43 protein-coding genes and 5 pseudogenes (2 of these 48 cut by a window edge) are annotated in these 57,671 nt (G+C 63.1%); 21 read left to right on the top strand and 27 right to left on the bottom strand.

Translation table 11 applies throughout. The features are described from left to right. The 4 genes from DIE15_RS03955 to DIE15_RS03940 all read right to left on the bottom strand — a co-directional run. A protein-coding gene (locus DIE15_RS03955) for a fumarylacetoacetate hydrolase family protein (RefSeq protein ID WP_124832443.1) crosses the window boundary here: on the bottom strand, positions 1-755 show its 5' portion. 106 nt of this gene lie to the left of the window's left edge; only the first 755 of its 861 coding nucleotides appear in the window; the start codon lies at positions 753-755; the stop codon falls past the left edge of the window. A gap of 114 nt (positions 756-869) precedes the next feature. Beyond that, positions 870-2,258: a cytochrome c gene (locus DIE15_RS03950; RefSeq protein ID WP_057923998.1), complete on the bottom strand. Its 1,389-nt coding sequence runs from the start codon at positions 2,256-2,258 to the stop codon at positions 870-872. Between the two features lie 8 nt (positions 2,259-2,266). Beyond that, positions 2,267-4,045, bottom strand: a complete 1,779-nt coding sequence (locus tag DIE15_RS03945) for a GMC family oxidoreductase (RefSeq protein WP_185734363.1) — start codon at positions 4,043-4,045, stop codon at positions 2,267-2,269. A gap of 7 nt (positions 4,046-4,052) precedes the next feature. Next, positions 4,053-4,616 (bottom strand): gluconate 2-dehydrogenase subunit 3 family protein, encoded by a 564-nt coding sequence (locus tag DIE15_RS03940; protein ID WP_242431730.1) that lies wholly within the window; start codon positions 4,614-4,616, stop codon positions 4,053-4,055. Between the two features lie 838 nt (positions 4,617-5,454). On the opposite strand from DIE15_RS03940, the gene DIE15_RS03935 reads away from it, so the two are divergent. Both DIE15_RS03935 and DIE15_RS03930 read left to right on the top strand, forming a co-directional pair. Continuing rightward, the gene (locus DIE15_RS03935; protein WP_124832441.1) at positions 5,455-6,420 is read left to right on the top strand and encodes an enoyl-CoA hydratase/isomerase family protein; all 966 of its coding nucleotides are present in this window, start codon (positions 5,455-5,457) and stop codon (positions 6,418-6,420) included. 78 nt (positions 6,421-6,498) lie between these two features. Next, positions 6,499-6,714, top strand: a complete 216-nt coding sequence (locus DIE15_RS03930; RefSeq protein ID WP_260428181.1) for an SRPBCC family protein — start codon at positions 6,499-6,501, stop codon at positions 6,712-6,714. 106 nt (positions 6,715-6,820) lie between these two features. Here DIE15_RS03930 and DIE15_RS03925 read toward each other — a convergent pair whose 3' ends face one another. After that, positions 6,821-7,768 carry a LysR family transcriptional regulator gene (locus tag DIE15_RS03925; protein WP_057923994.1) on the bottom strand — a complete coding sequence of 316 codons (948 nt, stop codon included), beginning with the start codon at positions 7,766-7,768 and terminating at the stop codon, positions 6,821-6,823. A gap of 229 nt (positions 7,769-7,997) precedes the next feature. Between DIE15_RS03925 and DIE15_RS03920 the strand changes: the two are divergent. Further along, positions 7,998-8,787: pseudogene (locus tag DIE15_RS03920) on the top strand (SDR family oxidoreductase). Between the two features lie 65 nt (positions 8,788-8,852). Here the strand turns inward: DIE15_RS03920 and DIE15_RS03915 are convergent. Further along, complete coding sequence (locus DIE15_RS03915) at positions 8,853-9,821, bottom strand: cyclase family protein (RefSeq protein WP_124832440.1); 969 nt, start codon at positions 9,819-9,821, stop codon at positions 8,853-8,855. A 307-nt stretch (positions 9,822-10,128) separates the two neighbouring features. On the opposite strand from DIE15_RS03915, the gene DIE15_RS03910 reads away from it, so the two are divergent. Then, positions 10,129-11,712 (top strand): aldehyde dehydrogenase (NADP(+)), encoded by a 1,584-nt coding sequence (locus tag DIE15_RS03910; protein WP_124832439.1) that lies wholly within the window; start codon positions 10,129-10,131, stop codon positions 11,710-11,712. A 251-nt stretch (positions 11,713-11,963) separates the two neighbouring features. Here DIE15_RS03910 and DIE15_RS03905 read toward each other — a convergent pair whose 3' ends face one another. Further along, positions 11,964-13,280, bottom strand: a complete 1,317-nt coding sequence (locus DIE15_RS03905; protein ID WP_057923991.1) for an MFS transporter — start codon at positions 13,278-13,280, stop codon at positions 11,964-11,966. A gap of 226 nt (positions 13,281-13,506) precedes the next feature. Here DIE15_RS03905 and DIE15_RS03900 point away from each other — a divergent pair, with 226 nt between their 5' ends. Together DIE15_RS03900 and DIE15_RS03895 are read left to right on the top strand one after the other, a co-directional pair. Continuing rightward, positions 13,507-14,670 carry an iron-containing alcohol dehydrogenase gene (locus DIE15_RS03900; protein WP_057923990.1) on the top strand — a complete coding sequence of 388 codons (1,164 nt, stop codon included), beginning with the start codon at positions 13,507-13,509 and terminating at the stop codon, positions 14,668-14,670. Positions 14,671-14,717: 47 nt separating this feature from the next. Continuing rightward, positions 14,718-15,032 carry an NIPSNAP family protein gene (locus DIE15_RS03895; protein ID WP_057923989.1) on the top strand — a complete coding sequence of 105 codons (315 nt, stop codon included), beginning with the start codon at positions 14,718-14,720 and terminating at the stop codon, positions 15,030-15,032. On the opposite strand, the gene DIE15_RS03890 is transcribed toward DIE15_RS03895, so the two are convergent. Further along, positions 15,025-15,966 (bottom strand): LysR family transcriptional regulator, encoded by a 942-nt coding sequence (locus tag DIE15_RS03890; protein WP_057923988.1) that lies wholly within the window; start codon positions 15,964-15,966, stop codon positions 15,025-15,027. The genes DIE15_RS03895 and DIE15_RS03890 overlap by 8 nt on opposite strands. A 667-nt stretch (positions 15,967-16,633) precedes the next feature. Between DIE15_RS03890 and DIE15_RS03885 the strand changes: the two genes are divergently transcribed. From DIE15_RS03885 to DIE15_RS03870, 4 genes are all read left to right on the top strand, one after another. Then, positions 16,634-17,014, top strand: coding sequence for a BON domain-containing protein (locus DIE15_RS03885; protein ID WP_082664541.1), 381 nt, complete (start codon positions 16,634-16,636; stop codon positions 17,012-17,014). A gap of 294 nt (positions 17,015-17,308) precedes the next feature. Further along, a complete protein-coding gene (locus tag DIE15_RS03880) occupies positions 17,309-17,803 on the top strand; it encodes a (2Fe-2S)-binding protein (protein ID WP_124832438.1) in 495 nt (164 codons plus the stop codon). Then, positions 17,755-20,058: a xanthine dehydrogenase family protein molybdopterin-binding subunit gene (locus tag DIE15_RS03875; protein ID WP_260428179.1), complete on the top strand. Its 2,304-nt coding sequence runs from the start codon at positions 17,755-17,757 to the stop codon at positions 20,056-20,058. Before DIE15_RS03880 ends, DIE15_RS03875 begins: the two co-directional genes overlap by 49 nt. Further along, positions 20,055-21,356 carry a cytochrome c gene (locus DIE15_RS03870; protein WP_260428178.1) on the top strand — a complete coding sequence of 434 codons (1,302 nt, stop codon included), beginning with the start codon at positions 20,055-20,057 and terminating at the stop codon, positions 21,354-21,356. The genes DIE15_RS03875 and DIE15_RS03870 overlap by 4 nt, the downstream gene beginning before the upstream one ends. 149 nt (positions 21,357-21,505) lie before the next feature. On the opposite strand, the gene DIE15_RS03865 is transcribed toward DIE15_RS03870, so the two are convergent. Both DIE15_RS03865 and DIE15_RS03860 read right to left on the bottom strand, forming a co-directional pair. Next, positions 21,506-22,648, bottom strand: a complete 1,143-nt coding sequence (locus DIE15_RS03865; protein ID WP_124832437.1) for an FAD binding domain-containing protein — start codon at positions 22,646-22,648, stop codon at positions 21,506-21,508. Between the two features lie 79 nt (positions 22,649-22,727). Beyond that, positions 22,728-23,603, bottom strand: a complete 876-nt coding sequence (locus DIE15_RS03860) for an alpha/beta fold hydrolase (RefSeq protein WP_057924152.1) — start codon at positions 23,601-23,603, stop codon at positions 22,728-22,730. A gap of 336 nt (positions 23,604-23,939) precedes the next feature. Between DIE15_RS03860 and DIE15_RS03855 the strand changes: the two genes are divergently transcribed. After that, entirely contained in the window at positions 23,940-24,794 is an 855-nt protein-coding gene (locus tag DIE15_RS03855) for a fumarylacetoacetate hydrolase family protein (protein WP_057924151.1), read from the top strand. A gap of 148 nt (positions 24,795-24,942) precedes the next feature. Here DIE15_RS03855 and DIE15_RS03850 read toward each other — a convergent pair whose 3' ends face one another. Beyond that, positions 24,943-25,848: a LysR family transcriptional regulator gene (locus DIE15_RS03850; RefSeq protein ID WP_124832436.1), complete on the bottom strand. Its 906-nt coding sequence runs from the start codon at positions 25,846-25,848 to the stop codon at positions 24,943-24,945. A 105-nt stretch (positions 25,849-25,953) separates the two neighbouring features. Between DIE15_RS03850 and DIE15_RS03845 the strand changes: the two genes are divergently transcribed. Together DIE15_RS03845 and DIE15_RS03840 are read left to right on the top strand one after the other, a co-directional pair. After that, the gene (locus tag DIE15_RS03845) at positions 25,954-26,586 is read left to right on the top strand and encodes a DsbA family oxidoreductase (RefSeq protein ID WP_124832435.1); all 633 of its coding nucleotides are present in this window, start codon (positions 25,954-25,956) and stop codon (positions 26,584-26,586) included. Positions 26,587-26,799: 213 nt separating this feature from the next. Continuing rightward, the gene (locus tag DIE15_RS03840; protein ID WP_124832434.1) at positions 26,800-27,786 is read left to right on the top strand and encodes an MBL fold metallo-hydrolase; all 987 of its coding nucleotides are present in this window, start codon (positions 26,800-26,802) and stop codon (positions 27,784-27,786) included. Here DIE15_RS03840 and DIE15_RS37470 read toward each other — a convergent pair. Further along, a pseudogene (locus tag DIE15_RS37470) lies at positions 27,783-27,959 on the bottom strand (helix-turn-helix transcriptional regulator); the annotation flags it as partial. The gene DIE15_RS03840 and the pseudogene DIE15_RS37470 sit on opposite strands and share 4 nt — an antisense overlap. Positions 27,960-28,467: 508 nt before the next feature. Here DIE15_RS37470 and DIE15_RS03830 point away from each other — a divergent pair. Next, positions 28,468-29,154: pseudogene (locus DIE15_RS03830) on the top strand (winged helix-turn-helix domain-containing protein); the annotation flags it as partial. Positions 29,155-29,628: 474 nt separating this feature from the next. Here the strand turns inward: DIE15_RS03830 and DIE15_RS03825 are convergent. Next, positions 29,629-30,729: an alkene reductase gene (locus DIE15_RS03825; RefSeq protein WP_124832433.1), complete on the bottom strand. Its 1,101-nt coding sequence runs from the start codon at positions 30,727-30,729 to the stop codon at positions 29,629-29,631. A gap of 134 nt (positions 30,730-30,863) precedes the next feature. Beyond that, the gene (locus tag DIE15_RS03820; RefSeq protein WP_124832432.1) at positions 30,864-32,081 is read right to left on the bottom strand and encodes an MFS transporter; all 1,218 of its coding nucleotides are present in this window, start codon (positions 32,079-32,081) and stop codon (positions 30,864-30,866) included. Positions 32,082-32,580: 499 nt separating this feature from the next. Here DIE15_RS03820 and DIE15_RS03815 point away from each other — a divergent pair, with 499 nt between their 5' ends. Next, entirely contained in the window at positions 32,581-32,994 is a 414-nt protein-coding gene (locus DIE15_RS03815; protein WP_124832548.1) for a PRC-barrel domain-containing protein, read from the top strand. A 154-nt stretch (positions 32,995-33,148) separates the two neighbouring features. Here the strand turns inward: DIE15_RS03815 and DIE15_RS03810 are convergent, their stop codons facing one another. From DIE15_RS03810 to DIE15_RS03800, 3 genes are all read right to left on the bottom strand, one after another. Beyond that, positions 33,149-34,141: a LysR family transcriptional regulator gene (locus tag DIE15_RS03810; protein WP_124832431.1), complete on the bottom strand. Its 993-nt coding sequence runs from the start codon at positions 34,139-34,141 to the stop codon at positions 33,149-33,151. Positions 34,142-34,330: 189 nt separating this feature from the next. After that, complete coding sequence (locus DIE15_RS03805) at positions 34,331-35,746, bottom strand: efflux transporter outer membrane subunit (protein ID WP_124832430.1); 1,416 nt, start codon at positions 35,744-35,746, stop codon at positions 34,331-34,333. Next, positions 35,743-36,762: an HlyD family secretion protein gene (locus DIE15_RS03800; protein ID WP_057923976.1), complete on the bottom strand. Its 1,020-nt coding sequence runs from the start codon at positions 36,760-36,762 to the stop codon at positions 35,743-35,745. Before DIE15_RS03800 ends, DIE15_RS03805 begins: the two co-directional genes overlap by 4 nt. Before the next feature lie 83 nt (positions 36,763-36,845). Here DIE15_RS03800 and DIE15_RS03795 point away from each other — a divergent pair, with 83 nt between their 5' ends. Together DIE15_RS03795 and DIE15_RS03790 are read left to right on the top strand one after the other, a co-directional pair. Beyond that, positions 36,846-38,408, top strand: a complete 1,563-nt coding sequence (locus DIE15_RS03795) for an MFS transporter (protein ID WP_124832429.1) — start codon at positions 36,846-36,848, stop codon at positions 38,406-38,408. A 988-nt stretch (positions 38,409-39,396) separates the two neighbouring features. Further along, on the top strand, positions 39,397-41,220 hold the full coding sequence (locus DIE15_RS03790; protein ID WP_124832547.1) for a winged helix-turn-helix domain-containing protein: 1,824 nt from the start codon (positions 39,397-39,399) through the stop codon (positions 41,218-41,220). Between the two features lie 342 nt (positions 41,221-41,562). Here DIE15_RS03790 and DIE15_RS03785 read toward each other — a convergent pair whose 3' ends face one another. Together DIE15_RS03785 and DIE15_RS03775 are read right to left on the bottom strand one after the other, a co-directional pair. Then, positions 41,563-42,468, bottom strand: coding sequence for a LysR family transcriptional regulator (locus tag DIE15_RS03785; RefSeq protein WP_124832428.1), 906 nt, complete (start codon positions 42,466-42,468; stop codon positions 41,563-41,565). Positions 42,469-43,147: 679 nt separating this feature from the next. Further along, entirely contained in the window at positions 43,148-44,056 is a 909-nt protein-coding gene (locus tag DIE15_RS03775; protein ID WP_124832426.1) for a LysR family transcriptional regulator, read from the bottom strand. A gap of 208 nt (positions 44,057-44,264) precedes the next feature. Between DIE15_RS03775 and DIE15_RS03770 the strand changes: the two genes are divergently transcribed. Further along, positions 44,265-45,578 (top strand): MFS transporter, encoded by a 1,314-nt coding sequence (locus DIE15_RS03770; protein ID WP_260428176.1) that lies wholly within the window; start codon positions 44,265-44,267, stop codon positions 45,576-45,578. Between the two features lie 126 nt (positions 45,579-45,704). Here the strand turns inward: DIE15_RS03770 and DIE15_RS03765 are convergent, their stop codons facing one another. From DIE15_RS03765 to DIE15_RS03755, 3 genes are all read right to left on the bottom strand, one after another. Beyond that, positions 45,705-46,952: an alpha-hydroxy acid oxidase gene (locus DIE15_RS03765; RefSeq protein WP_124832424.1), complete on the bottom strand. Its 1,248-nt coding sequence runs from the start codon at positions 46,950-46,952 to the stop codon at positions 45,705-45,707. 65 nt (positions 46,953-47,017) lie between these two features. Beyond that, entirely contained in the window at positions 47,018-48,511 is a 1,494-nt protein-coding gene (locus DIE15_RS03760; RefSeq protein WP_124832423.1) for an aldehyde dehydrogenase family protein, read from the bottom strand. Between the two features lie 75 nt (positions 48,512-48,586). Then, positions 48,587-50,320, bottom strand: coding sequence for an alpha-keto acid decarboxylase family protein (locus DIE15_RS03755; RefSeq protein WP_124832422.1), 1,734 nt, complete (start codon positions 50,318-50,320; stop codon positions 48,587-48,589). 172 nt (positions 50,321-50,492) lie between these two features. On the opposite strand from DIE15_RS03755, the gene DIE15_RS03750 reads away from it, so the two are divergent. Beyond that, a complete protein-coding gene (locus DIE15_RS03750) occupies positions 50,493-50,951 on the top strand; it encodes an Lrp/AsnC family transcriptional regulator (protein ID WP_124832421.1) in 459 nt (152 codons plus the stop codon). A 537-nt stretch (positions 50,952-51,488) separates the two neighbouring features. Beyond that, positions 51,489-53,039 (top strand): phospholipase D family protein, encoded by a 1,551-nt coding sequence (locus tag DIE15_RS03745; RefSeq protein ID WP_124832420.1) that lies wholly within the window; start codon positions 51,489-51,491, stop codon positions 53,037-53,039. Positions 53,040-53,051: 12 nt separating this feature from the next. Here the strand turns inward: DIE15_RS03745 and DIE15_RS38115 are convergent. The 3 genes and pseudogenes from DIE15_RS38115 to DIE15_RS37465 form a co-directional block, all read right to left on the bottom strand. Then, positions 53,052-53,220, bottom strand: a pseudogene (locus tag DIE15_RS38115) (protease pro-enzyme activation domain-containing protein); the annotation flags it as partial. 66 nt (positions 53,221-53,286) lie between these two features. Further along, entirely contained in the window at positions 53,287-53,472 is a 186-nt protein-coding gene (locus tag DIE15_RS03740) for a hypothetical protein (protein WP_124832419.1), read from the bottom strand. 13 nt (positions 53,473-53,485) lie between these two features. Then, positions 53,486-53,611 carry a hypothetical protein gene (locus DIE15_RS37465; protein ID WP_260428185.1) on the bottom strand — a complete coding sequence of 42 codons (126 nt, stop codon included), beginning with the start codon at positions 53,609-53,611 and terminating at the stop codon, positions 53,486-53,488. Between DIE15_RS37465 and DIE15_RS03735 the strand changes: the two are divergent. Then, positions 53,592-53,930: pseudogene (locus tag DIE15_RS03735) on the top strand (CerR family C-terminal domain-containing protein); the annotation flags it as partial. The gene DIE15_RS37465 and the pseudogene DIE15_RS03735 overlap by 20 nt on opposite strands. 7 nt (positions 53,931-53,937) lie before the next feature. On the opposite strand, the gene DIE15_RS03730 reads toward DIE15_RS03735, so the two are convergent. Together DIE15_RS03730 and DIE15_RS03725 are read right to left on the bottom strand one after the other, a co-directional pair. Next, entirely contained in the window at positions 53,938-56,418 is a 2,481-nt protein-coding gene (locus DIE15_RS03730; protein ID WP_124832546.1) for a mechanosensitive ion channel domain-containing protein, read from the bottom strand. A gap of 356 nt (positions 56,419-56,774) precedes the next feature. After that, on the bottom strand, positions 56,775-57,671 hold the 3' portion of the coding sequence (locus DIE15_RS03725) for an LLM class oxidoreductase (protein ID WP_124832418.1). The gene runs 63 nt beyond the window's last position; 897 of the gene's 960 nt are visible here — the last part of the coding sequence; the start codon falls outside the window, past its right edge — the gene reads right to left on this strand; the stop codon is at positions 56,775-56,777.

Here is a 57,671-nt window from a genome sequence, read left to right as displayed (position 1 = left end):
CCCGACGGCGTGCCGGTCGCGATGACGTCGCCGGGCTCGAGCGTCATGACTTCGCTGATGGTGACGATCAGCGTGGCGATGTCGAAGATCATGTCGTTCGTATTGGCTTCCTGCACGACGACACCGTTGAGCCGGGTCTGCAGCTTGAGGCCGGCCGCGCCCGCCGGTAGTTCGTCGACGGTCACCAGTTCGGGGCCCAGTGCGCCCGTTTCGTCGAAATTCTTTCCGACCGTCCATTGCGGCGTCTTGAACTGATAGTCCCGCAGGGTCGCGTCGTTGAAGACCGTATAGCCGGCCACATGGTTCAACGCATCGCTTCGCCCGATGCGTCGGCCGCCGCGGCCGATGATCACCGCCAGCTCGCCTTCGTAATCGAGCTGATCCGATTCTGTCGGCTTGCGTATCGCAGCACCGTGCGCGGTCAGGCTGCTGCGAAAGCGCGCGAACAGCGTCGGATACGACGGAACCTCGTATCCCGCTTCTTGCGAGTGTTCGGCATAGTTGAGCCCGACGCAGATGATCTTCGTCGGCCGCGTCACGGGCGGGAGCAGGGTGCAGTCGGCCAGGTCGAGCGGCCGGCCGGCCAACTGCAGGCGTTGGCTCGCTTGCGCCAGCGCGGAAGGACCGCCGGAGACGAGGGTGTCGAGATCGCCGGGATAGTCGGGATCGGTACGCGTCAGTCCGAGATAACGGCCGTCGCCGGACCGGATGGCGAGGCCGGTGGTACCGTCGCGTACGAAGCTGATGAATCGCATGATGGTTTTCCGATAATCAAGTCAAACAAGCCGGAAGGCGTGCGGTCGCGCCGCGCAGCCCTTCGATCGTGTGCGGGATGGTGGGTCCCGCGTGATGCGGGCGGCGGCCCGATGTCATTTGCCGGTCGAACCGGGCGCGCCGTCGTCAGTCACTTCGTTTGCGATGGCAGCCCGGATCCGCTTCAATTGCGCCGGATCGACCTGCCGCCGGACTTTCGCGACGTCGGATGCGCTCACCTTGCCGGCACGATTGCCCCAGCTGTCGCGTACGAACGTCGCGAGTTCGGCGATCTGCAGGTCCGATAGCCGCCAGCCGAATGCGGGCATGGCCAACGGCGCCGGATCGGATCGGGTCGACGGCATCCGCGAGCCGGTCAGAATCACGTGAATGACCGACGACGGATCGTCGGACGCGACCACCGCATTGCCGGCCAGCGCGGGAAACGCCTTCATCGCGCCGCTGCCGTCCGAGCGATGGCATGCATTGCAGTTGTTGAGGTACAGCAACGCGCCGCCTGTCGGTGTCACGCCCGAGCGCAACGCCGCGATCGCATCCGACTTGACGGGCAGGGCTGCCGACGTCTGCGGTGCGCGACCGGGGCCGAGGCTGCCGAGGTAATCGGCAACCGCGCCCAGGTCGGCGTCGCTGAAATACTGCGTGCTGTTCTCCACGACTTCGGACATGCCGCCGAACGTGGCGCTGCCGTGTGATCGTCCGGTTCGCAGAAGCTGAACGATGCTGTCACGTGTGAGCTTGCCCGCGCCGTTTCCGCTTCCGCTTCCGTATCCGGGGCGCAGCTCGGGGGCGTGCCAGCCCGCGAGCGTGTAACCGCTCAGGTACAGGTCCGTTCCGCGCGCGTCGAACGCTTTCTCCTGGCCCATCGGGCCGTGAGGCGTATGACATGCGCCGCAGTGCGCGAGCCCTTGAACGAGATAGGCGCCGCGATTCCACGCCGCGCTTTGTGCGGGATCGTCGCGATACGTGCCACTGGGGCGAAACAGAAGATTCCATCCCGTGAGCAGCACGCGCAGGTTGAACGGAAAGTGGAGCCGCGTCTGCGGATTCGGCTGGCCGATCGGGCGGACGCCATGCATGAAGTACGCATAGAGGGCACGGGTATCGGTGTCGCTGACCTTCGAGAAGGACGGGTACGGCATGGCGGGGTAGAGCAGGTGTCCGTCCTTCGCGACGCCTTTGCGCAGCGCGGCCGCGAAGTCGTCGTAGCTGTAGCTGCCGATCCCGTGCTTGATATCTGGCGTGATGTTCGTCGAATAGATCGTGCCGAACGGCGTTTCCATCGGCAGTCCGCCGGCGAACGGCTGGTCGCGGCGCGATGTATGGCATGCCACGCAATCACCGACGCGCGCCAGATAGGCGCCGCGCGCGATCTGGTCGGCATCCTGCGCGTTCGCGGCGGCCGGTTGCAACCATGCGGCCAGCGTGGCGCAGGCAAATAGCAGGCCGAATGAGATCGCGGCCGGTTTCGTGCGTTGCTCACCCATTGCAATTCCTATGCCGGTAGCAGTGGACCAGGATTCTTCAGGTATTGCTCGCGGATCGCGCGCGCCGCGAAATACGCTTGCGCGCCGACCATGCCGGTCGGGTTGTAGGCCCAGTTTTGCGGAAACGCGCATGCGCCCGTCACGAATACGTTGTGCACGTCCCACGATTGCAGGTACTTGTTGACGACGCTCGTGTCCGGGCGATCCCCGCAGACCGCGCCGCCGGTCGTATGCGTGGTCTGGTACGGCCGCATGTCGAAGTGATCGCCGATCTTTCCGGCATGGACCGACATTGATTTCGGCTTCATCACGCGCGCGACTTGCTCGGCCTTGTCGGTGACGAAACGCGTCATGCGCATCTCGTTGTCGTGCCAGTCGAATGTCATGCGCAGCAAAGGGAGGCCGTATGCGTCGCGATAGGTCGGATCAAGATCCAGGTAGTTCGTGCGGTATGACATGACCGAGCCTGCCGTACCGATGGAAAACGAATGCAGGTAGTTGTCCTTGAGCGCTTTCTTCCAGGCAGCCCCCCATTTGGGGGTGCCTTCCGGCAGCAGGGTCTGACCGATCGGGCGGCCGCCGGTGACCATCGCGCTGATATAGGCGCCGCCGACGAACCCCGCCGCGGAATGATCGAAGTGATCCGCATTGAAGTCGTCGAATGCCTGGCCCCCGGAGCCGGCGCCGATGAATGGATCGATGTGGACGTCTTTGTCGAAGAACAGCGAGACCGCGCTGTTCTTCTGGTAGGCGAAGTTTCTGCCGACGGTTCCCGTTCCCGTCACCGGATCGTACGGCGTTCCGATCCTGGACAGCAGCAGCAAGCGCACGTTGTGCATCTGGAATGCGCAAAGCACGACGATGCGCGCCGGTTGAAACACTTCCTGGCCCTGTGCATCGAGATAGGTCACGCCGGTGGCGCGCTGGCCGGACGAATCGAGTGCCACACGCGTCACATGCGATCGGTCGCGCAACTCGAAATTGGGTTTGGCCAGTAACGCGGGCAAGATGCAGGCTTGCGGCGATGCCTTCGCATACATGTAGCAGCCGAAGCCTTCGCAATAGCCGCAGAAGTTGCACGGGCCGAGCTGCAGCCCGTATGGATTCTGATAGGCGATCGACGCATTGGACGCGGGAATCGGAAATGGATGGAAACCGGCTTCGCTCGCCGCATGCCTGAACAGTGTCGCCGGATAATTGTCGGCGAGCGGCGGACACGGATAGTCACGCCGGCGCATGGCCTCGAAGGGATTGCCGCCGTCGACAATCTGGCCGTGCAGATTGCCTGCCTTGCCCGACGTGCCCATCACGGCCTCGATACGCTCGAAGTACGGTTCGAGTTCGTCCAGCGTATAAGGCCAGTCCTGGATCGTCATGTCGCCGGGAATGAACCCGGCGCCATATCGCTGCACGTAGTGCGAGCGGATCTTGAGGTCGGCAGCATTGGCGCGCCAGGTCGTGCCGTTCCAGTGCACGCCCGCGCCGCCCACCCCGGTACCCAGCAGGAACGCGCCGAGCTGCCGGTAGGGCAATGCGTCCTCGTTCGGCGCATGCCGGATCGTGACCGTCTCGCGCGCAAGATTCTGCATCAGCTTGCGTCGCTGAATGTAAGCGAGCTCGTCGGCGATGGCAGGGTACGCGAACTCGGGGCTCGTATCGCGGTTTTCGCCGCGCTCCAGGCCAACTACGGTCAGGCCGGCCTCGGCCAGCTCCATACCCATGATCGCACCTGTCCAACCCATCCCGACGAGGACGGCGTCCACTTCCGGCTTCGTAATATGCGGCATATGCATCTCAACCCTGCTGACCTTCGATGCTGACCGGGCCGTACGGGTAGCGCTTGCCGGTCCCGACCCAGTCGAGGAAGTCCGCCCTGGCTCCCGGAAAGCCGATCATCTTCCAGCTGCCCATCTCCTTGTTGCCTCCGTGGATCGGGTCCGACAGATAGCCTTCACGGGTGTTCTCCAGCAGAAACGCGAAGAAATCCGTCGCGGAGATATCGTCGAATGCCATCGCGCCTGACTCCAGGCGTGCGAGCACGTCGGTCTGTTCCGCGACGGCGAGTTCGGCAAAACGCTTGCCTGCGAAGTCGCGCATGCATCGTGCGTTCGTTGCCTGGATGCCGGCCCGGTACAACTCGCGCGGCGTCAGCCGCGACTGATAGCCGAACAGCGGTGAGGCGGCACGAAACGGACCTTGCATGTACCAGTGCGCCGCGTAGCCGTAACCGGTTTCCAGTTGCCTGTCGATGAAGACGGGTACGTTCAGGTCCAGCGCGCCGGGCCCTTCATCGTCGTGCGGGATCAGGCGGTCCACTGCCGCGAGCACGAAATGCCATTCTTCGAGCGTGAAGAACACCGGACGATAGTTGTCGAGCCGGACGCCGCTGTCGGCGTTTTGCGTTGCCGTCGGTGATGGCGATGCGTCGTCTCCGGGATGGCACGCCCCCATCGCGACGGCGGCAGGAACGATGGCGACGCGTTTGAGGAATACGCGCCGGCCGGACGCCGGCTTCGGCGGCTTGTCTCCGCGTGACTGGGCTTTGCTCATAGACGGGTTTTCAGGCCATTTCGAGGTGTCGTCACATGCGCGCGGGCGCTGCCGCTACAGTCCGCTGACGATGCGGCGAGCGCGCGCCGGTACGCATTTCAATAGGCCTGAGTGGTGCGAATGCTCGTGAATGAGAGCGCGTGTCAGGCCATGCGTCGAAGGGTGTCGGTAGCAACAGTACCCACAGCCCCGTGCGATGGCAGCCCCCTGTTTGGGGAGGGGGCGCAGGATGGACGACCCGGGCAGTTATGCGGCCAGCAATCGGCCGCGAGAAGCCGTATCGCCGCGTTGCTGCATGGTCGACCGGATGGTGAAATTCTCGGGTATGCGTGACCTGCGTCGCTGCAGCGCATGCGCAAGACGATGCGCGCCGGAAGCGCAAGGTAGATCCGGATGCCCCCCACTTGGGGAGGATCCTTGCAAATGTCCCGACGGTCCGAGGATCATTGCGTTAGCGAGGTTTGCTTCTCAATGCTGACGAATTCCTCTCGACGCAGCCGAAATTGCTTGCGTAGTCGCTGTCATCCGCAGTACAGGGGGAAGACGCGGCGCCAGCGGATTGCAATCGCGATACTCGACTTCGCCGCGAATGGCGAGCCGAGCGTGGCTTTGCCGAGGCGAGATGAAACCAACCAAGGAGCCTGCCATGTCGACCTTCTCGAGACGTTCGTTCGTCCAGTCAATCGGTGCCGCAACATTTGCGCCAGGCGTGTTGCTCGCGTCGGAGGATGGGGTGGCTGCGCCCGGAAAGTCCGCGCCACCGCAGGGCGGCGGCGCGAACTATGCCGATTACAAGCATATCCGGGTCGCCCAGGACAGCGGGGTCGCCACGGTGACGTTGAACTACCCGCCGCTCAACCTGCTCGACGAGGTGTTGTCGGAGGAGTTCGATTCGCTGATCCGACAACTTGAACAGGATGCGAACGTACGTGTCGTTGTGCTGCAGAGCGCCGTGCCGAAGTTCTTCATTGCGCACTCGGGCCTGCATCGTGTCGGCTCCGCGCCGAAAACGACTTCGAACACACGCACGTTCCGCCTGACACAGATGCTCGGCGAGCGCCTGCGCAACATGCCCAAGGCAGTGATCGCCAAGGTCGAAGGCATCGCTCGCGGCGGTGGCTGCGAGATCGCGCTGGCCGCGGACATGTGTTTCGCCGCGATCGGCGAAGCCGTGTTCGGCCAACCGGAGGTTGTTTGCGGGCTTGTTCCGGGCGGTGGCAACACGCAGCGCCTGCCGAGGCGGATGGGGCGCGCCCGCGCCCTCGAGGTGCTGCTGACCGGAGAGGATTTCTCGGCGGAACTGGCCGACCATTACGGCTATATCAATCGCGCGCTGCCGGCCAAGGAACTGGGTCCGTTCGTGGACAAACTCGCACGCCGCATCGCGACCTTTCCGCCCACCACGATCGCCCACCTGAAAAGGTCCGTGGACATGGGGTCAGACGTCTCCTTCTCCGAAGGCTTGTTGGTGGAGGCGCACGAGGCCGATCTTTGCGTCGCCAATGAAGCGATACAGGCGCGCGTGAAAGCGATACTCGCGGCCGGTGCCGAGACCTACGAAGGTGAACTTCGCTTTCCCGACCTTTCCGCGAACCTGCCTCCTGCCGATTGAGTGGTTTTCTTGCCTCCGGAAGAGGGACTCGCAAGTACGGCCGTTATCGCGAGCGAGCTGGCCCGTGACTGAAGGGAAATCCCGAGGCGCGTATCGCCCTCGGGATTTCATGTTGACTATCGCTCCACGCTGCGCGTGCGCGCGAACGACCCGAACGGCCCGAACGGGTCGAAGGTCGAGTGGTCGGGCACGTTCACGCCGCACGGCGCGACCGACGACGATACCGTGCAGCTGTTCCGCGGGATCTACGAAGACGGCCTCGCGGAACTGGCGAAGCGGTTCGCGGCGGTCTGATGGCAGCGCTTCGCATCGTGTGTGACGGAGCCGGGTTGTCCGGCTCCCGCTGCGGATTCGCCGCGGGTTTCGGCCTGCCGCGAAGGCGTTGGCGTGTCCGCCCGGCTTATACCGTTGCGTCCGGCGCGCGGCCGCCGTCGGCATGCAGTTCGTCGATCAGTTGCCGCGCGCCGGGCGAGATCGGCGCGCCCTTGCGCGTGACGAGCTCGTAAGGCTCGCTGCGCGAACCGATCCGGAGCGGCAGGATGCGTGTCATGTCGTGCCGCGCGAAGAACTCGGCGACATCGATCGACACGAGCGCGACGAACGACGGATTGCCTTGCAGCAGCGCGAGCGTCGCGAACGCCGACGTCGTTTCGAGCAGATGCGGCGGAAAGCGGATGTCGGCTTCGAGGAATTCGCGTTCGAGCAGCAGACGCATCGGCATGTTCGCGCGATACACGACCCATCGGTACTCGGCGAGGTCGCGCAGCGCGAGCTTCTTCGCGGCCTTCAGCGGATGACGCACGTTCGCGACCACGGCAAGCGTCTCGTCCTGCAGCTTCACGCTGTCGTAGAGCTGTGGCGTGCGGCTGATGGTCGTGCGGCAGATCGCGAGGTCGAGCCGACCCGCGTCGATCTCGCTCAGCAGTGCCTCGCTGGTGTCCTCGACGATCTCGACGGACATTTCCGGATGGCGCGCAACGAGCGTCGAGATCGCGTCGGTCAGCCGCGGCACCGCGCCCATGATCACGCCAACGCTCACGCGACCGCCATGCCCGCGCAGGATGCCGACGATTTCCTCGCGCAGATGCGCGAGATCGGTGTGAATCAGCCGGGCGTAGCGGATCACGCAATCGCCGACCTCGGTTGGTTCGAGCCCACGATTGGTGCGATTGAACAGTGGCGTGCCGAAGGTCGTCTCGATCTCCTGCAGCGCCTTGCTCGCGCCCGGCTGCGTGAGTGCAACCTGTTGCGCGGCCTTCAGCAGCGAGCCCTGGTCGGCGAGCGCGATCAACAGGCGCAGCTGTTTCAGGTGAAGACGCGAAATGATCGAATGAAGCGGTGGCGTCATGGGAATGACAAAAAGTTATACCGGTATCACATCCGGTCAATTGCCGCGACGGGCGCGTCTCTTTATGCTGGCGCGTCGAACCTTGTTTTACGCACATTTTCGGGAGCGTGACCCGATGTGTCGCCGGAGCGCGGCGGAGCGGGTCGCACGCACTATAACTTGAACTTATTGTCGTGTCGATTGCGGTCGCGCCGGAACGGCACGCACCGGATGCCTGGAGCGAAGCAGAATGGATCTGAACATCGAAGGCCGCTGGGCGCTGGTCTGCGCGGCCAGCAAGGGACTGGGCAAGGGTTGCGCGCAGGCGCTCGTCGCCGAGGGCGTGAACGTCGTGATCACCGCGCGCGGCAGCGAAGCACTGGAGGCGACCGCACGCGAATTGCGCGCACTCAATCCGGCCGTCACGGTGGTGGCGGCGGCCGGTGACATCACGACCGGCGCGGGCCGTGCGGCAGGCGCTCGCGGCCGCGCCGCACATCGACATCCTCGTGAACAACGCGGGCGGCCCGCCGCCGGGCGATTTCCGCGAGTGGACGCGCGACGACTGGATCGCCGCGATCGACGCGAACATGCTGACGGCGATCGAGCTGATCAAGGCGACCGTCGACGGGATGACCGAGCGTGGTTTCGGGCGCATCGTCAACATCACGTCGAGCGCCGTGAAAGCGCCGATCGACGTGCTCGGCCTGTCGAACGGCGCACGTACGGGCCTGACCGGCTTTGTCGCGGGTATCGCGCGGCAGAAGCGCATCGCGGCGCGCAACGTGACGATCAACAATTTGCTGCCGGGGCTGTTCGACACCGACCGTCTGAAGAAGGCGACCGAAGCATCGGCGCAAGCAGAAGGGACGGACTACGAAGCGACGCGTGAAGCGAAGCGCCGGAACGTGCCGGCCGGGCGTTTCGGCACGGCCGACGAGTTCGGCGCAGCGTGCGCATTCCTGTGCAGCGCGCATGCGGGCTATCTGACGGGGCAGAACGTGTTGCTCGACGGCGGCGCGTATCCGGGAACCTTCTGACGGCCTGAGCGGCTGCAGTCGAATGCCCGGGCCGCGCGACGCGCCCGGGCATGGCCTTGCTCGCGTTACTTGATCACGAGCGGATTGACCGGCGCACCGGTGCCGCCGACGATTTTCAGCGGCGCGGCCGTATACAGGAATTGCCACTGGCCGTCGCGCGCGCAATCTTCCGCGAGCGCGTCGAGCAGCACGACCTCGGTGAACACGACACCGAGGTTGCGCATCAACGCGTTGTGCAGCGGGATCATCACGCCCGATGCAGGATCGACCGTGACTTCGTTGCCCATCGTGTCGGTGACGAGGTTCGGGATCTCCATCTCGCGGAACCATTCGACGAGCTCGCGGCTGAACGTGAGGCCCGGCTCGATGTAGTCGCGATAGAACTCGGCCTCGTCGCGCTCGTAGAACGACCCGATCCAGCCGGTGCGGATCATCAGGATGTCGCGCGGCTCGATCGTCACGTTCTGTGCGCGCGCCGCTTCGAGCAGATCGTGGTGATCGAACGTCTCGCCCTTGTCGAGCACGCGCTTGTCGCGATGGCGCGCGATGTCGATCAGCACCGCGCGGCCGACGATGCCGCGCTTGGCGATCGGCAGGATGCTCGCGCGATCGAGGCCGCCGACCGTGCTCAGCGCGTCATAGCCGTTCCACAGCGTGTCGTCGTACCACACGTGGCCGAGCGCATCGCACTGAGTCGAGCCCTGCACGTGCATGAAGATCACGTCGTCCGCGTATTCGACGTTGCCGTCGAAGTGCGCCTTGCCCGCGAGAAAGTGGCCCTTGTCGAGCACGTTCATCCGCATCGACGGGCGCCGCCCAGGAAACAGCGGTTCGCCTTTTGCATGGCCGATATCCACCTGCAGCGTGAAGGTCCGGCCCTGGCGCACGGCGCCGATGCCGCGCATCACCTGCTCGGCCTGCAGATAGTTCAACGCGCCGACTTCATCGTCGGGCCCCCACTTGCCCCAGTTGGTCGGCAGGCCGTCGAGCAGGCGCTTGACGTCCGGGCCGTCGGCCGGTTTCTGCACACACATGTTCGTCTCCATCGTTATGGTCGACGCGAGCCCGGGACGGTTTGTCCTTCGGGCATTCGACGTCGGACGGGCGCGCCGGGTATGGCGCGACGCAGGGCCAGTATGAAGAGCGCGCCGCGCATCCGGTATTGAGAGCGACTCATAGCGTTATAAAAATCTGTCATGCGCGAAGTGTTGACGCGGACCGGGCGGTTTTGAAACCATCGTGGTCACTCGCGTCGACGCCGCATGGGCATCGACGCCAACGCATTCATACGCATGCCGGAATATTGCGTGTGCAGTCGATTGACCCACACAGGAAACGGAAATGAATATCGCAGGCAACTTGCTGATCGGTCAGCACGCACGACGCGGCACTCACGGCGTCACGTACGCGATCGACGCGGCGAGCGGTGAACGCATGGAGCCGGCTTTCGGCGGTGCGACCGTCGTCGATCTCGATGAAGCGTGCGCGCTGGCCTGGGCGGCCTTCGACGCATATCGAGAAACCTCGCCCGAAGCGCGCGCGCGGTTTCTCGAAGCGATTGCGGCGAACATCCTCGCGCTCGGCGATGCGCTCGTCGAGCGCTGCGTTGCCGAATCGGGCCTGCCGCGTGCGCGCGTCGAAGGTGAACGCGGGCGCACGGTCGGCCAGTTGCGCATGTTCGCCGGCGTGGTGCGCGCGGGTGACTACGTCGAGGCTCGCATCGATCCGGCGCAACCGGAGCGCCAGCCTGCGCCGCGCCCCGATCTGCGCCTGCGCCATATCGGCATCGGGCCCGTCGCGGTATTCGGCGCGAGCAACTTCCCGCTCGCGTTCTCGGTCGCGGGCGGCGATACGGCATCGGCGCTCGCGGCCGGCTGCCCGGTGATCGTGAAGGCGCACTCGGCGCACCCCGGCACGTCGGAACTCGTCGGGATGGCCGTGCAGCAGGCCGTGAAGGACTGCGGGATGCCCGAAGGCACGTTCTCGCTGCTGTTCGGCAGCGGCCGCGAAATCGGCCAGGGCCTCGTGCGCGACCGCCGCGTCAAGGCAGTCGGTTTCACCGGCTCGCGCCATGCGGGAACCGAGCTGATCGCGATCGCCAATGCGCGGCCCGAACCGATCCCCGTCTATGCGGAGATGAGCAGCCTCAATCCGGTACTGCTGTTCCCGCATGCGCTGGAACGGCGCGGCGATGCGATCGCGCACGCGTTCGTGCAGTCGCTGACGCTCGGCGCCGGGCAGTTCTGCACGAACCCGGGGCTGATCTTCGCAGTGGAAGGGCCGGCGCTCGATCGCTTCATCGCGGCGGCGGCCGAGCGGCTCGCGCAGGCACCTGCTGCGACGATGCTCACGCCGGGCATTCATCAGGCATTCGCGCGCGCGGTGACTGCGTTCGCGCAGCATCCGCAGGTGCGGACCGTCGCACGTGCCAATGCGCCGACCGGTGCGAACCAGGGGCAGGGCGCGCTGTTTTCGACGAGTGCCGACGCGTTTCGCGAATCGAAGGCACTGCACGAGGAGATTTTCGGCGCAGCGTCGTTGATCGTCCGGTGTCCCGACCTGAAGACGATGCTCGCGCTGGTCGAGTCGCTGGAAGGGCAACTGACGACGGCGATCCATATCGACGAAGCCGATTACGCGGACGTGCGCCTGTTCCTGCCGGCGCTGGAGCGGCGCGCGGGCCGCGTGCTGGTCAACGGTTTCGGTACAGGCGTCGAGGTAGCGCATGCGATGGTGCACGGCGGCCCGTTTCCGTCCACCGCGGACGGGCGCTCGACGTCGGTCGGCAGTCTCGCGATCCGCCGATTCCTGCGGCCGGTCAGCTATCAAGACATGCCGGATGCGCTGCTGCCCGAAGCATTGCGAACGAGCAATCCGTGGGCGATCAATCGCCTGCTCGACGGGACGATGACGCTCGCGAACTAAGGCTCGCGCAGTAAGCAAGCGGGGCGCCGTGAAGCAACGGTGCCCCGCGTTTTCGCGGACATGTTCCTCTTCCCCGACATCGACGCGCGACTACGGCGAAATGAGCGGGATCTTCGCGCACGGCCGCTCGACGTGGCCGATGCGCCGCTGTCGATCGATCGTTGAGCCGCTGAAAACCGCTGACGATGCAACAAGGCCCGCTTGCGCGGGCCTCGTCGTGCCGGTGAAGGGGAGGGTCGGTCGCGTGGCGGTCAGCCGTGCGTGCGCGGCCGGTAGTCGATCATGCTGGAGAACACCGCGATCAGTACGGCCATCGCGACGAAGAACAGCAGCGCGAGGAAGTACGATCCCGACCACTGGACGATCAGGCCGATCAAGATCGGTACCACGACGCCGACCATGCTGCCGCAGAAGTTCATCGTGCCGCCGAGCACGCCGGCGCGCTCCGGGCCGCCGACGATTGCCGGCAGGCTCCAGTACATTCCGCAGAAGCGGATGAAGAACATCGCGATACTCAGCAGCAGCACGACTGCGTTGGCGTTGGCGATATAGGCCGCCGCGAGGATACACGCTGCCGCGATCAGTGACGAGCCGCCGAACATTGTGCGCATCACGAGGTTCGGCGATGCCCCCGACGCTTTCCAGCGATCGCCGATGGTGCCGCCGATCAGTTCGCCGACGAAGCCCGACATGAAGATGACGAAGGTCGCGCCGCCCGTCGTCGCGATGTTGAAGCCGTAGGTCTTGTGCAGGTAGCTTGGCATCCACGTCAGCAGCCCGTAGAACACCGCGAGGATGCAGCTGTAGCCGGCGAACATCGCGAGCACCGAGCGGTCCTTCACGAGTTCGCGCAGCGGCACGCGTTCGCCCGAAGCTTTCGCCGGCGAGTGCTCGCGCGTGATGTGTTCGAGCTCGGCCGCATTCACGCCCGGGTGCTCGGACGGATGATTGCGGATGTAGCGCCACACCAGCACGCCCACTAGCATCGTGCCGACACCCGCGATCACGAACGCGATGCGCCACGACCCGAACCACGCGATCAGCCCGGAGATCAGGATTGCGCCGAGCGCGCTGCCGAGCGGCGCGCCGCCGTCGACAAGCACTGCGCCGCGGCCGCGTTCATGCGGCGTCAGCCACGAGCCGATCAGCTTCGCGCCGGCCGGGAACACCGGCGATTCGGCGAAGCCGAGGCCCATGCGCGTGAGCATCAGCAGAATCCAGCTGTGCGACGCGGCGCCGAGCGCCTGGAACGCGCCCCACGCGAGCGTCGCGGTCGCGATGATGCCGCGCGTGTGATAGCGGTCGAGCATCACGCCGACCGGAATCTGCATCAGCGCATACGACCAGAAGAACGCGCTCAGCATTAGGCCTTCGAGTGCCGGCGACATGTTGAATTCCGGCGCGATCAGCGGCATCGCGACCGACAGTGACGCGCGATCGATGTAGTTGATCGCGACCAGCAGCAGCATGAGCAGGAAGATGCGCCAGCGGACGCTGGTCGGCCGTGCCGCCGCGTCGAGCGAGGCCGGCGATGCCGTCGGGACGGCGGGGGAATTCGAGGGGGGCATGCGTGTCTCCGTCGTTATGGTTGCGGGGCGATGCATCGTCCCGTGCAGCGACTGTAGGGGTACGGCCGCGTCTTGCCTAATGACGCTTCGTGATCGCGTGATAACCAAACGGCGCGGCGTGCGCGGGGAATAAGCGGGCGTTATCGGGCGATCCGTTTTTTTCATTACCGGCGGCGATCGGCCGCTTGTAGTGTTTGGTGCGGAGACTTCACACGGAGAAAGCATCATGAACCCATTCCAATATTTCTTTCCCACCACGCTGAAATTCGGCAACGGCCTCGCGCGCCAGGCCGGCGAACTGCTGAAGCCGCTGTTCAGCGGCAAGCTGCTGGTGGTGACCGACGAAGGCCTGATCAAGAGCGGCGTGCTCGAAGGGTTTTTCGCATCGCTGCGCGACGCGGACGTTGCATACGAGATCTTTTCGGGCGTCGAGGCGAACCCGAGCACGGCTGTGCTCGACAGCGCGCTGACGTTCCTGAAGGAACACCGCTGCACCGCCGTGATCGGCGTCGGCGGCGGCAGCAGCATCGATACCGCGAAGGGCGTGGCCGCGATGGCCACCAACGGCGGCACGATTCTCGATTACGAGGGCTACAACAAGATTCCGGACGAACCGCTGCCGATCTTCGCGATTCCGACCACGTCGGGCACCGGCAGCGAATGCACGGCATCGACGGTGTTCACGAACAAGGAAACGCTGTTCAAGACCGTGATCGTCAGCCACAAGCTGTTCCCGAAGCTCGCGATCCTCGATGCGGAACTCACGCTGAAGCTGCCGGCCGCGATCACCGCGGCCACCGGCATGGATGCGCTCACGCATGCGATCGAGTCGTACGTGTCGAAGCAGGCGAACCCGGTGAGCCAGTCGCTCGCGCTGGGCGCGATCCGCCTGATCGGGCGCAGCCTGTGCAACGCGTTCTACGTCGGCTCCGATCTTGCGGCACGCGAGGACATGCTGCTCGGCTCGTTCCTGGCCGGCGTCGCGTTTTCGCAGTCGAAGCTCGGCAACGTGCATGCGATCTCGCACACGATGGGCGGCGTGTTCAACATCGCGCACGGCATCGCGAACGCGGCGCTGCTGCCGTACGTGATCGACTTCAACCGGCCCGCATGCCCGGAGCTGTACCGCGATATCGCCCAGGCACTCGGCGGCGATGTGACCCACGGCGATGCGGAAACGGCCGCGCGTGCGCTGGTCGAGCAGATCGTCGAACTCAATCGCGCGCTCGAGATTCCGTCGAACATCCGCGAACTCGGCGTCGACCTCGCACACCTGCCGCAGATGGTGACCGACTCGATGCGCAGCGGCAACGTGCTCGTCAACCCGCGCCTGACCACTGCGCGCGATGTCGAAGGCATCATCCGCGCCGCGTACGCCGGCGAACTTTGATCGCGCGCAAGTACCGATTACCCGATTCGATTCAACCAGGAGCAGTCATGTATTACGAAATGCGGACCTACACGGTCCAGATCGGCAAGATGAACGAATACCTGCGGCACTTCGAGAAGGAAGGCCTGCCGGTGATCTCCCGCTATGCGACGCTTGTCGGCTGGTGGTACACGGAAATCGGCGAACTGAACCAGGTCGTCCATATCTGGGCGTACGAAAGCCTGGACGATCGCATCAAGCGCCGCACCGCGCTGTACGAGGATCCGGACTGGCTCGAGAAATTCGTGCCGAAGGCATTCCCGATGCTCGAGAAGATGGAATCGAAGCTGCTGCGTCCGGCCGCGTTCTCGCCGATCAAGTAAGCGGGGAACCCTGTAGCGTTTCGACGAGCAGGCGCGCACCTGGCGACAGGTGCGCGAAGGTACGTGCGACGACGCCGTACGGCTCGTCGAGCGCCGGAATCGCGACGGGCAGGCAGGCAACGAGGCCAAACCGCTCGCCGAACTCGGCGACCTCACGCGGGATCACGGCCACCAGTTCCGGGTTCGCCTGCAGCAGCGTGAGCGTCGCGAACGTCGACGCCGTTTCGATCGGATAGCGCGGCACGTCGATACCCGCATCGGCCAGCGCGCGTTCGAGCGCGAGTCGCATCGGCGTGTTGACAGGATACGCGACCCATTCAGCCTCGGTGAGGTCGCGCAGCGTCAGTGCCGAGCGCCCGGCCAACGCGTGCGTGCGTGCCGTCACGACCGCCAGCGGCTCGGCGTTCAGCGGCACGTAGTCGTACGCCTCCGGGCGCCGGCTGCCGCCGTTGCGGCAGATCGCAAGATCGATGCGGCCATCGTCGATCAGCGTGAGCAGGCTCGCGCTGGTGCCTTCGACGATCTCGACCGACAGGTGCGGCTGGCGGCGGCGCAGGTCGGTCAGCGCACGCGTGAGCAACGGCACTGCACCCATGATCACACCGACCGCAAGATGGCCGCCGTGGCCTTGCGTGAGCGCGAGGACTTCGGTATGCAGATGTTCGAGGTCGCTGTAGATGAGGCGCGCGTAGCGCGTGACGCAGCGGCCGAGGTCGTTTGCGACGAGGCCTTTCGGTTGCCGCTCGAACAGCGGCATGCCGAGGATGTCCTCGATCTCGCGCAGCACCTTGGTGGCGCCGGGCTGCGAGATTGCCATCTCTTCCGACGCCTTGTGCAGCGAGCCGTGGTTTTCCAGCGCGATCAGCAGCTTAAGTTGCTTCAGGCGAAGGCGTGACGCGATATTGGCAAGTGAGGGGACTGCCAGCGGCTTCATGATAAAGCGACCAAATTGGATTCTCGAATTGTAGCGCTGCCTTACATCCCGGCGAAAGCAGATTGGGCTTACGTCGGAACCTCTCGCCGAGCATCTGCAGCAGCTCGCGAATCTGCTCGAGCGCATCGGTCAACTCCGAAGCCGGAACCGCTTCCGAGCAGCGGTAGCAGGAAGCGATCGTATAGGCGCAATGCGAGCCATTGATTGCAATATCGGTACGGAGCAAGCGTGGAAACAGAACTGTCGCGTTGATCGTTGACGCCGGGGACTCGCGGTGCTAGCGGCTGACGGCAGAGCCCGCATATATTGACTTGCGTGCATCGAGTGATTCGGCTACGCGTTACCGGCAGGTGGGTGGTGGCACGAGCGGCCTGCTCGGCAAGCGCACTGACCTGCACTCGACGGCGGGGCTACACGCATGCGAGCGGCTCGGACGGGCGGGGCAATGGCCAGCCGACCCTAGACCACAAAACTGTCCCACCTGGAAGTGGAAAATGCCGGCATGACGTTGTCGTCAAGACCAGGAGGTCATGCCGTGACGATTAGATCCTAAAAATTAATACTATTTCAGGCCCGCTCTTAAGGACGGGTGATATTGAGCACGATACGATCAATGCGCATCACTCAGCTTTCCTTGTGAAGTTCACCGTAGATTTGAGGGGGCCATATGAAGTCAAGACTTCTATCATTTTTTGCTGCCATCATTATCGGGGCTCCGTCCGTTGCGCTCGCATCGGAGGCATATTCTCCCGCAAAACCGAACTCATCGGCAGTTGCCAGAAAGCATGGTGATCCTGTCGTTTCCGCCGCGCGCAAGCAAGCGCGAGCGACCGATCGTGCTCTTGCAAAGCGTGTGCGGAAGAGTATTGCAAAGGACCACGCCCTGGATCAGGCGCGCATCGTGGTATTTGCCAAAGGCGGCGCCGTGACGTTGACCGGCGAGGTAGCCGATGAGCCGCAAATCGCACTCGCGGAAAAACGTACGAGCGCTGTCCCTGGGGTGACATCGGTCAATAACCGGCTGACGCTTTCCGAAGGCGGTAGTTGAGGGCGGCCCAATGACTGATCCCGGTGAGATTGCAGAATCTCACCGATTTGATGAGACACCCGGATCGATAACCGATCCAGAACGCATGGTCGGATGGATTGGCCGCAAGCCGAGTGTGCGGTGCATTGAGCATTCCGGTTTTTGATTAAGGATTGTTTCAGGCGAATTCAGGGGCTTCCACATTGAATTTCGTATCCCGTCCATATCTACCTCGATCCTGAAAACGCGCGGTTTGAAGTTGTGAATGGAACCGGCACATGATGGATTGGATCAGCTGAACAAGGAAAATTGTCGATGGGAAGGACAGTGTCGATACCGAGCACGACGACAAGTTCGCCATGGCCGGCTACGTCGCTCGTGATAAACGGACAGCGGACAGAACTTCGCGTCCCCCCCGATATGCCGCTTCTGTGGGTATTGCGCGAGGTCGTAGGGTTGTGCGGCACGAAATTTGGCTGCGGCATTGGGCAGTGCGGGGCCTGTACGGTGCATCTGGATGGCAATCCGGTGCGTTCGTGCCTTCTTCCAGTGTCGGCGGTCAACGGGCCCATCACGACGATTGAAGCGATCGGCAACACCGATGTTGGCAAGCAGGTGCAGGCCGCTTGGCTCAAGCTCGAGGTGGTGCAGTGCGGTTACTGTCAGTCCGGGCAAATCATGTCGGCGACGGCTCTCCTGGCACGCAATCCACATCCCGACGATGCAGCCATCGATGCAGCAATGGCTGGAAATTTGTGTCGGTGCTGTACGTACCCGCGCATTCGCGCAGCAATCAAGGCCGCTACATGAAAACGTACGGACCCGTCGATGAGACGACGCTGGCGGATACCGCGCGTCGTCGCTTCCTGACCACCGGCGCGTTGCTGGTCGGATTTGCACTCGCAAAGCCCGCGCGCGCGTTTATGAAAGAGCCTGATCTTGCCGCGATCGGCGCTTTGGATGCGGCAGGCACGGGCTTCGACGGCTTCGTCCCGAGCGGCTTTATTCGCATAGGTGCGGACGGGCGTATCGTACTCGTGGTGCCGAGTGTCGAAATGGGGCAGGGTATTGCTACCGGCGAAGCGATGATGCTGGCCGAGGAGCTGGAGGTTGGGCTCGATCAGGTAGAGGTCGCGATGGCACCCCCCGATACTCAAGCCTATACGCAGTCGATCCTGAAGGCGCAGGCCACGGGCGGCTCGACGTCCGTCCGTGCCTATTTCACGCCGCTACGGAATGCCGGCGCCGCGGCGCGAATGATGCTCGTCAGTGCCGCCGCCGAGCGGTGGCATGTTCCTGTGACCGAATGTTCGGTGGCGCGGGCGATCATCACACACGATCGGACGGGGCGTACGCTGTCTTTCGGTGCCGTTGCGTCGGCTGCTCGTCGACAGCCGATGCCGACACACGTCACGCTAAAGCCATCTTCGCATTTCCGGCTGATCGGCAAGCCGATCCAGCGTGTGGACACGCCAGCCAAGATCAACGGAACCGCGACGTTCGGCATCGACGTGAACGTCAAGGACATGCGCGTGGCGGCTCTCGCGATGTGTCCGACCATTGGCGGCAAGGTCCGTCGTGTCGACGACCGGGCCGCGCGCGCCATGCCTGGCGTGATCGACGTGCTGCGCATTGACGATGCCGTCGCCGTGGTGGGTGAAAATTACTGGTTCGCGCGTCGCGCGTTGAGTCAATTGCAGGTCGAATGGGACGCGGGCCCCAACGCCACGTTGACGTCCGATGAACTGGCCGGCCGGCTTCGCGACGCGCGAGGTACACCCATTCTCGGCAAGCAGACAGGTGACCCGGAGCGCAGGCTGAGCGACGTCGGCGATCGTCGAATCGACGCCGTTTATACGTTGCCCTACCTGGCGCACGCGGCGCTCGAGCCGATCAACACGACGGTCCATGTGCGGCCTGATGGATGCGACATCTGGGTCGGCACACAGGTGCCTCAGATCGCGCGCATCGTTGCTGCCCAGCTTACCGGCCTTTCGCCTGACCAAGTGATAGTGCGTAACCACCTGATCGGTGGAGGCTTTGGACGCCGGCTGGCGGTCGACACGATCGAACAAGCCGTGCGGTTCGCGTGCCAGGTGAACTACCCGCTGAAAATGATCTGGACGCGGGAGCAGGACATCCAGCACGATCGCTTTCGTCCCGCGTATCACGATACTGTCGCGGCGGCGCTTGGGGCCGACGGTTCGCCAGTGGCATGGATGCACCGTACGAGATGCTCGACCGTACGCACATACTACGATCGCAAACCCTGGCCGGAGGGTCAGCTCGATCACGACGCAGTGGCCGGCGCAGCAGACCTGCCCTATGAAATTCCCGCAATGCGTTCGGATTGGGTGCGGCAGGATGGGCCGGTAGCGCTGAACTGGTGGCGGGGGGTAGGCGAGACCCATAACGTATTCGTCGTCGAATCTTTTATCGACGAGCTTGCGCACACAGCAAAACGCGATCCGGTCGAATACCGCCGGGCTCTCCTGCGTCAAAACCCTCGCTCGCTGGCCGTGCTCGATCGTGCCGCACAGGCTGCCGGTTGGGGGAAGTCGTTGCCGCCGCGTTGTGGCCGCGGTGTCTCGCTGCATGACAGCTTCGGCTCGCACGCCGCGCTCATTCTCGAAATTGAAGTGGATCAGCAGGGTGAAATCCGGTTGCGCCGCGCTACGGCGGCGATCGACTGCGGGATTGCCGTCAATCCTGACAGCGTCGTGGCGCAGATCCAGGGGGGCGTCTTGTTCGGGCTCTCAGCTGCACTTTATAACGCGATCACAATAGAGAAGGGCGTTGTGCAGCAGAGCAACTTCCACGATTATCGACAGATCCGCATCAACGAAGTGCCGCCGTTCGAGGTAATTGTCATGTCCAGCGAAGCATCGCCGGGCGGGCTCGGCGAAGTCGGCACGGTCTCGGCGGCACCCGCACTTGCCAACGCCATTTTCGCAGCAACCGGAGTGCGCCTGCGTGATCTGCCGATCGACAGGCAGGCATTGGCTGTCAAGGGGCAAGGCCACCGTCCGCCTTTGATATCGACGTTTGGCGGGAGGGGCGCATGATGCTCCGTGCAAAAAAATGGATAGCCGCAATTGCGGTGGGTGGTGCGTTGCTGATTGGAGCGGTGTCGGTATTCTTCTGGCCGCACCGACTGGAAAAGGTGGTCGCGTCGAGCGGGGCTCTGCCGCAGGGCGATGCGTTGATTGCGCGCGGTCGTTACCTTGTCACCGCCGCGGACTGCGCTGCGTGTCATACAGTGCCGGGCGGTCGGCCGTTCGCGGGCGGTGTCGGTTTCAAGCTTCCATTCGGTACGATCTTTGCACCCAATATCACGCCTGATCGGGATAACGGTATTGGCGCGTGGAGCAACGACGAATTCGTGCGGGCATTGCGCGAAGGGGTGGGGCGGCATGGCGAAGACCTCTATCCAGCGTTCCCGTATACGTCATATGCGAAGCTGTCCAACGATGACGTGTTGGCGATCCGGGCGTTTCTCGCAACAGTCGAACCGATTCATGCATCGACACCCTCGAACGATCTTGCATTTCCGTTCGACCAACGTCGATTGATGCGTGGCTGGAAGCTGCTTTTTTTCGACGGCAAGACGTTCGCTCCCGATCCTGCGCGCAGCGCTTCGTGGAATCGCGGCAACTATCTCGTCAATGGTCTCGCCCATTGCGGTGAATGCCACACGCCACGGAATTTTCTGTTCGCGTCGAAGACCACGGAGATGTTGTCGGGTGGTGTCGTCGATGGTTGGAAAGCCTGGAACATCACGCCGGACCCGGAAACCGGAATCGGTAGATGGAGCAATTCGGATCTCGTCGATTACCTGGCGAACGGGCATGCCGCGGGTCACGGCGCCGCGTCCGGCAGTATGCGAGAGGCGGTCGAATTGAGTCTTGGCCATCTGCCGCGGCGTGATATTGAGGATATCGTGACATATCTGCGCACCGTACCGTCTCGGCATGCCGATGCTGCGGCGGCCGTTTCGGTAACGTCATCATCGCTGTCGCAGTCAGCGCGTTGGACGCCAGGGCCGGGCGGTGATGGCATTGGCAAACGTGTATTCGAAGCAGCGTGCGCCAGCTGTCACGGATACGACGGAATCGGACAGCAATCCGAGCGTGCGAGCCTTGTTGGCGCCCACATGCTCAGCGACCCGGCAGGCGACAACCTCGTTCGTTTGCTGCTTGATGGATCACATAGCCGTGGTGATGTTCCTGCAACTGCAATGCCGGCATTCGGCGCTGCATACAGCGACGTCGAGATTGCCGCGGTTGCAAATTACGCAATTGCGCAATTTGGCGGAAAGTCAGGACAGGTTACGCCGGAGCGAGTGGCGGCTTCGCGACATTGAACCGCAACGTCTTCGGTTCCCGTCAATCGCGCGCGATTGCCAGCGGGCTTGCTCCTCGTCGATGTGATGTCGGGCGTCCGACTGACACGGAGCTATCTGAAACGCATGATGGCGCGAGACTGGGCGTGTGCAAGGCATTGCCAATGCGGTCACCTGGATCCCATGATGCGTGAGCCCAGTGAAATACCGAGCGTCGATAGCGACGCGTTGATCTTCTGCTGATCGAGTTCCCAACGCGACAGTGCGGCGTCGAACGCCGTGCCTTGCGCGAAAGCCTGCATCGCTTCGGCGAGTCCGACCGCGTTGTCGGCCGCCTTTGCTACGCCGGCGGCGGTATGCGGACGGACGAGGCAAGCCGCGTCGCCAAGCAGTACCGTGCGGCCGAACACCATTCGCTCGACGACAAGATCCTGAATCGCCTGTGCGAACGGCGCGTGCGTCGCGTCGACGAGTGCGGCGAGCGTCGGCGCGAGCAGGTTGCGGCCCGCGTCGACGAGTTCCGATCGATTGTCGTCGCGCATCGCACCGGGAGGCAGCGATCCGTCTCGCTGTGTGCCGTCCCGGGAAAGAAACAGTTCAGGCAGCTTGTCGTGCGAGTGACGCCGGTACCACACCCAGTTCACGCGTCGTTTGCCGGGCTCGACGGTGCCGTCGCGGCCAGGTACCAGGTAGGTCAGGAACAGATGTGCGTCACCCTGCTGAAACGTAAAGCGGTTATGCAGCACGCGAAGCACCTGATCGGGCAGGTCGTGCTCGTCGACGAGCCCGCGCCACGCGACATAACCCGCATAGGTGGGATGCGTATCGGGTAGCAGTTGCGCGCGCACGCCAGAGCGCCCGCCATCCGCGCCGACGAGCAGATCCCCGTGCTCTACCCGCCCGCTCGCGAAATGCGCGGTCACGCGAGCGCCATCGGAATCGAGCCGCTCGAACGCCTCGCCTGTGTGGACGACGTCCACTGGCAGTGCGCGCTTCAGCGCGGTGTAGATCACATTCCATGCAGTCTGGGTTTGCGGCATGTGCTGGTGCTGCACGATCCGGTCGCTCGCGTCGAGATAGATCCGGTCGATCGAATCCACGCCGGTATCGCGCGGCACCGGTACCCCGCCGAATGCGAACGCGCGGACGATCGGCGGTTGCAGGACGATGCCACCGCCGCGGCTGTCGAGCTCGCTTGGCGACTGTTCGAACACGCTGACGCGCCATCCCGCCGCGCGCAGTGCAGTCGCCGTGAAGAGGCCGCCCACCGATCCGCCGATTATGAGCGCTCGCGGCCTCGATACGTTATTCATGATGTGCTCCTGTTGGCCAGCGATCGCGCGCGTCGTGGCGTTCAATTTCCGGCATCCGCGATGCCGGAGCGCTGCGGATTCAACCTTCCCAGCTCTTCAGGAAATCGAGCAGCAGCGTGTTGACGCGTTCCGGCTGTTCTTCCTGCGGAAGGTGGCCGCATTGCGCGATGGGCTCGGCACGAAGATGTGTCGCCATGCTTTCCCAGACGGATTTCATGTCGAACATCTTGCCGACCGCGTAGAAATCCTCACCCCAGATCGCCATGGTTGGGCATGCGATCTTCACATCGGCGTCGGCGAGATCCTGTTTGACGTCTTCCGCGTTCGCGCGGTAGTCGGAGAGTGCGCCGCGTACGGCGCCGGGACGACGATAGGCCCGGACATACGTGTCGAACGCTTCGCCGGAAATGGCGTGCGGGTTGTAGCACCAGTCGGAGAAGAAGTGGCTTAGCCACTCGGCTTCCTTGCCCGCGATCAGTGCTTCGGGCAGGTCCGCTACCTGATGGAACAGGAAGAACCAGTACGCGCGTGCCGTCTGGGCCGTCATGTTCTGCGCGACGATGCGAGTCGGCACGTTGTCCATCACGACGAGGCGCTCGAGGCGCTCGGGGAAGTCCTTCGCGAAGCGTGTCGCGACGCGTGCGCCGCGATCGTGCCCGACCAGCGCGATGCGGCCGATGCCGAGCGTGTCGAGCAATGCGACGAGGTCGCGCGCCATGTTGCGTTTGTCATAGCCGGTGGCCGGCTTGTCGGTTTCGCCGTAGCCGCGCAGGTCGGGCACGATCACGCGGTAGCGCTGTGCCAGGACGGGAATCTGGAAGCGCCATGCGAAGCTGGTTTCCGGAAACCCGTGCAGCAGGACCACGACGGGCCCGCTGCCCGCGTCGATGAAATGTTGTCGAATTCCGTTCGCAGTGACGGTGTGGTGAACGATCGAAGGCGTGGTGGTGGACATGTGTCGGTTCCCATTGCGGTTCGGAAGACGCGCCATCGGAGCGAAGTGCGCGCGAGTGCTGTTCGAGCATAGGCGAAGCACCATGGACAGTCGCATGAATTGTTCTGAATCATCTTTCGGGTAGATGCGTTCCGGCAGGCGCGGGCCGCTTCATAACGATTAAGTTGTTCCTGGGATGGTGGCGACCTCTAATGCCCGATGTGAGCAGTGCGGCGAGTGGCGTCGGTGACGGATGTAGCGAAGGGTGGCGGCCGACCTGACCGGAAGCCGTTCGGCTCGGCGAGGACGTTGACGAAGCAACTGGCGTCCGCGCGGACGTCAGACAAGGAGCGTGCGATGCGTTTTGCAGCCTATGAAATCGATGGACGTCGCGGCCTGGCGGTCGAACGGAACGGAAGCTGGCACGGATTGATGGCTTGCGATGCCGGCTATCCGGGTGATCTGGACGCGTTGCTCGCGAGGGGCGCATCCTTTGCCGAGGTGGCCGACGGGCTCGCGCGCGGCAGCGCGGTCGATCTCGACGCCGCTCGCTTGTTGCCGCCGTTCGGGCGACCGAACAAGATCGTCTGCGTTGGGTTGAACTATCTCGACCATTCGGCCGAAACCGGCTTCGAGAAGCAGACCTATCCGACCGTATTCGCGCGCTTTGCGTCGAGCCTGATCGGTCATGGCGAAGCGATCGTGATGCCGCCGCAGTCGTCGCAACTCGATTACGAAGGTGAGCTGGCTGCGGTGATCGGCACGGGCGGCCGGAATATCCCGCGCGAGCGTGCGCTCGATCACGTGGCGGGCTACGCGCTATTCAACGACGCGACGCTGCGCGACTACCAGTTCCGTACGCCGCAATGGACGATGGGCAAGAATTTCGATGGAACCGGCGCATTCGGGCCGTGGTTCGTTACGGCCGACGCGTTGCCCCGAGGCTGCAAAGGGCGGTGCATCCAGACGCGCCTGAACGGCAAGGTCGTACAGGAGGCGTCGACTTCGGACATGATCTTCGACGTCGAGACGCTGATCGTACTGTTGAGCGAGGTGATGACGCTGCAGGCAGGCGACGTGATCGTCACGGGCACGCCGGCCGGCGTCGGCATGGCGCGCGAGCCTCAACTCTGGATGAAGCCGGGCGATGTCTGTGAAGTCGAGATCGAAGGGCTTGGCGTGCTGCGCAATCCGATCGCGAAGGCGGTCTGACCGGGCGGCCCCTGCGCTGCGGTCGACGTCGTGCAGGGCATGGCCAAGTCTCTATACGCTTGCGGCGCCCGCCATGGGCATCGGCCGCAAGCTGCTTCAGCGCTGCGGGCGTGCCATGTCGGGAATGGTTGTCGCGCGCCTGCTCTTGTCAGCCGGACAGGGTCGTGAGCGACGTGACGAAGTCGATGAATGCCGTCACGCGCTTCGAACCGCGCTGGTTCGGCAGGTAGAGCGCGGTGACGACAGAGCGCGCCGCGTCGGGCGTGACGTCGTAATGCTCGAACAGTTTCCGCAGGCGGCCCGCCTGGACGTCCTCATCGACGAGCCAGTCGGGTAGCAACGCAATGCCTGCGCCGTCAAGCACCGCGCCCCGCAGCACTTCGCTGTGGTTCGACTTCAGGCGTCCGGTGACGATGACTTTCATCGTGTCGCGCGCATCGGTGAACGTCCACACCTGTTGATCGCTGCCGAAATGAAAACGCAGGCACGCGTGATCGACCAGTTCGCCGGGCGTCGTCGGCGTGCCGTGTGCATCCAGATAGTCGTGACTTGCGACGACGTAGCGCCGGAACGTGGCGAGCGGCTTCGCGACGACGTCGGCCGACGGCGCCGCTTCGCCTAGCCGGATCGCGACGTCGATCCGGCCGTGCACGAGGTCGACACGCTCGTCGGTCAGTTGCAGATCGAGGTCGAGCTTTGGATAGCGAGCGAGAAAGGCCGATACGTGAGGCGCGATCCGACGCATGCCGTAGACAACCGGGACCGACACACGCAAGGGCCCGGACGGCTCGTCGCCGCGATCCGAAACGAGCGCGTCGGCATCGGCCAGATCCTCGAGCAGCCGCTTGGCGCGTGCGTAGTAGAGAGACCCTGCGTCCGATAGCGTCACTTGCCGGGTCGTGCGGTTCAGGAGGACCGTGCCGAGCGATGCTTCGAGCGCATCGACGGCACGGACCACGGACGAGGCCGCAAGACCGAGACGCCGCCCCGCGCTCGAGAAGCCGCCGGCTTCCGCCACTTCGACGAATGCACGCAGCGTGGAAAATCTGTCCATGGGGTCGCCTTTGTTCGAGTCGCAATATAGCTTTGCGTGCCGGTCGCATTCTGGCGTCGGGCCGCAGGCGCTATCTTGTCATATGAACATGCACAGGAGGTTGCGATGAATACGCTCGATGTGACGGTGATCTACGATCTCGTCTGCCCGTGGTGCTGGATTGCCGAGCGCAGGCTGGCCGAGGTCGTTGCCGAAGCGGATCAGGCCGATGCGATCAATGTCCGCTTCGTTCCTTTCGAACTGAATCCGACGATGCCGGTTGCCGGCATGGACCGCAAGGCCTACCGAAGCGCGAAATTCGGTAGCTGGGCACGTTCTCAGGCACTCGATGCGCAGGTCGCGGAAGCCGGTCGCGCCGCCGGCCTGACGTTCAACCATGCGAAGATCGCGCGCACGCCGAACACGCGGCTCGCGCATCGACTCGTGTGGTTCGCGCAGCAGCGGGGCAGTGCGGTTGCGCTTGTCGATGCGCTGTTCGCTGCGTATTTTCACGACGGGCGCGATATCGGAGACGCGGAGGTGCTTGTCGACGTTGCCGCCGGTACCGGCCTGGATGCCGAGGCGATTCGCGCGTTCCTCGTGTCGGACGCGGGCCTTGAGGCCGTGCTGGAACTTGAGGCGGATGCGGTTCGCAGCGGTGTCGCGTCGGTACCGGCGACCCGGATCGGTGCGATGTCTATCAGCGGAGCACAGCCGGCATCGGTATTTCGCGATGCGCTTGCCGCTGCGCAAGGATGATCGACCGGGTTGCGTGATCGGCAATGTCGTGAGAGATCCGGGCATTCAGAACGATTCATGTCCGGATCAGGACATTCGGGTTGCCCGCAAGCTACGCTCGTTGCCGTGCTGAAGCGTCGCTGCGCAAGGGCGAACCGCTTCGTCGACGGTAGCGCGTGCTGCTGCACCGAAGTGGTGACGCGTGCCGGATCCCATCTTCAAAGGAAACATGACATGCCAAACCAGAATTGGCGAACCATCGCGATACGTGCGTGCAGCGTCGTGCTTGTTGCATGGTCCATTGGCGTCACGCCGATCGGTGCATTTGCCGCCGGTCTTGGCGACGGCGCGCAAGCACCGGGCTTCTATCGCGAGAAGGTTGGCGCGTTCAAGGTGATAGCGCTGTCCGACGGGACGCACCCGTTTCCGATCGATACCGTGATCCGCGGCATCTCGACGGATGAGATCAAGCGCGACCTCGATCGCGAGTTCCTCGATCCGCCGGTACAAGGGTCGATCAACGCATTTCTGGTCGATACCGGAGCGAAGAGAATCCTGATCGACGCGGGGGCAGGCGTGCTGTACGGCGACTGCTGCGGCAAGCTGGTCGACAACCTGATCGCGGCTGGCTATGCACCGGAGAAGATCGATGAAGTGTGGCTCACGCACCTGCACAAGGATCATGTCGGCGGAATCGTTTCGCACGGGAAGATGACGTTCCCGAATGCCATCGTCAGGGTGAATGAGACCGAGGCTCGCTACTGGCTCGAGCCGGACAACAAGTCGAGCGCGCCCGCGTTTCTCGGTTCGTTCTTCGATGCGGCTGCCGCGTCGGTCGCCCCGTACATCGCGGCGGGCCGCTTCAAGACGTTCGCCGCGGACGCGACGCTTGCTCCCGGCATTCGAGCTGTGCCGACACCCGGCCATACGCCCGGGCATACGTCCTATCTGATCGAGAGCAATGGCTCGACGCTGCTTGTATGGGGCGATATCGTGCACGTCGCCGCGCTCCAGTTGACGCATCCGGACGTGTCCGTCGAATACGACAGCGATCCGGCTATCGCGCAACAGACGCGCCGCGATATGCTGAAGCGCGTGGCGAGTCAGCGCTATCTGGTCGGCGCGGCGCACATCGCGTTTCCAGGGCTTGGCCACTTGCGCCAGGATGGTGCGCGGTATGACTGGGTACCGGTCAATTACGACTCGACGCCGGTGCATTGATGCGGCGTGCGCCCGGTCGTTCGCGAGAATGCGCGAATGAAATAGCCGCGCGGCAAGCCGCATTCGTTGACCGCATCCGCTATCGACACGCCCAGGTTACCCTTTTCCATCCAGCGTTCTTTTGCGCGCGCGACCTTCGCCGGCGAAAGTACCCCCTTTCGCCACGGATCGCGCACGCATTTGCGAAAGAGTGTCAGGCCGCTCGCACTCCCTTCGGTATCCTTGATGAGCATGCCCGGCGCGCATCCGAGTGTGTCTTTCAACGGCGGTGCGGGCGGAGCGAGGCGTGATTGAGACACGACGCGAGTCCCTCGACAGCACATGAGTCGAAAAAATTTTCGACAAGCTTATACGCGGCAGGTGATGCTCCCAGGCTAATTTGGACGAATTTCCACACATCACGCGAGTGCGTTCATTCCGACCGGTCGTTCGCCGAATCACCTGTCAGGTGTGATCCCAGTCGTTCGAGAGGCGTTTTCTGTCGTGCGAAATGGATTCCTGCTTTGAGTGTCTAATGGGCATCGAGGGCATTTTCTTTCAAGACGCGCGTTTATGCGCTGTCTACACTCCGCCCGAATCTTGAGATCTCGTGTCCGGCAGGCACTTGGCCGGGCACTGGCTTTAAGCCATGTGAACGACTGCGCTCACTTGGCAGTCGTCAAGGCGCACCTGGGGGCAGCCATGATCCAGATCGGTAGTTTGTCGGTGGACTTCGATCAACGGGATATTCGCCGCGATGGCCAGTCGCTGTGCGTCGGGGCACGGGCACTCGACATTCTCGAGGTGCTGCATCGCGCGAGCGGCTCCATCGTATCGAAGGACGACATCATGGATGCCGTCTGGCCCGGGTCGATTGTCGGGGAGAACCGGATCCAGGTGCATATCGCTACGTTGCGCAAGGCACTCGGCGTGCATCGGGACCTGATCAAGACGGTTTCGGGCCGCGGCTACGTGCTGATCGGTGACATGCATGCTGGCGGTCAGCTATCCGAGCCGGCGGATGCGTCGACTGCCGTCGGTGGGCAGCGTTCGCAGGTGCCGCCGCTGATCGGCCGTGAGACCGAAATCGGCGGGGTCGTCGACATGCTCGACCGGACGCCGGTGGTCACGCTTGTCGGTGCCGGCGGGATCGGCAAGACCACGCTTGCTCTCCGGATCGCCCACGATCTCATGCACCAGACCGGAGAACAGGCGCATGTAGTCGAACTCGCTCAGGCAACGACACGCGATGATGTGCTGGGCACGCTCGCCGACGCGCTGGCGCTGCAAACGGATGACATGCCGTCGATCGACGAGATCGCCCGCGCCGTCACCGGAACGCGGTGCCTGCTGGTGCTCGATAATGCCGAACACGTGATCGACCTGATATTTACCCACGCAAACGCGAGGTACAGGTTATCCGAATCGACTCGCGCGTATGCGCTGGAAAAGCTGCACAACGAGGGTGAGTTCGAGTATGTCGTCGCGCGTCACATGCGCTACGAGCAAGAACAGACGAATGCGAGGACGACCACTGCCGCAGTCGAATAGATGGCGAATCGAGTGTCGCCGGAGATCGATTCGAAAAGATGCCCGGTCGCTGCGAAACTCGCGATGCAGGTGTCGTGCGCGAGGGCCGTTTGCGCGCGAATTGCTCGACCCGTTGTGCGGACGTACTCGGCCGGATCGATTCCGAACTGCGCCGGCTGAATTTCTGCGGACGGGCGCCTGGCTCCCGTCGGGACGATGCCTGGAGGCCAGGATTTGGCATGTCGCGTTTCATCTTGCCGGCCGGCAATGAATGATGCGCGGTAGGGCCCAGGACCGGTCGGGCGCCTAACCGCTAACCTAAATAGTCGATACTCAGGCGACTTCGTGACGACCGTAATCGACGTAGCCACTGCGGTCGCCGCCATACCAGCCGATGTTTTTCGGCGTCGCCAACGGAGCATTGGCTGCGATACGCTCGACGAGATCGGGGTTGGCGATGTACGCGCGTGCGAATGCGACGAGATCCGCATCGCCGGCCGCGATCAGTTGGTCTGCGGCATCGGGAGAAATGCCGCCGTTGACGATCAGCGTGCCGCGGAATGCTTCGCGTGCTTGCCTGATGATCCGGGGCAGATCTGGCTCGCCGCTCCAGCCGTTGGTGTCGGCTGCGTGCAGATAGGCGACGCCGGCTTCGTCCAGCATGCGGCCGACGTAGCCGTAGGTCGTGTCGGGGTCGGCATCCCGGACGTTGTTGTATTTCGCGTAGGGCGAGATGCGCACGCCGACTCGACTCGAGGGCATCACGGTACCGACAGCGGCGACGACTTCCTCAAGGAAGCGCGCACGGTTGGCGACGGAGCCGCCATAGCGATCGTCGCGACGATTCAGCGTCGAAGAAAGAAACTGATGTGGCAGGTAGCCGTTGGCCGCATGAATTTCGACACCGTCGAACCCGGCCGCGACCGCATGGGCGGCCGCGCGACGGAATTCGTCGACGGCTTCGACGACTTCGGCGGTCGTCATTGCGCGAGACGGCGTTGCATGGATCTTGGTGTAGTACCCGTTCTGCAGCTGGGCCCAGACCTGAAGTTGCTCCAGGTCGTCGTTCACACCCGACGGCGACAGCGGCGCCTGGCCTCCAAGCAGCGTCATCGAGCTGACCCGCCCGCCGTGCCAGAGTTGCGCGAAGATGCGGCCGCCATTTGCGTGGACGGCGTCCGTGACTTTCCGCCAGCCTGCGGCCTGCGCGTCGGTGATGAGACCCGGCGTGAGTTCGAATGAGGCGGAGGCCGGGCTGACGTTGGTCGCTTCTGTCACGATCAATCCGGCTGACGCTCGTTGCGCGTAGTACTCGGCCATGAGATCGGTGGGCAGGCCATGTTGCGGCGCGCGGGAGCGGGTCATTGGCCCCATTACGATGCGGTTTGAGAGCGAGAGGCCACGAAGATCGTAGTTGTTGAGCAAGGCGGACATGATGGCGATCCTTTCAGGTTAGGTAGACGCATGCGGCGATCCCCTGGACGTCATGCGACGGGGGGTCGTAAGTTCCGCGAGACGGTGCAAGGGCGGTGCCGGCATGCTTCGCACGAAGTGATGCCGGCTCGGGGTCAGGCCTGCGCGTGACGCTCCGCATGCGGCCGTCCGATTGCGAGGTAGTGGACGAGCGCGACGATCGGGAATACCGCTGCGACCGCGGCGACGAGCGGCCAGTGGCCACGTTCGTACAATGGGCTCGCGAGCGCCGAGCCGATCGCACCGCCAACGAAGATGCTCGTCATGTAGAGCGCATTGAGCCGGTTGCGGCTCGCTGCGTGAAGCGCGTAGATTTCGCGCTGACCGAGCACCATGCTCATCTGCACTGCGAAATCGAGCACGATGCCGGTGATGACGAGACCGTACAGACCCGCGCCGTGAATCAACCCCGTCGCATACGAGAGCGAGCCGGCGACAAGTGCGATCAGCGTCGCACGGACGGTATGGCCCGCGTCTGCGAGACGGCCGGCCACGGGTGCCGACGTCGCGCCGATCGCGCCGACGAGCGCGAACAGCCCGATAGCGGATTGCGAGAGTCCGAAGTGGCGCGTCAACTCGACGGGGACGGCGGTCCAGAACAGGCTGAACGACGCGAACATCAGGCCTTGATAGAGCGCGCGATGACGCAGCACCGGCATCGTGCGAACCAGATGCAGCAGCGAACCGATCAGTTCGAAATAGGTTGCTCGGTGCTCCGGTTGGCGGGACGGGATCGTCAGTGCGAGTACGGCCGTCACGAGCGCCATCAGCACGGCGGCGCCGGCAAATACGAATCGCCAGCCGAAGGCGTCGGCAACTACGCTGGAGATCGGACGTGCCAGCAGGATACCCAGCAGCAATCCGCTCATGATCGTGCCGACCACGCGGCCACGAGAATGATCCGGTGCCAGATGGGCGGCGAGCGGGATCAGGATCTGGACGGCGACCGAACTGAAGCCGATCAGCAGCGAAATCGCCAGGAACAGGCCCGGCGTCTGCACGAACGCTGCTGCCGCAAGGCTCGCAATCGAGACGATTGCCGTCGTGATCATCAGTTTGCGGTTCTCGAGCAAGTCGCCGAGCGGCACGATGAAGAACAGGCCGAATGCGTAGCCGATTTGCGTGAGCGAGACGATGAGACTCGCCGTTTCGCTGGACATGTGCAGGCGCGGGGCGATCAGTTCCGTGATCGGTTGCGCGTAATACAGGTTAGCGACGATCGCGCCGCAACTGAATGCGAAGAGCAGGATCAGCCCTTGCGTGAGTTTCGCGGTATGCCCGCTAGCCGGGAGCGTCGTTGAATCTGCTGACATGGTCGACTCCTTAAGTGATAGACGCCGAAGCGCCCGGACCTCGGTCGCATCGGCCGTTTCGATTGCTTTGCGGAGGACGTTGCTTCGCATGCCCACCGCGTTGCCGACAATCTTATTGATCGGTCGATGGCATCGGAATACCAGCACCGCGCAATCGAGCATTGCGCGTCATGCAAAAGGGGGGCACTACAACGTCGTATGTGGTGCAACGTGAAGGAAACGCGGACGTTTGACTCGACGATTCGATGCCGCGAACGCGGTGCCTGATGCATTCCAGTCTGTCTGGTGGCGGCTGAAATTTCCTACGCGAGGTCTTAATTTCTGTTATTTGCGAACTCGCGTTGCCCGAGAAGCCGGCGACAACGCGGTTCAGAACGATTCAGCGATGATTCAGCATGAGGGTTGATGTGATCGACTACGCTTTCGTCAGGCAAAGAACCAAATTTGATTCATCCACCGGGAGTTGATCATGAAGAGAAGAACACCTATTTTGACGGCGATGCTGACCGTCCTGGCGCTAGGCGGGGTCCCGCTGCACGCGGCTGCACAGATTGCAGGCGCGCAACCGATAGGCGTAAGCGTCTCGGAAGCCGAACTGATCGTTCGCGGGTGGAGCGTGAAGAAGTCGTTTCTCGGTAAGCCTGTCGTCAACGACCACGGCCAGACGATCGGTGTCGTGCATGACATCATCATCGCGCCGGATGAGTCTGCGTCGTTCGTGATCGTCGCGGCACATCAATTCGCCGGGATTTCGCAGCACGACGTCGCCGTGCCGGTCGATCAGCTTGATTTTGTCGACGGGAAACTGACGCTCGCGGGCGGCACGCGCGAGGCAATCAAGGCCATGCCGGCATTCCAGTATGCGCACGTGCGGACCGTGCCTGTCGCGCGGTCGGCCTACTCGCACCACTAAGTGGCACATAAACGGTGCGGTCGGGTCGCAATTGAGCGACGGCTGGCCGTACCGCTTCGGCAGTTCAAACAGCGCTTGCCCCGCAGTGTGGGAATTTGTGAGTCATCGGGATTGGCTTCAAGAAACGCGGGCAGGATCGTGTGTCAGATCGTGCTCAGGTGGCCATCTCGGAATCGGCGATAGCGGTGTGGCGACGGTCGATGTGCGACCGTGTGGCCACGTCGGCAGTGCTTGCCGGCGCTCGACGAGTGTTGGGTGTGCTGTGAAACGCGTCGACCAAACGATCGGTGAGCTTGCGGATGCGCACCGGCAAATTCCGGCGGCTGTGATAGAGGAGAGACGCGTCGAGGTCGGCCACTTGCCAATTCGGCAGCACGCGTACCAATTCACCGGTGCGTTCATGCGGCTGGGCCAGACGCTCAGGTAGTACTGCGATTCCGGCGCCATGCCGTGTGGCTTGCATCAACGTGCCGATACAACTCGAACGTATCGCGCTCTGCACTCGGATCTCGGTGGTTATGCCCGTATTCCGATCTTGCAGCGACCATACCGATCCACCGGAGCTCAGGCGGCGGTAACGCGTGTCGATTCGCTCGAGCATCTGCGGGTCTTCGGGCGAACCGCAAGCGTCGAGATACCGTTGACTCGCGTAGAGCCCCATCGGAATCTGGCCGAGCGGACGCTTGATGCAGGTCAGGCTCGACGTCGGCCCGGTCACGATCGAAAGATCGGCCGCGCCGTTGATGATGGCGTCCGCATGATCGGCCCAGGCGACACGAATCCATACGTGCGGATAGTCGCGGCTGAAGTCCGCGAGTACCGGGGTTAGCCGATCGGATTCGAACAGATTTGATACCTCGATCGAGATTTCGCCCTGGATCTCGCTCGCGTTTGAATGGCAGCAAACGGAGAAACTATTGTATTGATGCAGGAGCGCATCCGCCTGTTCGAGTACATCATGGCCGGCACCCGTCAGGGTGACGCGTCGTGTCGTACGGTGGAACAGGAGGACGCCGAACGACGTCTCCAGATTCCTGATGACGCGGCTGACGGTCGCGACGCCCAGTCGATGCACTTCGGCTGCTTTCGTGAAACTGCCATGCTCGGCTACCGTCTTGAGTATTTCGAGTGTTTTCAGACGATCCATGATTGACCTCGAATCTGCTGACTGGATTTCGAATCCAATTTACTCGAGGAAAATCGATACATGCAATTAAATTGTCTTTGGTCAAACTGAAAATATGTAAACCCCGCTTGAATCTGCGGCATGGGCTGAATATCGTGTTTATTCAGGAGCGTCGGTCGCAGGGCGGACGATGTGAATATTCCAGAATGGTTATTTGCTCCCTCTGCCTGCATCGAGCGACGAGGCCGCTGCAGTCCAGCCGCCGCCCAGGGCCCGGACAAGGCTGACGGTCGCGATCGCATACGCCTGGCGGCTGTGAATCAGCTGACGCCGCGTATTGAGTGCATCGCGGTCGGCGTCGATCACCTCGAGATAACTCACGTAGCCGTGTGCATATCGGCTCAACGATAGCCGTGCCGCGGCATCGGTGGCACGGGTCGCGCTGTCGAAGCGCGCGATCCGCTCCTTCTGCGCAACGATGTCATTGAGCGCGTCCTGCACTTCGCGTAATGCGCCGAGGGCGACCTCGCGATAGTTCGCATCGGCGGCAACTACACCGGCTTGAGCCGCAGCGACCGCGGATTCGCGTTTGCCGCCGTCGAAAACGGTTTCGGCGACGCTGAGCCCGAGACTCCACAGCGAACTGTTGCGATCGAGGAACGAGCGCAGATCGCGGCTGGCGAATCCGCCTTGCGCAGTGAGCGTCAATGTCGGCAGCCATGCCGTACGCGCTATGCCAAGTTGCAGCGAAGCGATGTCGACCCGGCGTTCCGCGGCAAAGACGTCGGGGCGATGATTGAGCAGTGTCGAGGGCAGGCCGGCTGGTATCTCCGGCACGCGAAGAGCGGCCGATGCGGGAGCGATGTTGATCGTCGTCGGAGACGAGCCGGTTAGCACGGCGATCGCGTCGACGAGATTCTCGCGCAGTCGCACGCTGTCCGCGTGATCGGCTCGAGCCGTATCGAGATCGGCGGCCGCGCGTAATGCGTCGAGATCGCTCGCGGCTCCGGCCCGGACACGCGAGGCAATCACGTCGAGCGCAGTGCGTCGCAGATCGATCGCGCGTGCCAGGGCGGCAAGGTCCTCGTCGACGTAATGCAGTGTCAGATAGTCGCTCGCGACTTCCGTCGCGACGCGCAGCCGGATCGCGTCGCGCTCTGCGAATGCCTGCAGCACGCTTTGTTTCCCGATCGCCGTGTCGCCGCGCAGGCGTCCCCACAGGTCGATTTCGTAACTGGCATTCACCGGCATCGACCAGTTATGCATCGTGCGCTTCGGCAATGCGTTATCGACGGTACCCGACACGCGGGCGCGGCTGAACGACGGATCGACACCGACCGCGGGCAGCAGCGCAGCCTCGCGCACGCCAAGTAGCGCCTGCGCCTCGTCGATGCGTGCGACGGCGGCGCGCATTTCGTGGTTGTGCGCGAGTGCGGCATCCACCAGCGCTTCGAGCGCGGGGTCACCGAATAGCGACGGCCATCCGGTGAGCGGGGAGGGGCGAGCTGCAAGCGTGTTCGCATGACGAAAGACATCCTGTCCGACCGGTACCGGCGCGATCGGCTGGGGAGCGATGGTGCATGCGGTCAATCCGCAGAGCGCGATCAGGAGCGGGGCGCACTTCATGACGGCGTGCGTTGTAGCGTGACGACGACCGACAGCCCGGGCCGGATACGCGGCTCGGTGGCAGCCGTATTGTCCAACAGGATCTTGACCGGCACCCGCTGCGTGACTTTCGTGAAATTACCGGTCGCATTATCGGGCGGCAGCAGCGCGAACTGGGAACCGGTGGCAGGCGACAGGCTGTCGACGTGCCCTTGGTAGACCACATCCGGCAGAGCATCGAAATGCAGTTGCACCTTGTCGCCGACGCGAACGTGTTTGAGTTGGGTTTCGCGAATGTTCGCCACGACCCACGGATGCGGTTCGACGATGGTGAGCAGCGCCTGGCCCGGTGCGACATGTTCGCCGGTCTCGACGGTCTTTTTGCCGACTCGGCCGTCCGACGGCGCGACGACCATCGTGTAATCGAGCTGCAGGAGTGCATCGCGCAGTTCGGCGTTGTTTTGCTGCGACACGGCATCGGCTGCCTTGCATGCGGCCAGTGCGCTGCGTTGCTGTGCCTGCGCCGCGACGACGCGCGCGCGTGCAGACTTGCGCGCAGCGTCGGCCGCATCGAATTCCTGTTTCGACAATCCCCTCGGCGTCTCCCGCGTCAGCTCGCTGGCGCGTGCGTAGTCGAGTTCAGCACGCTCGGCGTCGGCATGTGCGGAAACCAGCGCTGCACCGGCCTGTTCGAGTAGCGCCTGGGCCCGGCTCGTATCGGACTGGGCTTGTGCGACACGTGAGCGCTGCAGTGCAACGCGCACCTCGAAGTCCCGCGTGTCGAGCAGTACGAGCGGATCCCCCGCGCGCACGAACTGGTTGTCGTTCACCAGTACGCGCTCGACCGTGCCGGTCACGCGCGGAGAGATCACGTGCAGATGGCTGGTGACATACGCGTCATCCGTGCTGAGATCGCGCACGCGGAACTCGTAAATCAGTACGGTCACGAGCGTGATTGCGAACACGGCGATCAGCGCGATCGGCAACCAGCGCCTGGGCGCGGTCGGTGAGGGTTGATTCGGGGACGTCGGGGTCACGATCGTGGCACTCCATCGAACAGACGGGTTTTGGAACATCGCGTTATGCTTGCGCGACTTTCATGCGCGGGAGTCGGCCGATAATGAATACGATGCTCGTTACAGGCGGAGCGGCGCCAGCCGCGGACGTGCCGCCGTTCCGCGCCATCGCGGCGATTGTCGCGGTGTTGCTCGGCGCAATGATCGCGACGCTCACGTCGCGCATCACGTCGCTCGGATTGGCCGACGTGCGCGGGGCGCTCGGCGTCGGTTTCGACGACGGAACGTGGATCAACACCGTTTTTATCGCGTCGCAGATGTGCGTCGGTCCGCTCGCGATCGCGGCCGCTTTCGTGTTCGGAACGCGCCGTGTGCTGCTGGCAGGTGCCGTCGTGTTTCTTGCCGCCGAGAGCGTTCTGCCGCTTTGCCGGGGCTTTGGCTCGTTCATGATTTTCCAGTGCATTGCGGGACTCTCGTCCGGCGTGTTCGTTCCATTGACGGTCGGGTTCGTCGTGCGTACGCTGCCGCAGCGGCTCATTCCATTCGGTATCGCGGCGTACGCGATGAATCTCGAGATGTCGCTGAACCTGTCGGCAACGCTCGAAGGCTGGTACAGCGAACATTTGAGCTGGCGTTGGCTGTTCTGGCAGAACGCACTGTTGACGCTTCCGTTCATCATCTGCCTGCTGATGTCGTTGTCCGACGAACCGATCAAACGCTTCGCGTCCGGAACCGACTATCGCGGCATGCTGCTCGGCGCTGGCGGGTTCACGTGCCTGTGCGTTGCGCTCGATCAGGGTGAACGGTTGTTCTGGCTCCAATCGCCGCTGATCGTCGCGTTGTCGTGCGCGGGCATCCTGATGATCGCGGCCTTCCTGATCCACGAACTCGTGTCGAAGCAGGCGGGCCTCGATCTCGGCTACCTGTTTCGCCCGAATGTGGCGTTGTTGATCCTGCTCGTCGGCCTCGTGCGCTTCACCGTGCTCAACACAAGCTTCATCCCGTCGTTCTTTCTCGCAAACGTCTACGGGTTGCGGCCGTTGCAGATCGGCGACACACTGCGCTGGATTGCGATGCCGCAGTTGCTGTTCGCACCGAGCGTCGCGCTGTTGCTGCAGAGATTTGATCCGCGACGGCTGATCGTGATCGGATTCGTGATGATCGCGATTGCGTTCGCGTTGGGCTCGCGCTTGACGTCCGTCTGGGCCGAGTCCGATTTCATCCCGTCCCAGCTGATTCAGGCGCTCGGACAGACCATGGCACTGACGTCGGTCGTGTTCTTTTTCGGAAAGCACGTGACGGCCGAGTACGCGCTGACGTTCGGTGCGGTCGTGCAAACGACCCGACTGCTCAGCGGGCAACTCGGTACCACGTCGATCGCGGTAGTCCAGCGTGTCATGGAAGCAATCCATTCGAATCTCGTCGGTCTGCATGTTTCGATGTCCGATCCGGCCACGCTCGAGCGATTGCGGGCTGGCGCGGCGTCGCTGGTCGTGCATGGCGCGACGTTCGCGACCGGCGATGCCGGCACCTATGTGCTGCTCGACCGGGCAGTACGCGTGCAGGCGACCACGCTCGCGCTCGCGGACAATTTCGTGCTGGCCATGGCGTGCGCGATCGCGGGCGCGCTGATCGGGTTGGTGCTGCGCCCGCCGCGTCCGGCATGAGTGCCGACGCGGCAGCGTGGCGCGAATCGCACCGCCGATGTTAGTGGTTGGCGCTTGAAATGGAATCGGGGCGACCTGAATTTTCCTGAAATTTCCGGAAGCGGCGTCGGCGCGTGCGACAAGGGGTGACACCTACGTGCGCCGGATCGAGCGCCAGGCCGAATGGTCCGATGCTCGTATTTGACACATGCAGATCGGTTGAACGACGATCTGTTGGCTTTCGTAAGGGAATAAGCGCGAACTGGCACGCCAGTCAGAACCGAGCACGAGGCCGCAGAAATTCGTGCGGCAATATTCGGGGCGAAGCGCTCAGGCAAGTCGCTTCAGACATTGCCGAACGTCGCCGCGGGGCGTTCGGCAACGTCATTGGAAAGCGCGTCGAGGATCCGTGCCTTGAAGCCTGCGCCGCGCGGCATGTCGAAGCAGAATCTCACGTCGGCGCTTTGCGATGGTTGCGACATTCGCCATGGTCGTCATGTGCGATTCTCGTGAAATCCCGAGGCTGCGAGAGATGACGAGGGCCGCTTGCACACTGTCCTTGCCCTTGATTGTCACGCGATCGTTGGCTGAATCTTCTGAGTCGAGGCTGAAATGTTCTGAATGGCAGCAGATCGGACGCATGTGACGACGCGCCAGACCGACGCGTTGTTGTTGGTCGGTTCCCTCACGTTTGCGGTCAAACCATCGAGCAGCACATTTTCTTGTCAAGTATCCGCTCCGAAGCGTGTCGAAAATGACTTGTCGATGATTTGCCGGGAATTTATGCGTGAATGTTTGTTTCGTGTTTCGCCGGCTAAAACGTGCTCATACGAAGCTCGGCATGCGGGGAATCGAGAGATGGCAAAAATAGTGGAAGCACTTCAAAAAATCAGAAATACATCTTCCAATTATTTAAATCGACGGGCTCGAGAAATGACGTAGCATGGGTTCCAACCGGCGCCTGTCCTTATGCCAGGCGCCACAGATCGCCTCAGCACAACGCTTCCTCATGATTCGCATTGGAACGCTTCACGTCTTCCTCGACAGACGTGAAATTCTCTCGAATGGCAAACCAGTACGCATCGGTAGTCGCGCATTCGAGATTCTCGAGCTGTTGATTCGGGCAGATGGCGCATTGGTATCGAAGAACGAGATCATGGAGCGCGTCTGGCCGCATACGGTGGTCGAGGAGAACAATCTGCAGGTGCATATTGCCGCGCTGCGCAAGGCGCTCGCAGACGACCGCGACCTGATCGTGACCGTCCCCGGACGCGGCTATCGTCTCGTTGGCGGTTTCGACGAAGATCCGCAGGTCACGCCGTCCGTGTCGTCGGCGGTTCAGGACGATGGCGCGCTGTCCTTGCGTATCGCGACCGCTCCGAATGCGCTGATCGGGCGACAACACACGGTTGCCGATGTGATAGCCGCCCTTGATGGCGCACGTGTGGTGACGCTCGTCGGCTCCGGAGGCATCGGCAAAACACGCGTCGCGATTGAGGCCGCCACCCAGGCGGCGGAGCGCTTTCCTGACGGCGTTGTGCTCGTTTCACTTGCGGCGGTGTCGGATCCGCGTTTCGTGCTCGACTCGCTTGCTGCGGCACTGGGCATCGCGCAGGCCGCCGGATCGCTGACAATCGAAGCTGTGGTTACGTGCGTGGCGGGGCGCCGGTTGCTCATCGTGCTGGACAATTGCGAGCATCTGATCGATGCATGCGCGCAAGTCGCTGATGTGTTGACCGCTGCGAATGCAGGGTTATCGGTTCTGGCTACGAGTAGAGAGGCTTTGCGCGTCAATGGAGAGCGCCTGCGCCCGATTCCGCCGCTCGATGTACCGAGTGAGGACGAAAAGTGCAGCGGCATCATGAATGCGAGTTCGGTGCAATTGTTCGTCGCTCGCGCCCGCGCCTCCGATCCGCGCTTTCCTCTCGATCAACATAGCCTGTCGCTGACGGCGTCGATCTGTCGGCACCTCGACGGCTTGCCGCTCGCGATCGAGCTTGCCGCGGCGCGTGCAGCCGTATTGGGCCTCAAAGTGCTCGCCGCGAATCTCGACGACCATTTTCGGCTCCTTACCGGAGGGTTCCGGACCGCGCTGCCGCGCCACCAGACGCTTCGGGCGATGTACGACTGGAGCTATCGGCTGCTCGATGACGCGGAGCGCCAACTGCTTCGCTGGCTCGGTGTGTTTCGAGACAGTTTCTCGCTCGATGCCGTTCGCGACATTATCGATGCAAGAGATCTGCCCGATCTGGACCTGCTCGACGCGATTGCCGGGCTCGTGTCGAAATCGCTCGTCATCTTCGAAAATACGAGCGGTGGGCCACGCTACCGCCTGCTCGCGACCACACGTGCGTACGCGCTGCAGCAACTCGAGAATAATGGCGAATGCCGGGCCGCTGCGCGGGCCCACGCACACTATTTCCTGACCTTGTTCAAGCAGGCACCGGCCGATGGAACCGATGGCCGGCCGCTGACTCGTCTCGATGCGGTCCACTGCGAACTCGGCAATCTGCGTGCGGCACTCGATTGGGCATTTTCGTCATGTGGTGACCGGCGAATCGGCGTCGCACTTGCTGCTGTCGCCGTGCCGTGTCTGTTCGATCTGTCGCTTGTCGACGAATGTCGTGAGCGGGCACGCGCCGCGCTCGATGCTACGCAGGATCCCGAACTGGCGTCTGTTTCGGCCGATACACGAATGAGATTGCTTGCCGCCTATGCCGCGGCGCTGGCACATGCCACTGGTCCGGTTCATAACATGCGAGACGCATGGTCGGAAGTTCATGCCGTGGGGCTCGAAGTCAGCGATGACAGCCGCGGGGGCAGCCACGAATAGCCGACGTCGAGCGCTGCATGGAATGCCATTGGGCGGATCCGAACCATCGCACGAGCGGTGGTCTCGTTCCGATCGGAATCAAGAATATTTCAGACGGCAGACAGGACATGACCTGCCTCGTTTTCACGTACAGCATGTCATGAAGCAGCGCGTAGGATTTCGTATTCGACGGGAGTGCAGTAGTCGATCGACGCTTATCGGAATGCAGCAGTAATCCGGGCCCGGGTTCGCGTTGCCAATATGCACTGCGTAATGCGTGGCATCGAGACAGAGTCGGAAGAGACCTTCACGTTGCGCCGAAGCGGACGCTCATGCCGTGAAAGTCGTAACCGCTCGATATCACTATGCTAACCGGCCAATCAGATCGGCGCGGTCAAGCTGATCGACCCACCAGTTCAATGCGTTCCCGGTCTTGTCTCTACGCCAGGCCAGATAGCAATTCGAGTATTCGCGTACGCCCACAATGCGGCGCACAACCAGCTTTCCTTTACGTACCAGTCCTTCGGCCAACGGCTCGGGGAGCATGCCGACCGCAATACCTTGACAGAGTGCTTCGAGTTTCGCTTCGCGAGTCGACACGAAGATGAGCGGCTGTCCCTCGTGGATCGCTACGGCTTGGGGATCCAGCTCACGGGATGTGTCGCTCATGATAACGCCTCGATATCGAGCGATCGTCTCGCTCTCCAATGGCTCCGGGATGGCCGCGAGTGGATGATCCGGCGCCGTGACGAATACATGATTGAGCGTTCCGATCGGGTGCGCGATGATGTTCGGATCGAGCGGCGGCTCACCGACGGTTCCGACCGCCAAATCGACACGCCTCGAAATTAGAGCGTCCCATACTCCTCCCAGCACTTCAGTAGACAGATGCAGTTCAGTGGGTATTTTCAGCTCATAAAATCTGTTCACATATGACCATAAGTATCCGGCAGGCAGGATTTCGTCCACGCACAATCGCAACTCCGACTCCCAGCCGTCGCTAATACCCTTCGCTGTAACTTCGAGACGCCGAGCCGCTCGCAGAAGTCGACGGCCTTCATCGACGACGGCCCGGCCGGCTTGCGTGAGCGTCGCCCGTCTGCGGCTCCGGTCGAACAGTTCAACATCCATGTCGCTTTCAACTTTCTGGACGAGGTAAGTGATCGACGACGGAACTTTATGCAACAGTTCGGCCGCCTCGGAGAATGTGCCGGTCCGCTCGATGGCATCCAATACTTCAAGGACTTCGAACGACAACTTGATTGCCATATGACGCTTTCAGGATTATTCAGTGTTTAAGTCGACTTCGTCGAGAAGGACGAGCAACCCGGTAGCAGCCGCGCAACCATTATGCGTCAATTGTCGATGTTCCGAGCCTCGGTGTCGAAGGTCTCCTTCGTGCACACGGTAACCATGCCTGCCATCCAGAAAGCCAGCCGCAGCCGTGCATTGCCGCGCCGGGAGCGGTGCTCACGTCCCTGCTGGGTAGCGGTGCAGGCAGTGTGCTCATTGAGTGCTGCACCTTGGCGCATGCGCGAGAAACCTGGCAGCAGGTCTTTGCAAGCTCCCGAAGGTCATGCCGGCCGGCGATCTGGGGGGGCACGTAACTCTGATATGTGCCACGCCTGAGCATTTTCCAGGATGACCAGCGCGTCCTTCGGATCGTTCTTGTCCCAGGAGTTGAACATCGCTTCGCTTGGTCGAAGTGGTCGTCATATGCCTGAGCACACTACCGACCGTGTAGATGTCGATTCCAGCGGCCCGAAGATCACGGCTTGCGAAGCGTCCGGTTTCGGTGATGGTGGACGCGTTGGCCTCTGTCTGGGGCCGAGGCAAGGAGTCGCGTCCAGTTGCGGTCGCTCGATAGGTGCACGGGTTACTTCGGGCCGATCGTTCGAGCGTCGACTTGGGGTCTCCCTCCTTCTCTGTACCGTGCAGGATCGGGTAGTCAATGCACTGCCCGTTGTTGTTTCACCGCAAACTCTCTTAGGAACTCGAGAAAAGCCGCAGCGGCGGGCGATAGTGACTTGTCGCGCCGTGTGAAGATGGATACCGCCCGAAGGATTTTCGGCTTTTGGATCGATATGGCCTTGAGCTCGAAGGCGCGTGCCAGCGGTGCAATGAAGGCTGGCGCGATAGTCACGCCTAAGCCGGCCGAAGCCATCCCAAGCGCGGTTGTCATGTACGCTACTTCGTAGGTGGTCTTGAAGTCGATTTCTACGGATGCCTCGCGTAATACAGGCTGAACTCGCGTCGCAAAGTCCTGCCCCATGACGATCAATGCATCGCGTCCTAGTTCAGACCAATGAATCACCCGGCGTGTCGCCAGCCGATGATCCTGTCGACACCAGAGTACATAAGGGCTATCGAACAAGGATTGACGTTCAATGTGCGGCTCTATCGGCACGTCCGGACCGACCACGCATTCGGTTTCACCGTTCATCAGAGGGCGCAGCATCGTATCGAGTCGCGAGTCAATCAACCGAAGAACAATTTCGGGGTGCTCATGACGGAAGGCCGCCATGGCTGGTGCCAGCAACGTGGTTGCGAGCGTCTGTGGCGTGCAAACCTTGACAATGCCTCGCTTTAACGCAGCCAGATCCGAGACATCGCGCACTGCAGATTCCAGTTCATCGAGGACGCGTTGCGCGCGAGAAACGAATTCCTCCCCTAGTTGGGTCAGCGTGACCTTACGCGTCGTCCTGTCGAAGAGGCGCATGCCCAACTCGTTCTCGAGTTCCTTGATCAACAGACTCGTCGCCGATTGAGTGAGATGCAACTCGCGGGCAGCCTCCGTGAAGCCCCCATGTCGGGCAACTGCGATGAACGCACGAATCTGTCTTAGGCTGATATTCATAAGAATCTCAAATCAATGGACAAGATTTACTCGTTGGAAGCGTATCAAATGTTGGGAAAGAATACAGTGCCGCTCGACGCAGCGACGACGAGATCCGCGCAACGTCTGTTGTTCGGAGCCGGACGAGAGGGTCTGGCGTTTACCCCCACAATCTCAACAACAAGACGCCACAACGAATCAAGTGGCGCGATCCCGACAGGAGACTTCAGTGTCAACTACTCTCAGAAAGGCCGGCACGCTGACCGCCGGCGTCGATTTCGAAGACCGCGTCTATGCCAGGTTGACGAGGCGACTCGTCCCGTTTCTCTGCTTGTGCTATCTCTGCGCTTATCTGGACCGGATCAACGTCGGGTTTGCGAAGCTTCAGATGACCACCGAGCTGAACTGGAGCGATACGGTCTACGGCTTGGGCGCTGGCGTTTTCTTTCTCGGTTACGTGCTGGTCGAAGTGCCAAGCAACCTGCTACTCCAACGCGTAGGCGCTCGCCGATGGATCGCCAGGATCATGATCATGTGGGCGCTCATTTCGGGACTGACGGCCTTTGTCAGGACGCCCGGTGCGTTCTACCTGATGCGCTTCCTGCTCGGCGTGGCCGAAGCAGGATTTCTGCCAGGCATCGTCCTCTACCTGAGCCACTGGTACCCGGCAAATCGGCGTGCCACGGCTACGGCGCTTTTCTATTGCGCAATTCCCCTCTCTGGTGTGTTTGGTGGCCCGCTTTCGGGTTGGATTCTGAACTCGCTGCACGGCAGCCTCGGAATGAGTGGCTGGCAGTGGGTGCTGGTGCTCGAGGCTGTCCCTTCCTTGCTTCTCGGTGCCGCCGTGTTGATGTACCTGCCGGACGACATCAACGAGGCTAAATGGCTCAGTGAAGAGGAGAAGGCGATTCTTTCCCGGAACATCGGACGTGAGTCAAGCGGCAAAGCTGCGCATTCTCTCGGCGACGCACTCAGGGATCGTCGGGTTTGGCTGATGGGCCTCATTTTCTTCAGTTGTGCCATGGGAAACTACGGTCTGAGTTTTTGGCTTCCGTCGCTGATTCAGGCCGCGGGCGTGCGCGATCCATTGAATATCGGGCTGTTGATTGCCATACCGTTTGGTGCAGGGACGATCTCGATGGTGTTGTGGAGTCGTCATTCGGACAAGCGTCGGGAGCGGCGCTGGCACCTTGCCGGCGCGATGATAATGGGCGCTGCGGGGCTCGTTCTGGCTGGAGTCTTTGGGACGCAAATACAGTTCGCTCTGGTGGCGCTGACACTCGCTTCCATCGGCATTCAGGCCATGGCGCCGGTTTTCTGGAGTATGCCCACCGCATTCCTGACCGGAACAGCTGCGGCGGCCGGCATCGCGTTGATTACGTCGATCGCCAATCTGGCGGGTTTCATTAGCCCATATCTCATAGGATGGATCAAGGACACCACGCACAGCGCCAACATGGGTCTGTACTTGATTGCGGCCACGATGTTTGGAGGGGCGGTGATCATGGTCGCAGGCGTACCAGCGAAGCTCGTCAACAGGTAGTCGCATCCAGATAGTTCGAGCGGTGGCCGTGCGCCAAACGCGTATCGGGCTGTCGATGGCCGGGTGAACGGGCGGCGCGCTCGTCGCTCCGCAAACGAAGGGGGGGCGCATCGCGTCCCCCTTTTTTCAATTGACCGCGGTGAGCGGTCCATTTCTCCGGGCCGGTTTTGCCGCTTCTCCGCCGCCCGCGTCAATGGCGTATTCGAGCCAGGTGTTCCGGCGCAGCGCGTCCGTGCCGGCAGCCTTCAGTTCCGCAATGTTATGAAAGCCCATCATGTTCAATGCAGGCCGCATTTCTCCCGCGAGCAGTTCAAGGCACCGCGTAACACCTTTTTCTCCGCCCGCTCCGAGTCCGTAAATATAAGCCCGTCCGATGAGTACCGACGTCGCGCCAAGCGCTAGCGCCTTCAATACATCGGCACCGCGTCGGATGCCGCCGTCGATGAGGATATCAGTCCGTCCACCCACCGCCTCGACGATTTCAGGTAGGATACCGATAGTCGACGGCGCGGGATCGAGCTGACGACCACCATGGTTCGAAACCACAATGCCGTCGGCACCCTGATCGACTGCGCGGCGTGCGTCATCGGGGTCGAGTATGCCCTTGATCACGATCTTGCCTTCCCAGCGATCGCGCAGCCACCGGATGTCGTTCCACGAGAGACTCGGGTCGATCATGCGACCAAGGCTTACCGACTGTTCCATGAGCGATTTGCCCAGCTCCGGATACGGTCTGCAGTTTCCGACAGCCGGCATGCCGTTGGCAACGGCACCGAAGGACCACAGTGGATGCCGCAGCATGGAGAGGAGCATCCCGGGTGAAAGGGTGGTGCGAGCGCGAAAGCCGTTGCGCTCGTCGCGCTCGCGCACCGGTGCGAAAGGTGTATCCACGGTGAGAAAGATCGTTTTGATCCGTGCCCTGCGACAGCGTTCGAGCATGTGTTCGGTCAACTCGCGCTTGCGGAATACATAGAGCTGGAAGTAGAGCGAGCCGCGGTGAGACTGCGAGACTTCCTCGAGCGAGGCAATCGAAAACGTGGAAAGGACTTGCGCAATGCCCGCCTTCTCGGCAGCGCGTCCAGCTGCGATTTCACCGCGACGGTGATACATGCCGGCGAAGCCGACCGGAGCGAGGAGCACCGGAAGCTGATGCCGCTCTCCGAGATAGCTCGTTCCGAGATCAGTTGTATTTTCTTGAATGCCGGCCAGCACTTTCTGCTTCAGGTCCCATCGCGCGAAATCGGTGCGGTTCGACCGCATTGTCGTTTCGCTGTTGGCGCCACCCTGCAGGTAATCGAAAAAAGGCTTCGGAACATTCCGGCTGGCCATGCGACGAAGGTCGTCGATATTCCAGGCCTTAGAGACGTCAGACATTCAGGACTCTCCTGATAGGGTGATCGGTGCGACTTTCTGCCTCGCGCTCGCGGGGCGGGCGCCGCTCAATACCGAATGATGACCGATTTCAACTCGGTGAAGTGTCCGATGAACGCTTCGCCGAATTCACGGCCGAGGCCTGACGACTTCACGCCGCCGAATGGCATGGCCGGATCGATGTAGTTGTGCATGTTGACCCATACGGTGCCGGCTTCCACGCGGGGAACGAGCCGCAACGCCTTGGCGAGATCGTTTGTCCAGATGCTTGCGGTCAGGCCAAAGCGGGTGTCGTTCATATAGTGCAGTAGCTCTTCCTCGTCCTCGTAGGCCAGAAAGCTGGCAACCGGCCCGAATGCTTCTTCGGTCATGCTCGCATCGGTTTGCGTGCGGGCCCGGATCGCCGTCGGCTGCACGAAGAAACCAGCGTCGGACGCGATGGAGCCGCCGTACACGATCTCGCCACGCTGTTCCCGCGCCTTGTCGAAGAAGGCCATGACCTTGCCGAAATGCGTTGCATTGGCGAGCGGGCCGAATTGCGCGGCTTCGTCGAGCGCCGAGCCGATCTTCAGTGTCGCGAGCTTGCTCGCCAAACGTTCGAGAACGTCGTCGATACGCGAGCGGTGTACGTAGAAGCGCTCAGCCGAAGCGCACACCTCTCCCTGATGCAGATAGGCGGCTTCGATGATGCCATCGACCGTGCGCTCGACGGGAAAGTCGCGCAAAAAGCCGGCGGGATTCTTGCCGCCGAGTTCCAGCGTAACGTGCTTGAGGCCGGCCTGCATCGCGGCGACGCCGACACCGATGCCAGTCGGGACCGAGCCGGTGAACGTCACCTTGGCGACCTTGGGATGGGCAATCAGTGCGGACCCGACGGTCACCCCAGAGCCGCTTACGACGTTGAGCGTACCGGGTGGAATTCCAGCTTCGATCGCAAGCTCGGCAACCCGAAGCATCGTGAGCGGCGTGAACTCGCTCGGTTTGATGACGGCGGTGCAGCCGCAGGCAAGCGCGGAGCCGAACTTCCACACGGCGATCATGATCGAAAAATTCCACGGCACGATGCCGGCGACCACGCCAAGCGGTTGACGCAGCGTGAAGCCGGTGTACTGCTCGCCGCTCGCGGACGGAAGAGACAACTGCATCGTCTGACCGTGGATCTTGGTCGCCCAGCCTGCGTAGTACCGCAAAAACGAAATCGAATAGTCGATCTCGAACGAGCGGGAAAGGCCGATCAATTTTCCGGAAGAAACGCTTTCGAGCTGCGCGAGCTCTTCGCGATGAGCCTGCATCAGGTCGGCGAGGCGGTTCAACAGTTCGCCTCGGCGCGCAGGCGACGTCAGTTGCCACGGTCCTGTGAAGGCGTCATGGGCACTTTCGACGGCCCGCTCGATCTGCGCGTGCGTTGCCTGATGGACCGACGCGATGATCTGCCGGTTCGAAGGATTGACGACCCCCGTCGCCGGGGCGTCGAGCGCAACTTCGGCGTACCCATTGATGAACTGGCCATGATCGCGCGTGAGGAAGGTCTGAACTTGGGGAAGAAGCGGAATGTCTGCCATGGTAGTGCTCGGTGGTCTGGAAGTCGGGCGCCCGGAACACGATGGGCGCCCGTCGTCGAGTTGTGCTGTTGCGGCTCAGACGGCCTCGTCAACCATTTGTGCCTCCTTTCGCGGCATGGCTGTCCTGGACGGATTTCTCGGGCCACACTCGCCGTAGTCGAAGTCTGCGAACAGATCGGCGAATTTTTTCAGCGACTCGGGTGCGTCCATCATCGGCAGCTTCAACTCGACGAACACGAGTCGATCGGCGCGCTCGGCGTCACGCATTGCGTCTTCAAGTTCGCCGACCGTTTCCACCATGAATGTCAGCGCGCGCGCGTCAGGGCCCAGCACGCGGGGCAATTCCGAGTATCGCCAGTTGCCGACGTCGTTGTACGCAGATTGCTCGCCGAGAATCAGGCGCTCAATGGTGTAGCCGTCGTTGTTCAGCAGGAAGATCACGGGCTTGAGGTCGCGACGCAGGATCGATGAGAGTTCCTGCGCGGTAAGCTGGAACGATCCGTCACCGATGAACAGCAGGTGACGGCGCGCGGGTGCCCCCACCAACGAGCCGAACAGGGCAGGCAAGGTGTAGCCGATAGCGCCCCAGATTGACTGTGCGATGTAGGTCGCACCCGTCGGCAACTTCATCGAGGAGAGCGAGGCATGCGAGGTTCCGGCTTCTCCGAGAATGACGTCTCCGGGTTTCAGGAACTGCCGGATGCGCGGCCATAGCGCGGCATGGGTCAGTTTGTCGTTTCCCGTAGCCGTCGGCCCAGTATGGCCAGCCGGCGCCGGTGCCTGAGTTGCACGGGCGCGAGACTGGGCAGGCGCTTCGTCGAGTACCCGTTCGAGCACGTCGCGCAGCGCGACGCCCGGCATCTGCTTTGCACCGATGCTCAGGTCGTGGCGGCGCAAATCGACAAAGGTGTCGGGATGGATCTGCTGGGAGAACAGCGCAGTGCTCGTGTCGGTGAAGCGCAGGCCGATCCCGATCAGACAGTCCGCGTTTTCGACGATCGAACGCACCGGCTCGGCGCTGGCCGCTCCCGCGTATGTCCCCGCGTAGTGCCGGGACGTTTCGTCGAGCGCGCTCTTGGCCGGCGTCAGCGACACGCATGGGATGCTGCATTTTTCGGCAAGTTTTTGCACCAGATCCGTGACCCCGAAACGGTCGGCATCCGCGTCCACAACGATGGCCGGGAAACGGGCAGACGCAAGGGCTTCAACGATGCGTCGCGTGGCTTCCTGCAATTGGTCGGGATCGCTGCTCGGATCGGCGAGGACCAGCGGTGCCTCGGGCACCTCTACAACCACGTGCGTAACGTCGGAAGGCAGTTGCAGGTGCACCGGACGGCGTTCGAGCCAGCACGAGCGCAGCACGCGGTCGATCTCGAAAGCGGCGTTGGCAGGCGTGATGCGCGCCTGGGCCACCGTGAATTCGGACATGCACCGCCCGATATTGTCGTAGTCGCCGTCCACGAGCGTGTGATGGACGAGCGCCCGGCTGTTGACCGCGTGCAGCGGGGGCGTCCCCGTGATGTGCACGACCGGCACGTTCTCCGCATATGCACCCGCGATGCCGCCGATCGCGCCGAGGTCGCCTACTCCAAAGGTCGTCACGAGCGCGGCAATGCCAGAGGTACGAGCGTAGCCGTCGGCGGCATAGGCCGCGTTCAGCTCGTTGCAGTTGCCGACGAACGCGATGCCGGCCGCCTCCTGGATCTGTTCTAGAAATGACAGATTAAAGTCGCCGGGTACGCCAAACAGATGACGCACGCCTGCTTCGGTCAACCGGCGGGCGAGAAAGGCGCCAATTTGCATACGCATGATGAGTTGCCTCCAGATGAAAGTGCCGTGCAATGCGGTAACGACGCAGCTCTTGTGTCGTTTGCCTGCGGTATGCCTACAATGTAGTGCGCCAATACCGCATGTTGTGTGCATTGTTCGGTGAAATTGGCCCGCTTCATGCACGGTTTGTGCATACCTGGAGAGTCTTGAATTGGATAATTTCGACTGGAAGTTGATGGCCGCGCTGCAGGCAGACGGACGGCTGACGAACCAAGAGGTGGGCGGCATCATCGGCCTGTCGGCTTCGCAGGTGTCGCGGCGCAGAACGGCGCTCGAAGAAGCGGGCGTGATCAGTGGCTATTCAGCGCGGCTCGACAGTAAAGCCATCGGGCTGGACGTGCTGGCTTTCGTTCACGTGAACCTGCGCGCGCACGATGCCAGGTCGCTGCGCGCGTTCCAGCGTCTCGTTGCATCCGACGAGGCGATCCAGGAAGCGCATGCGGTGAGCGGCAACGCCGACTACATGCTGAAAGTGGTGGCGAGCAATCTGGAGCAATTGGCGGATTTCGTGACGAATACACTGCTGGTCAGCGACACGATCTCCCACGTCCAGTCATACGTTGTCCTTAAGCAGATGAAGCAGACGAGTCAGTTACCCATCAAGCGATGACGTTGGCCGAGTTGCAGGTGGTGGGCTTGCGCGCCGCCAAGCCTGCGCGAAATCATGTCGCATAGCCACTGCCGGGCGGGAGAGGCTTCCGCTTGCGATTGCCAATCGAGATGACATCGATGGAACACTGCCCCAAATTTCAGACCGAAAGGTCGATGTTGTGAGTGTGTGTTTTGAAGTTGAGGCTTGCACGATGTGCGGCCCACCGGAGCTTTGGCCGTCCTCTTGCCGCATTTCACGAACCGATCGAATGGGTGTGCTATCGTCTGCGCGCGATCCAGTTGGCGCATTGGAAGCGCGGCACGACCCTGTCCCGCGAACTGCGCGTCTCCGAGTGTGTAGACTGCGTTGAACGCGCTCACATTGGCGCAGTATGTCGCATCCCCGCCACCTGGGAATACGAAAAGCGTGCCGTCCCGCTATCAATCGAAGTATGCTCTAGCGCGACCTGCGCGCGAACTGCAAACCAGCGCCGCGCTCCGTCCGGCAGCCAGAACAAACACACACCGACTTGGCCCGACATTGGGGGCGGCCATCATGATCATGTTGCGTTCGTGGGGTGCGATTCTCTCGTTGCTGATGCTAGCCGCGTGCGCCAGCCTGCCGCCGCAGGTCGATCGCACGCCAACGCATGCATACACCGATACCGAAAACACACGCCTTGGGGCCGCATTTCGGCAACAGGCCGCCGCCCATCCAGGGGAGGACGCATTTCATCTATTGCGCGATCCTGTCGACGCACTCGATGCGCGCGTGTTGCTCGCCGATCGCGCGGACCGCTCGCTGGACCTGCAGTACTACATTTGGCACGACGACCTGACCGGACACGAACTCGCGGATGCGATCATCCGCGCGGCCGATCGCGGCGTACGCGTGCGCGTGCTGCTCGACGATCTCGGAACGAATGCGGACGACCGCAAACTGCTCGAGATCAGTTCGCATCCGAACATCGAGATCCGGCTCTTCAATCCGGTCGCCACGCGTCACTTCAAGAAGATCGGCACGGTGTTCGAGTTCTCGCGCGTCAACCGGCGCATGCACAACAAGGCGATGATCGCGGACAACCAGGCGGCGATCGTCGGCGGCCGCAATATCGGCGACGAGTATTTCGGCGCGTCGTCGATGCTCGAGTTCGGCGATCTCGACGTGGTCGTGCACGGCCCCGTCGTAAACGACATCTCGACCGAGTTCGACACGTTCTGGAATTCGCCGTACGCGTTTTCGGTCAATGCGCTGGTCGGGCACGACGCGGCGCCGGGCGGCCTCGATCGAGAGCGCGAACGGCTGCGCGATTACCTGCGCGCGATGGAGGACAACCCATACGTGCTCGAGGCGCGCCACCGGCTCGACCAGATCGTGCATGGTCAGGGCACCGAGCTGTCGTGGGGGCACGCGACGGTCCTGTACGACGATCCGGCGAAGATCGCGCGGGCCCCCAAGGACAGCGAAGGACACCTGATGCCGCAACTGCGCGCGCTCGCGCTGCGGCCCGAGCACGAACTGCTGATCGTGTCGCCGTATTTCGTGCCGGGCAAGGACATGGTCGAGCGGCTGCACGCGCTCACGGCGCGCGGCGTGAGCGTGACGATCCTGACCAACTCGCTCGCGTCGACCGACGTGACGGCCGTGCATGCCGGCTACCGGCGCTATCGGCGCGACCTGGTGGAAGCCGGTGTGCGGCTTTACGAGCGGCGGCCGTCCGGCGACAAGAGCATCTCGAAGCAGGTCATCATCGGTTCTTCGCGTGCGTCGCTGCATGCGAAGACGTATGTGTTCGATCGCAAGAGCATCTTCATCGGATCAATGAATCTCGATCCGCGCTCGCTGAATCTCAACACCGAGATCGGCGTTTATTGCGAGAGTCCGGCCATTGCGTCCGAAGTCGCGACGGACCTGGAGCCGCGGCTCGATCGAATCGCGTGGCGAGTCGAATCGAGGACCGATGCGGCCGGGAAGGGGCGGCTCAAGTGGATTCAGACCGACGCGGACGGGAAGGTGACCGAGCTCGATCATGAGCCGGAAGTGTCGCCGGCGCGGCGCATGGAAGTGTGGTTTCTCGGGCTGTTTCCGATCGAATCGCAGCTGTGATCCGGCTTGCCCGCGGCCGTTGCGGGTGAAGCGCTTGAGCGTCGTGCGGAAGACAGATGGGATCTGTCGCCGCGGTGCCGGATGCGGGCACGAGCAGGCGGTTCGGCGCGACCACGATGTCGACGAAGCCGGCCTTGCGCAGGCGCGCGACGACCGAGGCGATCTGCTGGTCATTCGTCGCGCAATGCGCCGGGCGTGATGACGTTCGACGCCATTCACGAACTTTTCCGCGCGAGCATGCGAAGCGTCAACCCGCGTTCGTCTGCCATCCGAGCCCGAGGCTCTTCTGCAGCGACACGTAGTCCTTGAATGTAGGCGCATCGGGCGCGGCGGGGGCACCTCGGTAGTCGGGGTCGACGGTACAGCCGGCGAGCAGGCACGCGGCTGCGCACAGCGTGAGCGCAGGGCGGCGGGGCAGGGAGAAGGGCTTCATCGCGTAAGACGGTTCAATGACCGGACGACATCGGTTGCGGGCCGCGTTGCGTCGTCGGCAGCAGCGCGAGCGGCACGCATGCGAGCAGCGCGAGGCCCAGCATGTAGAAGGTTTCGGAACCGGCCGACGATCCGGTCACGCGGCTGCGTGCGATGAGCCTGTTCGGGCAGTTGACGGTATTCCATCTCGTGCCGCGCTCCGCGCTGCAACTGCTCGGCTGGGACAGTTTCGACGGTGAAGGCGGCGCGCTGCTGATGGCGACCATTGCCGATCAGACGCGCGTGCTGCTCGAACACTGGCATGCACGGCGCGGCGCATTCGCCGATGATCCGCAAGCCGTCGGAAAGCGGCCCGCGGGCGCGGGCACGAGCGCGCCGGCGAAACGCGCGGGGAAAAGCGCCGCGACGACGCGCACGGCGAACGCTACACAGCGCGTGAAGAAGCCTGTGTCGCGCTGAGCGCGTATCAGTCCGTCGCCGGCCGGCGTTCCAGATTGCCCGGCGTTGGCGGCCGGGCGGCCGTATCGACGGCATCGGCGGAATCGTCGCTGGCGCTGTCACCGCCTTGCCCGCGTTGCGAACCTTTGTCATACGCGACGACGCTGCGCTGCGGATTCGCGATCCGGATTCCGCGTTCGCGGAACATCACCGCGATCCGCCGGTTGAATTCGCGCTGCACGCCCCAGCGTGCCGAATCCTTGCACTGGATCTGTCCTGCCAGCGCGATCGTCGCGCCGTCTACTTGATCGATGCCCCAGTAGCTGAAATCCGACAGGATGCCGTCCTTGTAATTCGGGTCGTCGCGCAACGCGGCGCCGATCTCCTTGAGCGTCGCAATCGCGAGATCGATGTCCTGGCCGTAAGCGATGCTCACCTTGACGGCCGCGTTGCCGAGTCCGCGATTCGTATTGTTGACGGTCGTCACCGAGCTGAACGGGATCGTGTACAGCGACCCGTCGCCCGCGCGCAGCCGCACGGTGCGGATCGACAGGTATTCGACCGTGCCCGACACGCCGGCGAGCGTGACCCAGTCGCCCACCTGCATCGCGTTCTCCATCAACAGGAAGATCCCGGTGATGAAATCCTGCACGAGCTTCTGCGAGCCGAAGCCGAGCGCGACGCCGAAGATGCTGGCGCCGGCGAGCAGCGGACCGATGTTCACGCCGATTTCGCTGAGGCCCGTCAGCACGACGACGAGCGCGATCATGATGAACAGCAGCGAGCGCAGCATCGGCAGCAGCGTGCGCAACCGCGCCGCGCGCACGAGGTTGCCTTCGCGCGTCCATTGCTGCAGGCGGCGTTCGATCGCGATGTTCGCCGCCTCCCATACGATCAGCGCGACGACGGCCGCGATCGCGATCGTGATCAGCGCCGACGCGAGCCGATGACCGATCGTGCCGCTCTCGAATGCGTGGAAGATCGGCACGCCCCAGATCTGCAGCAGCAGCAAGACGGTCACGACGGCGATCACAGCCGACACGACCTGGCGCACCAGCGGGTAGTAGCGGTACGCGTGCAGGTGGACGAGCGTGGGATCGTCGTCGCGGCGCTGGAACAGCCGCGCGAGCGCGCCGAACACGACGATCGACACGATCCGCATGCCGATCATCACGGCGATCGAGCGGCCGCCGAGCGTGATCAGCACGCGATAGCCGTTGTGGACGTCGAGCGCCCACACGAACCACAGCGCCATCACGACGAACACCGACGCGGGCGCCCACGCGTCGGCGAGCGCATTGCCGATCATCGCGAAGGCCGGCCGCTCTTCGCCGGCTGCGCGGATGCGCGCGGCGACCGGCTGGCGGCACCGCAGGATCAGCGCCGAGATCATCAGGTGGCCGACGAGCGCGACGGCCTTCAGCAGCGCGACATGACCGGCGTCGCTGAGGCCGAAGCTCGCGGCGATCTCGACCGCGGCCGTGCACACGCCGACGACGATCACGATCCGCGCGATCGAGCGCTGCGCGAACGCGGCCCATGCGTCGCTGATGTGCAGCAGCCGCAGCTGCCGCGCATCGGGCTGGAAGAACAGCCGGCTGACGATCGTCACGAGGCGGCAGATCACGTAGATGTCGATCAGCGACTCGAGTGCGGTTTCGGTCGGCGTGCCGGCGTCGTCGAGCACCGACATCGTCAGGCTCGCGACGCCGACGAACACCAGCAGCGGCACGACCCGCAGCGCGAGGCTGACCAGCGCGCGCGGCATCCGGCGCAGCAGCGTGGTGTGGCGCCGCGCATGGCCGCGGCCTTGCGACGACGTATCGGGCGTAGCGGTGCCGTCCGCCCTGGCGGCGGAGTCGGCCGGAGAGGATGCTCGCGCCGTGTCGTCGTCCGGCGGGGGCGGCTCGGACGTTGATGGCTCGGCTTCGGCCCGCCCCGACGATTCGGCGCGCCACGCACTCAGCGCAGCCAGCGCGCGCCGCAGCAGCCGCTTCGCGAACCATTCGACGACGAACGCGGGCACGAGCACGGCGACGATGATCCAGATCGCGTGCGCGAGGTCCGCACGTTCGTCGGCACGTACGAGCCGCTCGTGCCACCAGCTGCCGACCGAGCCGACATCGAGCAGCGAGCGCAGCGATTCGTTCAGCGCGCCGCCGACTTCGCCGGCCCAGCGCGATCCCTGCCGGACGAGCATCGACGCGAGGCCGTTCGTCGTCAGCGCGGCGGGGGCGGCGGCAGCCGAGGCCGCGCTGGCCGGCGCCGCGCCGCTTGCCGGGAGCGCGGGCGTGCTCAACACGCCGACGGCCGCGATCGCGCGCAACGTCGTTTCGACCTGTTCGCGTTCACGCGGGTTTTGCAGGACGGAGAGGGCCTGCTGTGCCTGTTGCGGTGTCAGCGCAGGCACGGCGCCGGAGGCGGCCGATGCGGCGGCCGGGGCGGGGGCGGCCGCGTGGGCGGCCGATACGAAGGCGGCGAGCAGCCAGCCGAGCAGGAAATGTCGCATGAGTAGGCATGCGGGCGCATATCGAAGCGTGGCCCGCCGGTCTGGACGATGGACGGAAGTTAACATGATTGCGATCGGAACCGAATAGTTCCGTCGATGAATATTCGATTCGGACATGCGACAAGCGGTGCGGGCGTTTGCGGCCTGTCAGGCGGTCTGTTTCACGTGGCGCCGGTGTTCGGTGCCGGCTGTCTGCCCACTGCTGTTCGGGCACGTCGTTCGGAGTGGCTCGTCGGACGATGACACGGCGGCCCGGCGACGGCTGGGCGGGAACGAATCGTGCTCGGCCGTGAATCGATCCGGTGCATGTCGCGGCCTGGGTTGCATGCACGGAATTCCGGATTCCTGATGATGAATCAACGCTGCTCGTCGTGAAAGATCGGCAGCACGTGTTCGGCGATTTCCTCGATGACTTCGCGCACGGGCCGGTCCGAGCCGGGATTCAGCGTGACATGGTGCGTGCCGGCCGCCCGCATGTCCCGCAGGATGCCGATCAGCGCGTTGCGTCCGGTCGCATAGCCGAGCGACAGCGCGGTGGCCGGCGCATCGCGATTCGCATCGAGATCGAGCCGCATCGACACGCCGAACCCGCGAAAGGCCGGTTGTGCGAGCCTGTCGACGGCCGCGCGCCACATCGAATAACGCGCACGCTGCGTGTCCGGATCGCGATGGTACGTCATCCAGCCGATCGCGTTCCGTGCGATCCAGTCGACGCTTTGTCCGCCGGAGCCGACCGCGAGCATCGGCACCGCGTCATCGCCGCGCGGCAGCAGCGTGAAGTCCGGCGCGTCAGGCGGCGTCTCGTCGGGCAGCACGCGGGACGGCACGCCGAGCGCGGCCGCGACGATCTCCCAATGCCGGCGATACCGGTCGCGCCGCGTTTGCGCATCGACACCGAACGCCGCATATTCGGGCGGCCGGTCGCCGGAGCCGAGGCCGAGGATGAAGCGCCCGCCGGACAGCGTCGCGACCGACAGCGCGCCTTTCGCGATATGCAGCGGGTGACGCAGCGGCAGCACGATCGCGCCGCTCGCGAGCGCGATCCGGCGCGTGCGCGACGCGAGCGCGCCGAGCAGCACCCACGGGTCGAGATGCCCGACCGGGTCCGGATAGTCGGCGCTGTTCAGCGGCACGTCGCGAATCCATAGCGCGCGAAAGCCAAGCGAATCGGCCAGCGCCGCGAGCTCGAGCTGCTCGTTGAAATCCGCGACGGTGCGGCCGCTGCGCAGCAGCGGCAACGTCAGGCCGATCGA

It is taken from the genome of Burkholderia sp. Bp9031 (assembly GCF_003857965.1).
In the GTDB taxonomy this organism is placed as follows: Bacteria; Pseudomonadota; Gammaproteobacteria; order Burkholderiales; family Burkholderiaceae; genus Burkholderia; species Burkholderia ambifaria_A.
Note: the sequence above shows the minus strand (reverse complement) of the source record. Positions and strands in the feature narration are given on the sequence as shown.

Coding starts and splice junctions, on each gene's coding strand:
- DIE15_RS03950 (WP_057923998.1), bottom strand. CDS start 2,258: ATGGGTGAGCAACGCACGAAACCGGCCGCGATCTCATTCGGCCTGCTA.
- DIE15_RS03945 (WP_185734363.1), bottom strand. CDS start 4,045: ATGCCGCATATTACGAAGCCGGAAGTGGACGCCGTCCTCGTCGGGATG.
- DIE15_RS03935 (WP_124832441.1), top strand. CDS start 5,455: ATGTCGACCTTCTCGAGACGTTCGTTCGTCCAGTCAATCGGTGCCGCA.
- DIE15_RS03925 (WP_057923994.1), bottom strand. CDS start 7,768: ATGACGCCACCGCTTCATTCGATCATTTCGCGTCTTCACCTGAAACAG.
- DIE15_RS03915 (WP_124832440.1), bottom strand. CDS start 9,821: ATGTGTGTGCAGAAACCGGCCGACGGCCCGGACGTCAAGCGCCTGCTC.
- DIE15_RS03910 (WP_124832439.1), top strand. CDS start 10,129: ATGAATATCGCAGGCAACTTGCTGATCGGTCAGCACGCACGACGCGGC.
- DIE15_RS03905 (WP_057923991.1), bottom strand. CDS start 13,280: ATGCCCCCCTCGAATTCCCCCGCCGTCCCGACGGCATCGCCGGCCTCG.
- DIE15_RS03900 (WP_057923990.1), top strand. CDS start 13,507: ATGAACCCATTCCAATATTTCTTTCCCACCACGCTGAAATTCGGCAAC.
- DIE15_RS03895 (WP_057923989.1), top strand. CDS start 14,718: ATGTATTACGAAATGCGGACCTACACGGTCCAGATCGGCAAGATGAAC.
- DIE15_RS03890 (WP_057923988.1), bottom strand. CDS start 15,966: ATGAAGCCGCTGGCAGTCCCCTCACTTGCCAATATCGCGTCACGCCTT.
- DIE15_RS03885 (WP_082664541.1), top strand. CDS start 16,634: ATGAAGTCAAGACTTCTATCATTTTTTGCTGCCATCATTATCGGGGCT.
- DIE15_RS03880 (WP_124832438.1), top strand. CDS start 17,309: ATGGGAAGGACAGTGTCGATACCGAGCACGACGACAAGTTCGCCATGG.
- DIE15_RS03870 (WP_260428178.1), top strand. CDS start 20,055: ATGATGCTCCGTGCAAAAAAATGGATAGCCGCAATTGCGGTGGGTGGT.
- DIE15_RS03865 (WP_124832437.1), bottom strand. CDS start 22,648: ATGAATAACGTATCGAGGCCGCGAGCGCTCATAATCGGCGGATCGGTG.
- DIE15_RS03860 (WP_057924152.1), bottom strand. CDS start 23,603: ATGTCCACCACCACGCCTTCGATCGTTCACCACACCGTCACTGCGAAC.
- DIE15_RS03855 (WP_057924151.1), top strand. CDS start 23,940: ATGCGTTTTGCAGCCTATGAAATCGATGGACGTCGCGGCCTGGCGGTC.
- DIE15_RS03850 (WP_124832436.1), bottom strand. CDS start 25,848: ATGGACAGATTTTCCACGCTGCGTGCATTCGTCGAAGTGGCGGAAGCC.
- DIE15_RS03845 (WP_124832435.1), top strand. CDS start 25,954: ATGAATACGCTCGATGTGACGGTGATCTACGATCTCGTCTGCCCGTGG.
- DIE15_RS03840 (WP_124832434.1), top strand. CDS start 26,800: ATGCCAAACCAGAATTGGCGAACCATCGCGATACGTGCGTGCAGCGTC.
- DIE15_RS03825 (WP_124832433.1), bottom strand. CDS start 30,729: ATGTCCGCCTTGCTCAACAACTACGATCTTCGTGGCCTCTCGCTCTCA.
- DIE15_RS03820 (WP_124832432.1), bottom strand. CDS start 32,081: ATGTCAGCAGATTCAACGACGCTCCCGGCTAGCGGGCATACCGCGAAA.
- DIE15_RS03815 (WP_124832548.1), top strand. CDS start 32,581: ATGCTGACCGTCCTGGCGCTAGGCGGGGTCCCGCTGCACGCGGCTGCA.
- DIE15_RS03810 (WP_124832431.1), bottom strand. CDS start 34,141: ATGGATCGTCTGAAAACACTCGAAATACTCAAGACGGTAGCCGAGCAT.
- DIE15_RS03805 (WP_124832430.1), bottom strand. CDS start 35,746: ATGAAGTGCGCCCCGCTCCTGATCGCGCTCTGCGGATTGACCGCATGC.
- DIE15_RS03795 (WP_124832429.1), top strand. CDS start 36,846: ATGAATACGATGCTCGTTACAGGCGGAGCGGCGCCAGCCGCGGACGTG.
- DIE15_RS03790 (WP_124832547.1), top strand. CDS start 39,397: ATGATTCGCATTGGAACGCTTCACGTCTTCCTCGACAGACGTGAAATT.
- DIE15_RS03785 (WP_124832428.1), bottom strand. CDS start 42,468: ATGGCAATCAAGTTGTCGTTCGAAGTCCTTGAAGTATTGGATGCCATC.
- DIE15_RS03775 (WP_124832426.1), bottom strand. CDS start 44,056: ATGAATATCAGCCTAAGACAGATTCGTGCGTTCATCGCAGTTGCCCGA.
- DIE15_RS03765 (WP_124832424.1), bottom strand. CDS start 46,952: ATGTCTGACGTCTCTAAGGCCTGGAATATCGACGACCTTCGTCGCATG.
- DIE15_RS03760 (WP_124832423.1), bottom strand. CDS start 48,511: ATGGCAGACATTCCGCTTCTTCCCCAAGTTCAGACCTTCCTCACGCGC.
- DIE15_RS03755 (WP_124832422.1), bottom strand. CDS start 50,320: ATGCGTATGCAAATTGGCGCCTTTCTCGCCCGCCGGTTGACCGAAGCA.
- DIE15_RS03745 (WP_124832420.1), top strand. CDS start 51,489: ATGATCATGTTGCGTTCGTGGGGTGCGATTCTCTCGTTGCTGATGCTA.
- DIE15_RS03740 (WP_124832419.1), bottom strand. CDS start 53,472: ATGAAGCCCTTCTCCCTGCCCCGCCGCCCTGCGCTCACGCTGTGCGCA.
- DIE15_RS03730 (WP_124832546.1), bottom strand. CDS start 56,418: ATGCGACATTTCCTGCTCGGCTGGCTGCTCGCCGCCTTCGTATCGGCC.